Here is a 54,450-nt window from a genome sequence, read left to right as displayed (position 1 = left end):
GATCCGCGGCCGCACGCTCGCCGAGGCGCGGCTCGAGCTGGAAACCGCGCTCGCGGAAGCTCGCGCCGAGCTCGATCAGCTGACCCAGAAGGTGATCTCGGCCGGGATCGCGAGCTGGTCGGGCGGCGAGAACGAGGACCGTCAGCTCATCGTCCGCGGCCATGCCAATCTATTGGAAGATCTGCATGCGCTGGAGGATCTCGAGCGTGTCAGGCTGCTGTTCGACGATCTCGAGACCAAGCGCGGCGTGATCGACCTGCTCGGGCGCGCCGAAACCGCTGAAGGTGTCAGGATCTTCATCGGCAGCGAGAACAAGCTGTTTTCGTTATCGGGCTCTTCCACCATCATCTCGCCCTACCGGGATGCCGCCGGCCGCATCGTCGGCGTTTTGGGCGTGATCGGGCCGACGCGGCTGAATTATGCCCGCGTGATCCCGACCGTGGATTACGCCGCCCGTATCGTCAGTCGCCTGGTGGGAGGCTGACCGGCATTTGAGCCGATCACGGGCGCTTGATTTTCAGCGCCCGAAGCACGATATCCGGGCCAGAAAACCTCCCTTTGAGCGAGTTCGAGAAGCAGCCGATGACCGATCCAACCCGGCAACCCGAAGACACGACTGCCGCGACCGGCGAGCCCGTGGTGTCAAAGCCCTACATCATGCCCGACGATCCCGAGCCGGGTTCGGTGGAGACGTTGCAGAAGGAAGCCGCCGAGGCCCGTGACCGCATGCTGCGGACGCTGGCCGAGATGGAAAACCTGCGCAAGCGCACCACCAAGGAGGTCGCCGATGCCCGACTCTACGGCATCACCGGCTTTGCCCGCGATGTGCTCGAGATCGCCGACAATCTCCAGCGCGCGCTCGACGCCGTTCCGGCCGAGGCGCGCGCCGCCGCCGATCCCGGTCTGACCGCGCTGATCGAGGGCGTCGAGCTCACCGAGCGTTCGCTGCTCAACGCACTGGAAAGGCATGGTGTGAAGAAGCTCGATCCCCAGGGTCAGAAGTTCGACCCCAACTTCCATCAGGCGATGTACGAAGTGCCCGATGCGTCGGTGCCCACGGGCACCGTCGTGCAGGTCATGCAGGCCGGCTACACCATCGGCGAGCGCGTGCTGCGGCCGGCGCTGGTCGGCGTCGCCAAGGGCGGCGCAAAGGCCGCGCCTGCTGCGAACAGCAACGAGGCGAACTGAGCGATGAAGTCATTCCGGGTTCGGCTCTGCGAGCCGCCCCGGAATGACGATCGTCCCGTCTTACGCGCTCAACGCAATATCGCTCGACTGAATCCGCTTCACGCCGGCCTTGGCCATGTCGGCCCAGGCCTTGGCCAGCGAGCCCTGCGTGTCGATGCCGCGGCAGGCGTCCTCCACGACATAGACCTCAAAACCCGCCTTGCGCGCATCGAGCGCGGTCCAGGCGACACAGAAATCCGTGGCGAGACCCGCGACGAAGACGCGCTTGATCTTGCGCGACTTCAGATAGGCGGCAAGGCCGGTCGTTGTCTTGCCGTCGGCTTCGAGGAACGCCGAATAGCTGTCGACGTCCTTGTGAAAGCCCTTGCGGATGATGAGCTCGGCCTGCGGGATCGAGAGATCCTTCGACAGCGATGCGCCCTCGGTGCCCTGCACGCAATGGTCGGGCCACAGCACCTGCTTGCCATAGGGCAGGTCGATGGTCTCGAACGGCTTCTTGCCGGAATGCACCGACGCGAACGAGATGTGGCCGGGCGTGTGCCAGTCCTGCGTCATCACCACGTTCGAAAATGCCTTCGCCATTTTATTGATGACGGGCACGACCTGCTCGCCTTCCTTCACCGCAAGGCTACCGCCCGGCAGGAAGCAGTTTTGCACGTCGATCACGAGCAGCGCGGAGCTGTCGTCCGGCTTGATCGCAGCTGCTGCAAACAGTGCCGATGGAGCAAGGGCCACAAGCGCCGTCGTTCCCATCGCGGCCAAGATCTGTCGTCGATTAAGCATCGTCCGCCTCCCCTCCAGGATGATCCAAAACCTGATCCAATGCAGGCAAGCCTAGTTCCGTTCGTGTACGAACGAAAGCCCGAAAATGCGGCCGGGTTTGGTGAGTGGTTGGGCTGTCAGCCCCCCGTTTTCTACCCCTTCGGCTGGATGCCGTCGCGCACGGCGCGGAAGCGGGTGAAGGCGTCGGACCATTGGTCGCGCGGGGCGCTGGCGATGATGCGCAGCGAGGTGCCGCCGCCGAAGCGGATCCACTGCACCACCGTCACCGGGATCTTGTCCCTGCCGCTGACGCCGTCGATCCGGGTCTCGAAGCCCGGCTGGCCGTTGATGCGGATCGGCTCCGACATCGTGACCTTGGTTTCGCGCAAGCCGGCGATTTGAAGCGCCGCCTCCTGGGCGAAGCGGGCGCGGTCGTCGGCGGCCTGCGGGGTGGCGCCGATCAGGCCGAGGATCATGAACGGCTTGGATTCATAGCCCGAGCTCTCATTGCCATCGGCCAGGATGATGCTCGAGCCCGGCACCAGCGTGCGGATATCCTTGAAGCCGGCGAGATCGGTGATCTTGAACGGCAACAGCCCGATCTGCTCGTCAGCCGACACCTCCTTGCGGATGGCGGCAGTCGCGAACATCTGCCGCACCGCCTCGTCGGTGTAGATCTTCGAAGCGTTCTCGGGGATTTGCACCGCGACATAGCCGGAGAAGCCGGTGCCCGGCACGATCATCGAATAGCGCTTCACCAGCGTGTCGCCAGCCTTGGCACTTTCGCTGGTAAAATACGCAAGGCCCGCCGATGTCTCGATCTTGTCCGGCTTGACGCCATTGGCGCCGGCCGGATTGGCGTTGAAGGCGCTGACGACTTCGTTATAGGCCGCCGGCGGCAGCTCGGTGATCAGCACCTTGACGCTGCCATCCTCGCTCTCGAAGCCCGGAAAGGTCTTGGCCTTGCTGAGGCCGACCAGAGGCACCATGCCGAGACGCAAGCCGGGCGGATAGACGGCATCGGCGGCGAGCGCCGGAAATACCGTGGCGACGAGGAGGGCCAGCGCAGCGAAGGAGCGGGTCAGCTTCATGGGCACTCTGTTTGGTTCACATTGAGGCCGTACCATGGTCGGCCTTTGATGATCGGCCTTGGGGCCGCCTTGTCGCGCGAAGCAGCCCCATGGCGAAGCTGTCCGGCCGGCCGCCTTTTAGCGGGTTTGGCGCCCCGGTAACAGGGCCGGGCCGCTGATGGCGACGGGCGGCCGGTCGATCTCCGAACCCGTTAATATTTCCTCACCCGCAAAGGCTCGAGGGGCGGATACGATCTTCCAAAACCCAATGTTTTCACGGCCCAAAGTTGCGTTCGGTCCTTGCGGGCCCCTCCCCCCCTCCTATATGAGCCTCAACCATCGCAATATCGCGAATGTTTGATCTTAGGGGGTTTCGGTTCGGGTGCCTTCTGGGCCCAGCCAACCTGCCGCAAAAAGAAGGATATCAGGACCATGGGAAAGGTCATTGGGATCGACCTCGGCACCACGAATTCGTGCGTCGCCGTAATGGACGGCAAGAACGCCAAAGTCATCGAGAATTCCGAGGGCATGCGCACGACGCCTTCGATCGTCGCCGTGACCGACGACGGTGAGCGCCTCGTCGGCCAGCCTGCCAAGCGCCAGGCCGTGACCAATCCGGAGCGTACGTTCTTCGCAGTGAAGCGCCTGATCGGCCGCCGCTACGACGACCCGATGGTCGAGAAGGACAAGAAGCTCGTTCCGTACAAGATCGTGAAGGCTTCCAACGGCGACGCCTGGGTCGAGGCCGACGGCCAGACCTACTCCCCCTCGCAGGTCTCGGCGTTCATCTTGCAGAAGATGAAGGAGACCGCGGAAGCCCATCTCGGCCAGAAGGTCGACCAGGCTGTCATCACCGTTCCCGCCTACTTCAACGACGCCCAGCGCCAGGCCACCAAGGATGCCGGCAAGATCGCGGGCCTTGAAGTGCTGCGCATCATCAACGAGCCGACCGCGGCTGCGCTGGCCTATGGCCTCGACAAGACCAAGGCCGGCACCATCGCCGTGTACGACCTCGGCGGCGGCACGTTCGATATTTCCATTCTCGAAATCGGCGACGGCGTGTTCGAGGTGAAGTCGACCAACGGCGACACCTTCCTCGGCGGCGAAGACTTCGACATGCGCCTCGTGGGCTATCTCGCGGACGAGTTCCAGAAGGAGCAGGGCATCAACCTGCGCAACGACAAGCTTGCGTTGCAGCGCCTGAAGGAAGCCGCTGAAAAGGCCAAGATCGAGCTGTCGTCGACGACGCAGACCGAGATCAACCTGCCCTTCATCACCGCGGACCAGACCGGCCCGAAGCATCTGACGATGAAGCTCACCCGCGCCAAGTTCGAGGCGCTGGTCGACGACCTCGTGCAGAAGACCATCGAGCCCTGCCGCAAGGCGCTGAAGGATGCCGGCGTCACCGCCGGCGAGATCGGCGAAGTGGTTCTGGTCGGCGGCATGACCCGCATGCCGAAGGTCCAGGAAGTCGTGAAGCAGCTGTTCGGCAAGGAGCCGCACAAGGGCGTCAACCCGGACGAAGTCGTGGCGATCGGCGCTGCGATCCAGGCCGGCGTGCTCCAGGGCGACGTCAAGGACGTGCTGCTGCTCGACGTGACCCCGCTGTCGCTGGGCATCGAGACCTTGGGCGGCGTGTTCACCCGCATCATCGACCGCAACACCACGATCCCGACCAAGAAGAGCCAGGTGTTCTCGACGGCTGAAGACAATCAGAATGCCGTCACCATCCGCGTCTTCCAGGGTGAGCGTGAAATGGCGGCCGACAACAAGATGCTTGGCCAGTTCGACCTGATGGGCATTCCGCCGGCTCCGCGCGGCATGCCGCAGATCGAGGTGACCTTCGACATCGACGCCAACGGCATCGTCAACGTCTCGGCCAAGGACAAGGCCACCGGCAAGGAGCAGCAGATCCGCATCCAGGCCTCTGGTGGTCTGTCGGAAGCCGACATCGACAAGATGGTCAAGGACGCCGAGGCCAACGCTGCGGCCGACAAGCAGCGCCGCGAGGCGGTCGATGCCAAGAACCATGCCGACGCGCTGGTGCACTCCACCGAGAAGGCGCTGGCCGAGCACGGTTCGAAGGTCTCGGAGACCGAGCGCCGCGCCATCGAGGACGCCGTCAGCGACCTCAAGGAAGCGCTGAAGGGCAGCGATGCCGAGGCGATCAAGGCCAAGACCAACACGCTGGCCCAGGCTTCGATGAAGCTCGGCGAGGCCATGTACAAGCAGCAGGCCGAGGCCGACGCGGCCAAGGACGCTGCGAAGGACGACGTCGTCGACGCGGAATTCACCGAAGTCGACGACGACAAGAACAACAAGAAGTCCGCATAAGCCCCGCGAGGGTCATGATGCGGACGGCTTGGACCCCACACGCTGAAGCGGCCTCCCCCCTCAGGGGGGAGGCTTTCGTGTCGGGGCGGGCGGGTAGGCCCGTTACGATCAATCAATTCCCAGCCGTTATGCTCAACGCTGCCATGCAGCCCTCTGCAGTGATGCAGAAGGCTGCCTATATCGTCGCGTGGCGACGTTGTTTCGCACCGACTTGAATCGCGATCGGATAGACCTGAGTCAGACATGTCCACGTCCACCAAGCGCTGCTACTACGAAACCCTCGAAGTCGATCGCACGGCCGACGAGAGCAAGCTGAAATCGTCGTTCCGCAAGCTGGCGATGAAATTCCATCCCGACCGCAATCCCGGGGATGAGACCAGCGAAGTCAAGTTCAAGGAAATCAACGAGGCCTACGAAGTCCTGAAGGACAAGGACAAGCGGGCCGCCTATGACCGCTTCGGCCATGCCGCGTTCGAGCAGGGTGGCCCTGGTGGCGGCGGTGCCGGATTCGGCGCGGGCTTTGCCTCCTCCTTCTCCGACATTTTCGAAGATCTGTTCGGCATGGCCGGGCAGCGCGGCCGCGGCGGCCGCGAGCGTGGCGCGGATCTGCGCTACAACATGGAAATCACCCTCGAGGAAGCCTTCGGCGGCAAGACCGCGCAGATCGAGATTCCGGTCTCGGTCACCTGCGAGGCCTGCTCGGGTATCGGCGCCAAGGCCGGCACCAAGCCGAAGACCTGCTCGACCTGTGGCGGGCAGGGGCGCGTGCGGCAGTCGCAGGGCTTCTTTACCCTCGAGCGCACCTGCCCCGGCTGTCAGGGCCGCGGCCAGATGATCGAGGACGCCTGTCCGTCCTGCTCGGGCCAGGGGCGCGTCACCCGCGAGCGAACGCTGTCGGTCAACATTCCCCAGGGCGTCGAGGACGGCACCAGGATCAGGCTCGCCGGCGAAGGCGAGGCCGGGGTGCGCGGCGGTCCGCCCGGCGACCTCTACATCTTCCTGTCGCTGGCCCAGCACCAGTTCTTCCAGCGCGACGGCGCCGACCTGCATTGCCGCGTGCCGATCTCGATGGTCACGGCCGCGCTCGGCGGCGAATTCGAGGTGCCCACCATCGAGAAGGGCAAGGCCAAGGTGAAGGTGCCCGCCGGAACCCAGTCCGGCCGTCGATTCCGCATCGCATCAAAAGGCATGCCGGTGCTGCGCTCGCGCCAGATGGGCGACATGTACGTCCAGGTCATGGTCGAGACCCCGCAGAACCTCACCAAGAAGCAGCAGGAATTGCTGGCCGAGTTCGAAAAGCTCTCCTCCGGCAACACCCAGCCGGAATCCGAGGGCTTCTTCGCCAAGGTCAAGGATTTCTTCGGTAATCGGGCGAACTGAGCCGGCTTGACCGTATCGACTTCGGCCTATACGTCTTTATGACCATTTTCTGACAGCCGCGGTCACGCGGTCTCGTCCCGTCCGGTCCAGACATGCCATTGCCGTCGTCCGCGCGTGCGTTGAAGAAGCCCCGTCTCGATGACGAGGTGCGCTTCCTCAGATCGTGGATTGAAAAGCCCCTCCACATGGGCGCGGTGATGCCGTCGGGCAAGCTGCTCGCGCGGACCATGGCGCATTATGTCGACGTCGATTCGGATGCTCCGGTGGTCGAGCTCGGGCCCGGCACGGGCGCTATCACCTCGGCCCTGGTCGAGCGCGGCGTCGATCAGAAGCGTCTCGTTCTCGTCGAATACAATCCCGGCTTCTGCGCGCTGTTGCGTGACCGTTATCCGCAGGCCAAGGTGGTGCAGGGCGATGCCTATCGCCTGCGTGACACGCTCTGGAACGTGTTGAGCGCGCCCGCCAGCGCCGTCGTCTCCGGCCTGCCGCTGGTGACGAAGCCGATGCTGACGCGCCTTCGGCTGATTCGCGATGCCTTCGCGGCGCTCGCGCCCGGCGCGCCCTTCGTCCAGTTCACCTATGCGGTGGTGCCGCCGATCCCGAAATCGCTGCCCGGCGTGTCCACAGAGGCCTCGGAACGGATCTGGATGAACCTTCCGCCGGCCCGCGTCTGGGTGTATCGCAAGGACTAATTCCGCCGGCGTCTTCCTTTGCGCGGCGGGCTTGTTTCGCCGAACGTATGGAAGAGGATGTCCGCTCCGAAGATCCTGGTCATTCCCGGCTCGCTGCGCACCGGCTCGCACAATGTGAAGCTGGCGGCGGTCCTCGCTCATGAAATCGCCCAGGCCGGCGTCGACGTCACCCGCATCTCGCTCGCCGATTTTCCGCTGCCGATCTACGACGGCGATCTCCAGGCCAAATCGGGCATCCCGAAGCATGCCATCAATCTCAAGCGCATGATCGGCGCGCATCACGGCGTGCTGTTGGTCTCGCCCGAATACAATGCTTCGGTGCCGCCGCTGCTCAAGAACGCGATCGACTGGGTCAGCCGCGTGCACGATCTGCACGAGGCGCGCGGCGACGTCTTCCGCAACCGCGCCTTCGCGCTCGCCGGTGCGTCGCAGAGCCGGCTTGGAGCTGCTCGCGCGCTGCAGGCGTTGCGCCTGATCCTGACCTCCTGCCACGCCAATGTGATCGCCAGCCAGTTCACGCTCGCCTTTGCCGACCAGGCCTATGACGATATGGACAGGCTCAAGGGTCAGGGCGATATCGACTCCATGCGGGAGATGGTGCGGCAGTTGATCGATATTTCCCAACGCTTGATGTGAGGTGACATGACGCCAGCCGAAATCGCCCCGAAAGACCGCCTGATCGTCGCGCTCGATCTGCCCAGCGTCGATGTCGCGGAGGCGTTGATTGCGAAGCTCGGCGACAGCGTCACATTTTACAAGATCGGCTATCGCCTCGCTTATGCCGGCGGCTTGCCGCTGGTTACCAAGCTTGCCGACGGCGGCAAGAAGGTTTTTCTCGATCTCAAGCTGCACGACATCGGCAACACGGTGTCGCAAGGCGTCGAGAGCATCACCAGGCTGGGGGCCACCTTCCTCACCGTGCACGCCTATCCGCAGACCATGAAGGGCGCCGTCGAGGGCCGCGGCTCGTCGAAGCTGAAGCTCCTCGCCGTGACGGTGCTGACCTCCTACAATGACGACGATCTGCATGCGGCAGGCTTCCGGCTCGGCGTCTCCGAACTGGTCGAGGCGCGTGCGCGGCAGGCGCAGGCCCTCGGCATCGACGGTCTCGTGTCCTCGCCCGAGGAGGCCGAAGGCTTGCGCAAGATCATCGGGCGCCAGATGAACCTCGTCACACCAGGCATCCGTCCGGCGGGTGCGGCTATCGGCGATCAGAAGCGCATCATGACGCCCGGCCGCGCGATTGCCGCGGGGGCGGATTATCTCGTCGTCGGGCGGCCGGTGGTGGAAGCCGCCGACCCCAGGGCGGCGGCTGACGCCATCCAGGCCGAGATCGCGCAAGCACTCGGCTAGCGCATGATCCGGAAAAGGTTGAAGCGGTTTTCCGAAAAGATCATGCGCAAACAAAGGGCTGAAGCGCGATGACGGTTCAACCCAATCTCATCGCGCTTTAGCGAACAACAAGGGAGAAGAACAATGGCAAAAGGCTACTGGATCGGACGCGTCGACGTGAACAATGAGGAGGGCTACAAACCCTATGCCGTCGCCAATGGTCCGATCTTCAAGAAGTGGGGCGGCCGCTTCGTGGTCCGCGGCGGCAAGTTCACCACCGTCGAAGGCGGCAGCCGCAACCGCAACGTCGTGATCGAATTCCCTGATTACCAGACCGCGATCGCCTGTTACAATTCGCCGGAATATCAGGCCAATATCAAGGTGCGCCAGCCGCACTCGATCGCCGACCTCATCATCATCGAGGGCTATGACGGCCCGCAGCCGCAGGACGGCTAGCGTACACACCGTCATTCCGGGGCGATGCGCAGCGTCGAACCCGGAATCTCGAGATTCCGGGTCTGGTCCTTCGGACCATCCCGGAATGACGTTGGTGCCCCCTCGGTTGCCGGAACTGCATCCCGCCGCTACAACGGCGCCTAAGAGGATCACACCATGCCAGACATGCGCTTGATTGTTGCCGGAGCCGGCGGCCGGATGGGCCGCGCCCTGACGCGGGCGATTGCCGACAGCAAAGGCGCGGTGCTGGCAGGCGCCCTGGAGGCGCCAGGCTCGGAGCTCTTGGGCAAGGATGCCGGCGTTCTCGCCGGCCTGCCGGAAAACGGCATCAAGCTGTCCGCCGATCTCTGGGCGATGTCGAAGGATGCCGACGGCATCCTGGATTTCACCGTGCCGGCCGCAACCATCGCCAATGTCGCGATCGCGGCCGAGCGCGGGCTGGTTCATGTCATCGGCACAACCGGGCTGTCAGGCTCCGACAATGCCGTGATCAAAAGCGTCACCAACCGCGCGGTCGTGGTGCAGTCGGGCAATATGAGCCTGGGCGTCAATCTGCTCGCCGCCGTGGTCAAGCGCGTCGCCAAGGCGCTCGACGAAAGCTTTGACATCGAGATCGTCGAATCCCATCACCGCATGAAGGTCGATGCGCCCTCAGGGACCGCGCTGATGCTCGGCCAGGCGGCCGCCAGCGGTCGCGGCATCCCGCTCGACCATGCGCATTCGGAGCGCGGCCGCGACGGCATCACCGGCGCGCGCAAGCCGGGCGCGATCGGCTTTGCTTCCTTGCGCGGGGGCACCGTCGCCGGCGATCACAGCGTGACCTTCCTCGGCCCGTTCGAACGCCTGACGTTGTCGCATCAGGCGGAGGACCGTATCCTGTTCGCCCATGGCGCGCTCAAGGCGGCGCTGTGGGCGCATGGCAAGAAGCCCGGACACTACTCGATGGCCGACGTGCTCGGCCTCGCTGACATCTGAACCAAGCAAGCAATGGAATTGGGCAATGAGCGAACGTCTTCTCGTGCTGGTGCGCCACGGCCAGAGCGAATGGAATTTGAAGAATCTGTTCACCGGCTGGAAGGATCCTGACCTCACCGAGCAGGGCGTCGCGGAAGCCAAGGAAGCCGGCCGCAAGCTGAAGGCCCAGGGCCTCGTGTTCGACGTCGCCTTCACCTCGGTGCTGACGCGCGCGCAGCACACGCTCGATCTCATTCTCACCGAGCTCGGCCAGACCGGCCTGCCCACCTCGAAGAATCTCGCGTTGAACGAGCGCGACTATGGCGACCTCTCCGGCCTCAACAAGGACGACGCCCGCAAGAAATGGGGCGAGGAGCAGGTGCATGTCTGGCGCCGCTCCTACGACGTGCCGCCGCCCGGCGGCGAAAGCCTGAAGGACACGCTGGCGCGCGCGCTGCCGTACTATGTGCAGGAGATCCTGCCCGGCGTGCTCAATGGCAAGCGCACGCTGGTCGCGGCCCACGGCAACTCGCTGCGCGCCTTGATCATGGTGCTGGAAAAACTGTCGCCCGAAGGCATTTTGAAGCGCGAGCTCGCCACCGGCGTGCCGATCATCTACCGGCTCAATGCGGATTCGACGGTGGCCTCGAAGCTGGATCTGGCGTCGTAGACCTTGCCGCAAATGCGGTGCTCTAGGGTGGGTTAGACGGTGACTGCGCGAAGCACAGTCGGCGGCGTAACCCACCACTTCTGCCATCCCGGAAATCGAAGAGGTCGGTTACGCCAAGGGACTGCGCTTCGCGCAGCCCGGGGCTAACACCCTACTGCATCTTGCCTACTGCATCCCGAGCTGCCCGGCTTCCCAGCCCAGCATCGCCTGCTTGCGAGTGATGCCCCAGTGATAGCCTGTCAGCGTGCCGCTCTTGCCGAGGGCGCGGTGGCAGGGCACGACGAAGGAGACCGGGTTCTTGCCGACGGCCGCACCGACGGCGCGCGAGGCCTTCGGGCTGTTGATGTTGCAGGCGATGTCGGAATAGGACACCGCGCGGCCCATCGGAATTTTCAGCAGCGTCTCCCACACCCGCACTTCGAAATCGGTGCCGATCAGGACCACGCGCAGCGGCTGATCCGGCCGCCACAGTTTGGTGTCGAAGATGCGTGCCGCCAGCGGTGCGGTGCCCTCGTGGTCTTCGACATAGGTTGCGTTCCGCCAGCGCCGCGTCATGTCGGCAAGGGCGGCTTTCTCGTCGCCGGGGTCGGCGAAGGCGAGGCCGGCGAGGCCGCGATCGGTCGCGATCACGATCGCTGTTCCAAAGGGAGACGGATGGAAGCCGAAGCGCAGGGTCAGCCCCGCGCCGCCGTTCTTCCATTCACCCGGCGACATCGCTTCGTGGGTGACGAAGAGATCGTGCAGACGGCCCGGGCCCGACAGCCCCGAGTCGAGCGCCGCATCGAGGATGCTGGCGGAATCCCGCAACAGACCCTTGGCGTGGTCGAGGGTGAGCGCCTGCATGAAGGCCTTCGGCGTGATCGAGGCCCAACGGCGGAACAGATGATGCAGCTCATCCGCCGTGACGCCGGCCGCATCCGCCACCGCCTCGATGGTCGGCTGCGCGCGCCAGTTTTCCGAGATGAACGCGATGGCCCGGCGCACCGAATCATAGTCGCGCAGCGCGGCGTTCTGGGGGCCCGGCTTGGCCAGGCGCTGGTCATGTATGGCGAGTGTCATCATGAGCGGAAATGTAGGCGCGGGGAGGCGCCGAAACCACCCGATTTCCGACTGGGTTCAGGTCACCGGGTTGTAGGTCGGGCCGCGCTTGGCGGCGTTCAGGGCCTCAATCAAGCCTTTGTAGAAACTTGCCTTTTCGTCTGGTCCCAAGAAACGGGCGAGCTGGATCTGGTGGCCGCGCGAGATCAGATAGAGATGCTCGATGCCAAAGTCCTCGTCGACCTCCATGTCGAGCCGGACCCAGAGCGGATTGAAGGTCCATTCGGCGACCTGGCCGTGATGGCTGATGCGCCGCACGCGTAGTTCTGTGGTCGTGACGGTGATCTCCTCGCGCGCCCGCCCGGTGCGGAAATTGACCTTGAAGGCCCACCAGACCACGAGCACGTCGAGGCCGAAAAAGCCGAGCACGGGCCAGGCGCCCTGCATCAGGAAGACAATTCCGGTGACGAAGCTGACGACGCTCAGGAACAGCATCACGGCCAGGAAGCCGGTGCGGTTCAGCGAGCGGTGCGGCGTCAGCAGCGCGGAGAAGATCTGCCGTTCGGCATGACCTTCAGCTTCTGCGCGCTCAATTTCGTTGCCTGTGCTCATCGTCCCTCAGTATATCCCGATCATGGCGAAAATCATCCGCAAGCCGGCCCCGCACAAAGCGGCTGCGCCGAAGAAAAAGGCAAAGGGGGCGAAGCCCAAACCTTCTGCAAAGCCTTCTCCCAAGCCTTCTCCGAAGCGATCGGCGCCGGCGAAGCCATCGCTCAAGGCGACAAAACCCTGGACGCCAGCGGAAGTTCGGGAGGTCTTCAGGCGTTTCCAACAAGCCAATCCCGAGCCGCGCGGCGAGCTCGAGCACGTCAACCCGTTCACGTTGCTGGTGGCCGTGGTGCTGTCGGCACAGGCAACCGACGCCGGCGTCAACAAGGCGACGCGCGCCTTGTTCGAAATCGCCGACACGCCGCAAAAGATGCTCGACCTCGGCGAAGAGCGTCTCCGCGAATACATCAAGACCATCGGCCTTTATCGCACCAAGGCCAAGAATGTGATCGCGCTGTCGGCAAAACTGCTCAGCGATTTCGGCGGCGAGGTGCCGCGCACGCGCGCCGAGATCGAGTCGCTGCCCGGCGCGGGACGCAAGACCGCCAATGTCGTGCTCAACATGGCCTTCGGCGAGCACACCATGGCGGTCGACACCCATGTCTTCCGCGTCGGCAACCGCACCGGTCTTGCGCCGGGCAAGACGCCGCTCGAAGTCGAGCTTGGTCTCGAAAAGGTGATCCCGGCCGAGTTCATGCTGCATGCCCATCACTGGCTGATCCTGCACGGCCGCTATACCTGCCTCGCGCGCAAGCCGCGCTGCGAGGTATGCCTGATCAACGATCTCTGCCGCTGGCCGGAGAAGACGGTGTGAGCAACAGGCCGGGAAGGGGTGGAGACCGTTACCGCATCTGCCGCGCCGGCTCGATCAGCTCGGGCCGGGGGCCCGACAGGCGCTTGTGCATGTGGACCATGAAGGCCATGCCGAAGATCGGTGTCGCCAGGTTCACGACCGGAATCGAGACGAAGGCCGCGATGAAGAGGCCGGCGGTGAAGATCGTCGCGGCATTGTCGCGCCGCATCGCTTTCGCATCCTCCGGCGAGCGGAAGCGCATCGCGGCGAGCTCGAAATATTCGCGCCCCAACAGCCAGGCGGCGGCGAGGAAGAAGATCAGGAAACCGGCGCCGGCCAGAAACACCAGCGGCAGTGCGGCAAGATACACCACGATGGTGAGCAGCGCGGTCTTGATGCCTTCAAGGATGGCCTGGTTGAACGATAGCGCCTCGCCGGGCCGCTCGGCTGGATAATATTCGCGCTCGACGATGTCGGCGACGTCGTCGACGAAGAAGCTCGCCACCAGCGAGGTGATCGCGGGCATCAGGAACACGCTGCCGAACACGACGCCGAATCCGGCCGCGATCGAGATGACCCAGGCCAGCACCTCCAGCGAGGCGTGCCAGCTCGGCCCGAGCAGCCCCTCCAGCCAGACCTCGCCATAGGTCGCGAACCAGCTCAGGAGTCGCTGCAACCCGATCGCCAGCACGACGATGAGCACCAGCGCCAGCCCGATCGACCGCCACAGGATCGATCGCATCGGCGGCGACATCATTTGCGACAGCGCCTTCACGGCGGCATCAAGCATGGGAACCTCTCACCAAACTACCCGCGAGAGGTAGACATGCCGGCGTGCTTCGGCAAGGGAGGGTCACGAGGCGCCGGAACTGCGAAGACAATCTTCGGCAGATTATATTTTTAAGAAAGCTTGCGAAGGGCTAGTCTTTTGGCCGAACGGACAGGGAGTGACGCATGGCTGAGACCGGATTGCCGCTCGAGGGCGTGCGGGTCGTCGAGATGACCCACATGGTGATGGGCCCGGCCTGCGGCATGATCCTCGCGCAGCTAGGGGCCGACGTGATCAAGGTCGAGCCGCCCGCCGGCGACAAGACCCGTTCCCTCGGTGGCATGGGCACGGCGTTCTTCCCGCTGTTCAACCGCGGCAAGCGCAGCGTCGTGCTGGACTTCGAGAAAGCTGAAGATCGCGACACCATGCATCGGCTGCTCGAGACTGCCGATGTATTCCTGGAGAATTTTCGCGATGGCTTGCTGGCGAAGCAGGGGCTCGGTGCGGAGGACTTGCGGCGACGGCATCCGCATCTGATCATTGCGGGCCACAAGGGCTTTCTGTCAGGCCCTTACGAGCATCGCCCCGCGCTCGACGAGGTCGTGCAGATGATGTCGGGGCTTGCCGCCATGACCGGCACAAAGGAGAAGCCGCAGCGCGTCGGCTCCTCCGCCAACGACATCATGGGCGGCATGTTCGGTGTGATCGCGATCCTGGCCGCGCTTTACCAGAAGCGCGGGGGAAAGCGCGACGGCGCCGACATCCGCATCGGCCTGTTCGAGAACTGCCTATTCCTGGTCGCCCAGCACATGGTCGAATACGAGATGACCGGCAACAAGCCGCGCTCGATGCCGGAGCGCGAGCACGCCTGGCCGATCTACGACATTTTCGATGCCGCCGGCGACGGGCGGATTTTCATCGGCGTCGTCACCGAGGGCCACTGGCAGGCTTTCTGCCGCGAGTTCGGCCTGAGCGAGTTTCTCGATGACCCGAGCTTGCGCACCACGACCGATCGCATCCTGGCCAGGCCGCGGATCCTTCCGCGCGTGGCCGGGATCATCCGGCAGCACGACGTGGCGGAACTGTCGCAGAAGCTCGATGCGCTCAACATCTGCTTCTCGCCGATCAACCGGCCCGAGGATCTCTTGACCGATCCGCATGTGCTGCGGCCCGGCGGGCTCGTCACCAACCTCGCCGCCGACGGCAAGCCGTTCCATGTGCCGACGCTGCCGATCGAATGGAACGGCAGCCATTTTGGCGAGGGCCTGAAGGTCGCGTCGCTCGGCGCCGACACTTCCGCCGTTCGCGCCGCGGTCGACAACAAAGATGCAACGTCCAAAGCCGCTGGGAGGCGCGCATGAGCCGGATCGAAACGATCTATCCCGCGGACCGTGTGGCCTTGCGCGAAGTCGGTCTGCGCGATGGACTCCAGCTCGTCAAAAAGTTTCCGTCCACCGAAGCCAAGCAGCGCTGGGTGCGCGAGGAATATGCCGCTTGTGTCAGGCATTTCGAGGTCGGCTCGTTCCTCCCGGCGAAGACCTTTCCGCAATTCGTTGATGTCCGCGACGTCGTCGCGACGGTGGCGAGCCTGCCGGGCGCCCATGGCATTGCGCTTGCGCTCAACGAGCGCGGGGTCAACGAGGCGCTGGCGTCAGGTGTCGGGGAGATCGCCTCGGTGGTGTCGGCGACGGAAGAGCACAGCCAAGCCAATGCGCATCGTTCGCGCTTGTCCGCGATTGCCAACATCAAGCGGCTCTGCGAACTGCGCGATGCCAGCGCGCACAAGCCGCTGGTGAACGCGGCGATCTCGATGGCGCTGGGCTGCTCGATCACAGGCGCGGTCGATCCGAAGGAGGTGCTGCGCCTCGTCGACAAATGCCTGGAGGCCGGCGTCGATTTCGTCGCGATCGCCGACACCGTGGGCTATGCCGGACCGAAGCAGGTCGGAGAACTGTCGCGCGCGGCGGTCAAGCTCGCCGGTACCAAGCCGATCTGCATCCATCTCCACGACACCCGCGGCATGGGTATCGCCAACGCCGCGGCGGCACTCGACGAAGGCGTCCGCATCCTCGACGGCTCGCTCGGCGGCCTCGGCGGCTGCCCCTTCGCGCCGGGCGCGACCGGCAATGTCGTGTTCGAGGACCTGGTGTTCCTGTGCGAGAGCAAGGGTTTTGCGACAGGAATCGATCTTGAGAAGCTGATCGGAGTGCGCAATATCCTGCGCGAGGAAATGCCGGACGAGCGACTCTACGGCGCAGCGCAGCGAAAGCGGCGTGATCTTCGCCTCTCCCCGCTTGCGGGGAGAGGCCGACGCGTGCAGCGCGGCGGGTGAGGGGGACTCTCCGCGAGTCAATTGTCACCGGCCTCGCGGAGACTCCCCCTCACCCCAACCCTCTCCCCGCAAGCGGAGCGCGGGAGAGCACCTTCATCTCACAGCCGCGTCACACGCAGCCGCAGCGCGTTACCGACCACGCTGACCGAGGACAGCGCCATCGCGGCGGCCGCGATGATCGGCGACAGCAGCACGCCGAAGGCGGGATAGAGGATGCCGGCGGCGATCGGGATGCCGGCGGCGTTGTAGATGAAGGCGAAGAACAGGTTTTGCCTGATATTGCTCATCGTCGCCTGCGACAGCTTTCGTGCGCGGACGATGCCGGTGAGGTCGCCCTTCAGCAGCGTGACGCCAGCGCTTTCCATCGCCACGTCAGTGCCGGTGCCCATGGCGATGCCGACTTCGGCCGCGGCCAGCGCCGGGGCGTCGTTGACGCCGTCACCGGCCATCGCGACGCTGCGCCCGGCCTTTTGCAGTTTTGTTACGACCGCGCTCTTCTGGTCGGGCAGCACCTCGGCTTCCACATCGGCGATGCCGAGCCGGCGTGCCACCGCTTCGGCCGTGGTGCGGTTGTCGCCGGTCAACATGATCACCTTGATGCCCTCGGCCGCGAGCGCCTTGAGCGCTTCCGGGGTCGAAGCCTTGACCGGATCGGCAATCGCAAACAGGCCGGCGAGCTTGCCGTCGATGGCCATGTTGATCACCGTGGCGCCGTCGCCGCGCAGCCGCTCGGCCTCGCTGTCGAGTGCCTTGGTGTCGATACCGATCGATGTCAGATATTTTGCGTTGCCGAGCACGATGCTCTTGCCGTCGACCTTTCCCGCCGCGCCCTTTCCGGTCGGCGAATAGAACTCCTCGACCTGGCTCAGCGCCATCTGCTTCTCCTTCGCCGCACGCATGATCGCATCGGCCAGCGGATGCTCGCTGGCGCGCTCGACGCTGGCTGCAAGCCGCAGGATGTCATCCTCCGCATAGCCTGATGCCGGCACGACCGACACCACCTTGGGCTTGCCCTCGGTCAGCGTGCCTGTCTTGTCGACCACCAGCGTGTCGATCTTCTCCATCCGCTCCAGAGCCTCGGCGTTCTTTATCAGCACGCCCGCCTGCGCGCCGCGGCCGACACCGACCATGATCGACATCGGGGTCGCAAGGCCGAGCGCACAGGGGCAGGCGATGATCAGCACACTGACGGCGGCGACGAGGCCGAAAGCGAGCCGCGGCTCCGGCCCGAACCAGGCCCAGGCGGCGAAGGCGGCGATGGCGACGACGATGACGGCCGGCACGAACCAGCCCGCGACCTGATCGGCCAGCCGCTGGATTGGCGCGCGCGAGCGCTGCGCGTCCGCGACCATCTGCACGATCTGCGACAGCAGGGTCTCGCGGCCGACCTTGTCGGCGCGCATGATGAAGCTGCCGGATTGATTGAGCGTGCCGGCAATGACCTTGGCGCCGGTCTCCTTGGTGACCGGCATGGATTCGCCCGTCACGAGCGACTCATCGAGCGAGGAGCGTCCTTCCAGGATGATGCCGTCGACAGGCACTTTCTCGCCGGGACGAACGCGCAGGCGATCGCCGGCATGAAGCGTGTCGATTTCGACCTCGTGCTCGCTGCCATCGGCATCGACGCGCCGCGCGGTCTTGGGTGCAAGCTGGAGCAGCGCCTTGATCGCACCCGATGTCGCATCGCGGGCGCGCAGCTCCAGCACCTGGCCGAGCAGCACCAGCACCGTGATCACGGCGGCCGCCTCGAAATAGACGGCAACCGCGCCTTCATGGCCGCGGAATGTTTCAGGGAAGATCTGCGGCGTGAGGGTTCCGAGCAGGCTGTAAACATAGGCGACGCCGGTGCCCATCGCGATCAGCGTGAACATGTTGAGATTGCGCGTCAGCAGCGACTGCCAGCCGCGGACGAAGAATGGCCAGCCGGCCCAGAGCACCACGGGCGTTGCGAACACCAGCTGGATCCAGTTCGACAATGTCGGATCGATCCAGTTGTGCGGACCGGCGAGATGGCCGCCCATCTCCAGCACCACCGGCGGCAGCGACAGCACGCCGCCGATCCAGAACCGCCGCGTCATGTCGGCGAGCTCGGGGTTGGGCCCGGTCTCGAGGCTCGCGACCTCAGGCTCCAGCGCCATGCCGCAGATCGGGCAATTGCCCGGCCCGACCTGGCGGATCTGGGGATGCATCGGACAGGTGTAGATGGTGCCCGCGGGCATCTCGGGCTCGGGCGCTTTGTCCTTGGCAAGATATTTTGCGGGATCGGCAGCGAATTTGGCACGGCAGCCGGCCGAGCAGAAATGGAAGATCTCGCCCCGATGCTCAAACCGGTGTTTTGACGTCGCGGGATCGACCCTCATGCCGCAGACGGGATCGAGCACTTTCGCAGCCGTTCCGCTGTGGTCGTGATGATGCTGGGCGTGACCGGCATGATCGCCTTGATCGCCTTGGCCGCCGCAGCATGACGAGGCCGCAGGCTTGGTGGCCGGCGCAGCAGCCTTGCTGGAACAGCCGCAGCCGGACTGAGTTTTCCCGTCGTGATGATGCCCGTGGTCCGCGCCGCTCATTCCTGCACTCCCGCCTTGCAACCTATACCCGGTAGGGGTATATAGGCCCCATGCGCAAGGACATCAAGGCATCTGTCGGAAAACGCCTCGGCCGGATCGAAGGTCAGGTTCGCGGCCTGTCGAAAATGGTCGAGGAAGACCGCTACTGCATCGACATCGTCACGCAGATTTCGGCGGTGCGCGCCGCTCTGCGCCGGGTCGAGGAAGAGGTCTTGAAGGATCACGTCGCCCACTGCGTCGAGCACGCGATTGCCAGCGGCGACAAGGCGGACCAGCGCGAGAAGATCGCGGAGTTGATGGCGGTGATCGGACGGGCAGAGCGGTAGGGCGTGCTCCCTCCGCCGTCATTGCGAGCGAAGCGAAGCAATCCAGACTGTCTCCGCGGAAGCGGTCTGGATTGCTTCGTCGCAAGAGCCCCTCGCAATGACGGCGGTTGAGGCGATATCGCGCCACACTCTCAGGTGCCGTCCCGGCCTTCGCCGGGACGACAGTTGTTTACGCCGCCCTTTCGCGAGCTGGCCTGCGCTGCCGTGGACGATACATCGCCAGCTTCTTCAGCAGCGGAACATGCTGCGCGTCTACTTGCTCATTCGAAACTTCAGCCTGCGCTTCTTCGTCAATCGCTTCAGGAACGAGCGGCGGCGCACGGACCGTTTCTGGAAACACACCGAACGAGCCCGCTACCTCCTCGAGCGGCTTTTGCTTGTCGGCCCAGTGCAGGGCTGTGTAGTCGAAGCCGTGCACGATGGTGGGTTTGACCACTTCGAAATAGGGCGAGATGTCGAAGTCGCGGGGCATGTAGAGCGAGGAATCGCGGATGTGCAGGATCTCGCGGCGGGCGGCGCGGCTGCCGGCCTTGGTGATCTTCGGCAGGATCGGATAGCGCACGGCGTCGAAGGCCTGCGCGATCAGCGCCGAGCAGATGATCTTGGTCGGGTCGCCCGAGCCGAGCGCGATCATGCGCCGCCGCCAGCGCTGCGGCACCGGCAGCGGGAACAGGAAACGCATCAGGTCCAGGATGTTCTTGGTGTCGTAGCCGAAGCCGATGCGGTTGATCGCATAGCGGCAGACCGTGTTGCGGTCCTCGTAGGACAGCCCGACCGGCCGGCAGAGGCGGGTATGGTAGGGGAAATATTTCGACAGCGGCGCGGAGGTGACGCCCTCGCCGATATTGGCCTCGATCAGCACATGCGGCTCGCCGTCGGGCTCGACCGCGCCTTCGACCGGGCCGACATAGAGCGCGGCATGCGACCAGGTCGACTGCGTCAGATATTTGATGATGCCGGAGATGCGGTTGTTGCCCTCGACCAGCATGACGTCCCCGGGCTGGATCACGCCGCGCAGATGCTCGGGGTCGCTGGGTGTGAACGGCTCATAGCCCGGCACCTCTTTCGAGAGGTATGCGGCTATCAACTTTCCGACTGAATCTAGGACCGTCCCCATGAACTCCCCCGGGGGCCTTTCTGGCCGTCTTTTTTTCCATCTGTATCATGGTCGAAACCCGTTGCAATTCAGTTCATGACCTCTGTGAGTTCAAGCACGATTGATTCACCATGATGGTTGCTGCGCAACATCAGATGCGGCAAGGTTCGCCGGCTGTTCCCGTTCGCCGCAAGTCTCCGGAAACCATGACATGACAATCACGCGCCGCAGCTTCCTATCGGCGTCGGCGGCCTTTATGTCCGCGCCGGTCCTGAGCGCCGCGGCCGCGCCATTGCCGCGCGAGGCTGACATTGTCGTGATCGGCGCGGGTGCGGCCGGCATCGCTGCGGCGCGGCGCGTCATGGCGGCCAACCGCAAGGTGATCGTCGTCGAGGCGGCCTCGCAGATCGGCGGGCGCTGCATCACGGATAGCTCCACCTTCGACGTGCCGTTCGATCGCGGCGCACGCTGGATGCATAATCCCGACACCAACCCAATGATCCGGCTCGCGCGCAGCGCCGGGCTCGATGTCTCTCCGGCACCGTCGGGCCAGAAAATGCGCATCGGCCGCCGCAATGCGCGTGCGGGCGAGACCGAGGAGTTTCTGGCGGCGCTGGTGCGCGCCAACAGGGCGATCGACGAGGCCGCGCGCGGCAAGCTCGATACCTCATGCGCGTCGGTGCTGCCGAAGGATCTCGGCGACTGGGCGGGCGCGGCGGAGTTCCTGCTCGGCGCGGGCTTTGCCGGCAAGGATCTGAAGGAGCTGTCGGCGATCGACAAGGCGCGCGCGCAGGACCGCAATGCCCCGATCGCCTGTCGCCAGGGTCTCGGCACCCTGATCGCCAGGCTCGGCGAGCAGGTGCCGGCAGTGCTTTCGACGCCGGCGAGCCGGATCGTCTGGAGCAATCGCGATGTCAGCGTGGAGACGCAATCCGGCAAGATCGCCGCGCGCGCCGCCATCGTCACGGTGTCGACCAATGTGCTGATGTCAGGTGCGATCAAGTTCGCGCCTGATATCCCCAAGCGCACGCTGGATGCGGCGTCAAAGCTCGCGCTCGGCAGCTACGATCACATCGTGGTGCAATTGCCGGGCAATCCGCTCGGGCTGTCGCGCGACGACATCCTGATCGAGCAGAGCAACTCGACGCGCACCGCGCTGATGTATGCCAATATCGGCGGATCGTCGCTGTGCTCGATCGACGTCGGCGGCTCGTTCGGCCGCGATCTCTCGGCGCAGGGCGAAAGCGCAATGACGGCCTTCGCGAAGGAATGGATCACAAAATTGTTCGGCAGCGAAGCGGCGGCCGCCGTGAAGAAGACCGCCGCGACGCGCTGGAACGCCTCGCCCTATGTGATGGGCGCGATGTCGGCGTCCTCGCCGGGCGGCCAGCTCTCGCGAAAGATTTTGACCGAGCCGATCGGCAATCTGTTCCTCGCCGGCGAAGCCACGCATGAGACGCTGTGGGGCACCGTCGACGGCGCCTGGGACAGCGGCGAGCGCGCCGCGGACGCAGCGCTCCGCAAGATCGGAGCGATCAGGGACGAGCCGGCGGATGTACCGACGCAATCGACGAAGCGTCGACGGGCGCCGCGGCAGTAGGGGCAGAGGCAATCAAGCCGCATCAAACTCCGCCGTCGTCCCGGCGAAGGCCGGGACCATAACCACAAATTTAGGTTGGGCGAAGATTTGGAGTTCGGTACTTTGACCCGTCACATCGATAGATCACGCGGTATGGGTCCCGGCCCTCGCCGGGACGACACTACCGCAACGCGCGATCCAGCACCGGCAGTCCGGTGACCACCGCCATCGCGATCAGCATGTAGCAGATCCTGCGAAACACCGTCTCGCTGGCGCGGCCGAACAGCGAGGCGCCGAAGGCGACGCCGAGCGCATAGACCGGGCCGACGATCAGCGACAGCACCAGCGACTCGCGCGAGATCAGGCCTGTCGTGGCATAGCTGACCATCGAGAAGCAATCCGAGGCGCCGAAGAACAGCAGGATATTGGCGCGCGCGACCAGCGGAGCGATGGGCCGACCGAGCCAGTAGCCGACGATCGGCGGACCGCCGGTTTGTGCAAGCCCGCTGCAGAAGCCGGAGAGACCGCCGATGCCGACAGAGAGCCAGACGTGGTCCTTGCCGCGATAGCGCCAGCCCGACAGCAGCAGCAGAAGAAGCGCTGCGACGAAGCCGGAGATGATCCAGCGCGTGGTGACGGGCTCGAGCACGCTGAGGAAATAGGTGCCGAGGGGGACGCCGACCAGCGCGCCCAGCACGATCACCGCGGTTGCCTTGCGATCCGCCTTCCGCCAGGCATCAGGCAGCAGCGGCGCGGCGGCAACGAAGTCGATGACGAGGAGGAGTGCCGCGACCAGCCGCGGCGCCGCGACGCTGCTCGCGAGCGGCATGAAGATCAGCGCCGAGCCGAAACCGGAGAAGCCGCGCGCGGTGCCCGAAACGAAAGCGATGGCGCAGAGCGCCATCGCGATGGTGAGGCTGACGTCCTTGGGGAGGAAGTCGGTGATACTCATGCCCTGTCATTCCGGGGCATCACGCCCTCAACGTGCCGCCGGTCTTCTTCGTGACATCAGCCACGATCCTGGCGGCGACGGCCTCGATCTCCTGATCGGTCAGCGTCTTCTCGCGCGGCTGGATCGTCACCGCGATGCCGACCGACTTCTTGCCGTCGTCGATGCCCTTGCCCTCGTAGACGTCGAAGACGTTCACGCCGGTGATCAGCTTCTTGTCGACGCCTTGCGCGGCGCGGACGATGTCGCCGGCCTTCACCGTGCGGTCGACGATGAAGGCGAAGTCGCGCGTAACAGGCTGGAATGCCGAGAGCTCGATCGGCGGCTTGGCGCGGGTCGGCTTCTTCTTGGCTTCCGGAATGCGGTCGAGAATCACCTCGAACACCACAAGCGGACCGTCGGCGCCGAGCGCTTCCAGCGCGCGCGGATGCATCTCGCCGAAAGTGCCGAGCACGTTCTGCGGGCCGATCTGGATCGTGCCGGAGCGACCCGGATGCAGCCAGGCCGGACCACCGGCGACGATCTGCAGCGCCTGCATCGGTGCGCCGCTTGCTGCCAGCACCGCGAGCGCATCGGCCTTGGCGTCAAACACATCGGCCTGTGCCGAGCCGGTCCAGTGCCGTCCGAGACCTTCGGACGAAGCCAGGCCGCGCCGCACGCCGCTCGCCGCCATGAACTGGTCTTGCGGGCGATCGCCCCTGAAGACCTGGCCGACCTCGAACAGCGCGACATCGCCATAGCCGCGATCGGCATTGGCCTGCGCGGCAGCGACCAGTCCCGGCAACAGGCTCGGCCGCATGTCGGAGAGATCAGCGGCGATCGGATTGGCCACCTCCAGCTCGCGCTGGCCGCCGCCGAACAATTGTGCCGCGGCCTTCGTGATGAACGACCATGTCACCGCCTCGGTCATGCCGCGGCTTGCCAGCGCGCGCCGGGCACGGCGGGTGCGCAGCTGCAGCGGAGTCAGCACCGATTTGCGCGCGTCCTCGCCGCGCTCGAACGGCGTCATCGGCACCTTGTCGACGCCGTAGATGCGGACGACTTCTTCAACGATATCGGCCTTGCCATGCACGTCGGAGCGCCATGAGGGCACCGCGACCTTCACGACCGGACCCGGGCCCGCCATCATGAAGCCGAGATGGGTGAGGATGCGCTTCATCTCCGGCACCGGCACCTCGATGCCGGAGAGCCGCTTCACCTCGGTGACGGGGAAATCGACGATGCGATCATCGCCGAAGGCCTTGCCGACCACGACGTTCTCCGACGGCGTGCCGCCGCACAGCTCCATCACAAGCTTGGTGGCGAGCTCGAGCCCGGGCACCATGAAGGCCGGATCGACGCCGCGCTCGAAGCGGTAGCGTGCGTCCGAATTGATGCCGAGCTTGCGGCCGGTCTGGGCGATGTTGATCTCGTTCCACAGCGCCGATTCGATCAGCACGTCGGTGGTGGTCTCGTCGCAGCCCGACGCTTCGCCGCCCATGATGCCGGCGAGCGATTCGACGCCGTGCTCGTCGGCGATCACGCAGATCGAGGGATCGAGATCGTAGGTGCGGCCGTCGAGCGCGAGCAGTGTCTCGCCCTCGCGGGCATGGCGCACGACCAGATTGCCCTTCACCTTCTTGGCGTCGAACACGTGCAGCGGGCGCGCGCGGTCATAGGTCATGAAGTTGGTGATGTCGACCAGCGCGTTGATCGGGCGCAGCCCGATCGCCGTCAGCCGCTTCTGCAGCCATTCCGGCGACGGCCCGTTCTTGACGCCGCGGACGAGGCGGAGCGCAAAACCCGGGCACAGCTTGGCGTCCTCGACCGTGACTTTCACGGGACAAGGGAATTCGCCTTTGATCGGCTTGATGGTCGGGTCCTTGAACTTGCCCATGTCGGCGGCGGCAAGGTCGCGCGCGATGCCGTGCACGCCGGTGCAGTCCTGCCGGTTCGGCGTCAGATTGATCTCGATCACGGGATCGCCGAGCGCGGCCCATTCGGCGTAAGCAGCGCCAACAGGCGCATCCGCCGGCAATTCCATGATGCCGTCATGATCGTTGGAGAGCTGCAGCTCCGCCGCCGAGCACAGCATGCCGCGGCTCTCGACGCCTCTGATGGTGCCGACGCCGAGCGTGATGTCCTTGCCGGGGATATAGGTGCCGGGCGGTGAGAACACGCTGACGAGCCCGGCGCGCGCATTCGGCGCCCCGCACACCACCTGCACCGGCGCGCCACCGTCGCCGGTGTCGACCATGCAGACGCGCAGCCGGTCGGCATTGGGATGCTGCTCGGCCGAGATCACCTTCGCGATGGTAAAGGCCTTCAGCGCCTTCGCCTTGTCCTCGATATTCTCGACCTCGAGCCCGATCATGGTGAGCTTGTCGGCGAGCTTGTCCAAGGGCTCGTCGGTGTCGAGATGATCCTTCAGCCAGGAGAGGGTGAATTTCACGAGCTCAGCCCTCCCGCGAGTGTCGGCACTTCGAGCGGCCTGAAGCCGTAATGGTTCAGCCAACGGACGTCGCTGTCGAACAGCTGGCGCAAATCGGCGATGCCGTATTTCAGCATGGCGATGCGGTCGATGCCCATGCCCCAGGCAAAGCCCTGGTACTCGTCGGGATCGATGCCGCAGGCGCGCAGCACGTTCGGATGCACCATGCCGCAGCCGAGAATCTCGAGCCAGTCCTCGCCTTCGCCGAAGCGGATCTCGCCCTTGTCGCGGCGGCACTGGATGTCGACTTCCAGCGATGGTTCGGTGAACGGGAAGAACGAGGGGCGGAAGCGCATGTTGATGTGGTCGACCTCGAAGAACGCCTTGCAGAACTCGTGCAGGATCCATTTGAGGTGGCCGAGATGCGAATGCTTGTCGATGACGAGGCCTTCGACCTGGTGGAATTGCGGCGTGTGGGTCGCATCCGAATCGATGCGGTAGGTGCGGCCCGGGCAGATCACGCGGATCGGCGGCTTTTGGCTCAGCATGGTGCGCACTTGCACCGGCGAGGTGTGGGTTCTAAGCAGCATGCGCGAGCCGTCCTCCTTCGGATGGAAGAAGAACGTGTCGTGCATCTCGCGCGCCGGATGGCCTTCCGGGAAATTCAGCTTGGTGAAATTGTAGTCGTCGGTCTCGATATCGGGCCCTTCGGCGACCGAAAATCCCATGTCGGCGAAGATCGTGGTCAGCTCGTCCCAGACCTGGCTCAGCGGATGGATGCGGCCCGTTTCAGCCTGCGCATCGCGTAGCGGCAGCGTGACGTCGACGGTCTCGGACGCCAGCCGCGCATCGAGTGCCGCGGACTTCAGCACGTCGCGCCGTGCGGCGAGCGCCTCGGTGACCTTGTCCTTGGCCTGGTTGATCGCGGCTCCTTGCGTCTTGCGCTCGTCGGGCGACATCTTGCCGAGCGTGGCCAGCAGCGCCGAGATCGAGCCCTTCTTGCCGAGGGCGGCGACGCGCACCGCTTCGAGCGCGGCTTCATCGCCGGCGGCCGCGATCTGGTCGAGGATGGATGCTTCAAGCGTTGCGAGGTCGGACACAGTCAAATCCTTGGCTCCAAATTCGGCTGGGTTGTCGCCGCCCGAAGGGCGTAACGTCAAGCAAAAAGCCGGTCATTTCGGCTTCTCGAGCGGCTGGGTTGAACCTCGCGCGGGGGCCGGGCACCAAGACAGGATGCGAGGAGACTTTGTGATGCTTTCGAAATGCTGTCTGGCCGCTGCCGCCATCGTCCTGTCGGTCGCCGCAACGCCTGCGCGCGCCATCGTCTGCATGGACACATCCATGACGTTGGACGAGGCCGCGGACGCCATCGGCGCCCAGAAGGGCTGCCAAAGTGCAATGAAGCTGGCTCAGGACTGCGCGCTGACCGCGAGCGGCGATGTCCAGCTCGGCGCCGCCGTCGAAAAGAAGTGCGAGGCGGACTTCAAGCCGGGCCTCAGTGCCGCACAAGCGCAGGCGTACAAGAGCGAGATGCACGCGTGCGACATCAAGTACCGGAACAAGTCCGGTACCATGTACATCTCGTTCACGGCTTTCTGTCGGGCGGAGGTCGCCCAGCGTTACTCTGAGCGTGCGCTGAAGGCTGCGGGCACGAAGCCCCGCTAGCCCAAGCCTCAGGCCGCGAGCGCAGCTTTGGCCTTCTCGGCGATCGCCTGGAACGAGGCGGGCTCGTGGATCGCGAGATCCGACAGCACCTTGCGGTCCACGGTGATGCCCGACTTGGCGAGACCGTCGATAAATCGGCTGTAGGTCAGGCCGAACGGACGGACCGCCGCGTTGAGACGCTGGATCCACAGTGCGCGGAAGGTGCGCTTCTTGCGCTTGCGGTCACGGAAGGCGTATTGCTGGGCCTTCTCCACGGCCGGCTTGGCGGCGCGGATGGTGTTCTTGCGGCGGCCGTAGAAGCCCTTGGCGGCCTTGTAGACTTTCTTGTGCTTGGCGTGGGCGGTCACACCGCGTTTGACGCGAGACATGACAAATATCCTTCAGAGATGACTTGGTTTCGGAGTGCCGCGAAGGACGCGGCAGAGATGGCATCGATCTTCGACGTCCTTGGACGCGATCAGGCGTTCGGCAAGAAGTACTTCTTGACGTTGTCGCCGTCGGTCTTGAACAGCACAGCCGTGCCGCGGAGCTGACGGATCTGCTTCTTCGTCCGCTTGATCATGCCGTGACGCTTGCCGCGATGGGCGAACATCACTTTGCCGGTGGCAGTCACCTTGAAGCGCTTTTTAGCGCCCGATTTGGTCTTCAGCTTGGGCATTTGGCTCTCCTAATGGCCAAAGAAATCCGCCCGCGAAGGCGGTCTGGCCGTCAAAAATGCTCGTTAGAGCGTTGATTGTGCTCAGGTTTTTGCGACAAAGCGCGAAACCCGCACGAAACACCGCCACGGCAGCCCTAAATCAGCCGGGCGATGAAGGCCGGGCTTATGACAGAGAACGGGCCAGAAGGCAACGATGAACCGGCCAAAGCTGCTCGCCGACTATTGGGGGTCACTACCCCATCGTTCATGCCGTCCCGTTCGGAGCAGGACCAAAATGGCCTATTTCTCTCTATCGATTTTGTCTGTTGTCGCCCGTCCGCGCCACCTTGCACTGTTCGCCGTGCTCGCTGCGGCTGCCGTTCCATCGAGCGCCGATGCCCGCATCGGTGGTTATGACGGCGTCTGGAACGTCACCTTCGCCACCACCCGCGGCGTCTGCAGCTCGGGCTACAGCGTCCCCTTCACCGTCACAGGCAACCGGGTGTCGTCCGCTGGCGGCGGCCGGGTGTCCGGCACCGTCAACCGCGGCGGCGCCGTCGCGGTCCAGGTGTCCGTCGGCGCCTCCCACGCCAGCGGCGGTGGCCGGCTCGGCGGTACGGCAGGGGCGGGATCCTGGAGGGGCGTCATCTCCGGCGACCAGTGCAGCGGCACCTGGCAGGCGACGAGGACCTGAAAACAAAACGGCCCGCCGGAGATCCGGACGGGCCGTTGAAACTTCGGCTCTAGCACGCCGATCTCAGCGCGGCGCCAGCACCATGACGACCTGACGGCCCTCGAACCGGGCGTCCTGCTCGACCTTGGCGAGCTCGGCGACGTCGGTCTTGATCTTGTCCAAAAGCTTGGTGCCGATCTCCTGGTGTGCCATTTCGCGGCCACGATAGCGCAGGGTGATCTTGACCTTGTCGCCCTCTTCGAAGAACCGCAGCATCGCGCGCATCTTCACGTCGTAATCGTGGTCGTCGATCATCGGGCGGAGCTTGATCTCCTTGATCTCGACGGTCTTCTGCCGCTTGCGGGCTTCGGCGGCTTTCTTCTGGGCGGAATACTTGTACTTCCCGTAGTCCATGATCTTGCAGACGGGAGGGCTGGTATTCGGCGAAATCTCGACGAGATCCATGCCAGCTTCCTGGGCCATCTTGACGGCCATCATCGTCTCGACGGTGCCCTTGTTGTCACCGTTCTGGTCGATCAGCTGGATCTGCGCGTTGCGAATATCATCATTGATGCGCGGCCCGTCTTTGCTGGCTGGGGCCGGGGCTCTATTGGGACGGCGAATGGGTGGTTCTCCAAAGTTGTGAAAGGAAGCGGCTATTTTGAAGGAAGATGCTGATGCCGGCAAGCAAGTCGCCCGTGCCGGAAGCGAGAAACCCTCAAATGCGAGGCATTTTGGTCACGCCTATCGGCACGGTGCTCGACATAGACACCTTGCCTCTGTTCCGCAAGCGTCCCAAAGGGACAATGCCGAGATAGGCTTGCCTCGCGGAATACGCCTTGGGACCTCAAACCCCACAACAAGAGTAAACGTTCCATGACCTCAGCAATTCCCGATGCCGTGCTCGACTTCATCGATGTTGGCGAGGGTTCGTCGGCGCGCCGGATCGCGGTTCGCCACCGCGCCGGGCGAGGATCTGGGCCCGGCCAAGGACCTGGTCTCGTCTGGCTCGGCGGTTTCAAATCGGACATGCAGGGCGGCAAGGCGGTAGCGCTGGATGGCTGGGCCGGCGAGCATGGCCGCGCCGCCGTCAGGTTCGACTACTCCGGCCACGGCGAATCTAGCGGCGATTTCGCCGATGGAACCATCGGCAGCTGGCTCGAGGACAGCATCGCCGTGTTCGAGCGCTTCTGCACCGGCCCGCAAATCCTGATCGGCTCCTCCATGGGCGGCTGGATGGCCCTGCTGCTCGCGCGCGAGATCAAGAGGCGCCAAGAGAGCCTGCAAGAGAACCAGCAAGAGAACCAGCAAGAGAACCAGCAAGAGAACCAGCAAGCCAAAGCCTCGCTCGCGGGCCTGGTGCTGATCGCACCCGCGCCCGACTTCACCGAAGAGCTGATGTGGAAGAATTTTTCGCCCGAGGTGAAGCAGGAGATCGAGACCAAGGGCTTTTGGCTCAGGCCATCCGAATATGGCGACGGCACGCCCTATCCGATCACACGCAAGCTGATCGAAGAGGGGCGCAACCATCTGGTGCTCGGCGGCGCCATCGATCTCGGCTGTCCGGTGCGCATCCTGCAAGGCGCCCAGGACCCTGACGTGCCGTGGCAGCACGCGTTTGCGCTGACCCACCGCCTGCCGGCCGACGACGTCGTGCTCACCCTGATCCAGGACGGCGACCACCGCCTGTCCCGCCCGCAAGACATCGCGCGCATTCTTGCCGCGGTGGCGGAGATCGGGTGAGGGGATAACCGTCATTCCGGGGCGCGACGAAGTCGCGAGCCCGAATCCATCGGGCCGCAGAAATGGTGGTGGAATGGATTCCGGGTTCGCGCTACGCGCGCCCCGGAATGACGGGCAGTGTAGCTACCGCTTCGACGGATTCGCCATCGGCTTGCGCTGCGCCAGCGCTGCCACCGTCGCGGTGCCGATCGGGCCCTGCTCGTCGTAGAGCCAGCATTCGCCGATCGCGACGCCATCGGTGGCGTGATGGTTTACCACTTCGAAGCCGATCCAGTTCGTCACCGGCAGGCGATGCAGATAGATCGTCACGTCGCTGTTGATGTAGCCGAGCCCCTTGTCGCCGGCGTTGGCAAACGGACTGGCGAAATCGGCGCCAACAGCGACATGCACGAACGGCGTCATCGGCATGCCGGCCACGAGCTCACGCACCTCGCTCATCCAGAGCCGGCGCGGTCCGAGCGAACCCATGTGTCCGACGATCGGCCGCGTCGTCCATTTGCCGTTCATGCCGAGCCTGGGATCGGTGGGTTTTGGAATGTCTGATGGCTTCGGCACGTCCCAGTTCGGCGGCGACCAGACATTGCCGTCAGGGTTCTGCGTCCGCCGCAACATCTGGCACGAGGCGCGCGCCATGCTGACGCCGCCGGAGAAGAATTCCGCCTCCACCACACGGATGCGCATTCCGTCACGCACCAGCTTTGTTGTCACGTTGATCGGCTTGTCGATGGTCGGCAGCCGAAACATGTCGACGGTCAATCGCGCCGGCACGAAGTCAGGACCGGAATGGCGCTCCTCGATGGCGAAGCCGAGCAGGCCGACGATGACGCGTCCGTGCAGCGATTTCGGATCCCAGGGGCCGCTCGCCACTTCCGTCGGATGGAATGTCTCGCCGTCGCGGGTGAAGAAAGGGGTATTTGTCATGGCGCGCGAGATTGCGGGAATGAACGGGCAAATCAAGGGTGATGCACGTCCCCACACTCCCGCTGTCATCGCCCGGCTCGACCGGGCGATCCAGTACGCCGAGGCAGCAGTGATTGAGCCGAAAAGCCGCGGCGTACTGGATTCCCCGCCTTCGCGGAGCGGTGGGTTAGGAGGCGGCTTGCCACTCCTCACGCACACTCTGGTCCGGCTCCTTGTTCAGCGCATCGGCTTGCATCGCCTCGAACTCATCCCTCTCCAGCAACTGCCGCAACGCCCACACCGCAGCGCCACGCACCAGAGGGTTCGCATCGTCAAGCAATCGCCGCGCCTCGTCCGCCAACGTAACGTCGCCGGAATTGCCAATCGCGATCAGCACATTGCGCAGGAACCGGTCGCGGCCAATCCGCTTCACCGGCGACTTCGTGAACAGCGCGCGAAACGCGGCGTCGTCGAGTCGCGCCAGTTCGGCCAGCTCCGGTGCACGCAACTCATGCCGCGCGCCGAGTTTTGCTTCGCGGCCCTGTTGCGCAAACTTGTTCCAGGGACACGCCGCCAGGCAATCGTCGCAGCCATAGATGCGGTTGCCGATGGCCTTGCGAAACTCCTGCGGGATAGGTCCCTTGTTCTCGATGGTCAGATACGAGATGCAGCGCCGCGCATCGAGCTTGTAGGGCGCCGGAAACGCCGCGGTTGGGCAGATGTCCAGGCAAGCCCGGCACGAGCCGCAATGGTCGATCTCGGCGGAGTCGCGCGGCAGTTCGAGCGTGGTGTAGATCGCGCCGAGAAACAGCCATGAGCCGAATTCGCGCGAAACCAGATTGGTGTGCTTGCCCTGCCAGCCGAGATGCGCGGCCTGCGCCAAGGGCTTCTCCATCACCGCCGCGGTGTCGACGAATACTTTCACTTCGCTCGGGGCAGTCGCGACCAGCCAGCGCGCCAGCGCTTTCAGCCGTTTCTTGATGAGGTCGTGATAATCGTCGCCCTGCGCATAGACCGAGATCGCCGCGCGCGTGCGCTGCTTCAGGATCGCGAGCGGATCCTGGTCGGGGCCGTAATTGACGCCGAGCATGATCACGCTGCGCACGTCGCTCCACAGCCCGCGCGGATCGACGCGCCGCTCCGGCTGACTCGCAAGCCAGTCCATGTCGCCGTGTCCGCCCGTGGCGATGAATTCGAGAAAATGCGCGCCGGCCTTCTCGATCGTGCCAGGCTCGGTGATGCCGATGCAGTCGAAGCCGAGCGCGCGCGCTTCGCGTGCCAGCTGAGCCTTCAGTTCAGTCGGGTCAAGGCTCAGAAATCCAGGTCCACATAGGTTCGCGACGCCGGCACGCCGGCCAGCCATTCGCTCAGCAGCGGGCGGAACGACGGGCGGGATTTCACCCGCGCGTACCACGCCTTTGCTGCGTCGTCCTCGCTCCATGGCACGTCGCCCAGATAGTCGATCGCCGAGAGATGCGCCGCGGCGGCGAGATCCGCGTAAGTGAGCCGGTCGCCGGCAAGGAAGTTACGCGTCTGCGCCAGCCAGCCGATATAGGCGAGATGATAGCGCACGTTTGCTTTGGCAGCGCGCATGATATCGGCTGAGGGCGGCCCACCGCCGTGTTCTTCGCTCATGAAGCGCTTGTAGATGCGCTCGGTGACGAGCGGGTGCGACACTTCCTCGAAGAACTTTTCGTTGAACCAGGCCATCAGCCGGCGCACCTCGACGCGCTCTGCGATCGTCTCCGGCATCAGGCGCTTGGGTCCCATCTCGGCGCCGTAGGCCTCGTCGAGATACTCCGCGATGATCGCGGCGCCCGGGATCGGCGGTTGCTCGTCGTCCACCATCACAGGCGTCGTGCCGGCCGCGTTGAGCAGCAGAAATGCCTCGCGCCGTTCCCAGCTGCGTTCTTCCGTGAGCCTCAATTCGAGCCCGTATTCGCCCGCGATCAGGCGGATGAAGCGCGAATGCGGGCAAAACGGATGATGGAACAGCGTAAACATGCAGCCTTTGACTATTTGATGGTGCTTAAGAATCCATCAATGTTGTGCGGTGCCACACTAGTCCTTCAAATCAGTGAGGCAAGGCGCGATAGCGCATTTGCGATTGCGAGCGAGGGGCGAATAGGCGAGAAGAGCCCCGCTTTTCCAGCGGAAATGGACCGTAAATATGTCAGATGCAATACGGGCAGTGATCCTCGGCATCATCGAGGGTGTAACCGAGTTCCTTCCCGTGTCCTCGACCGGCCATCTGCTGTTGGCCGAACGCTTCTTCGGCCTCGGCGAGGGCGCGTTCTGGGATTCGTTTACGGTTCTGATCCAGCTGGGCGCGATCCTCGCGATCGTCGGGCTCTATTTCAAGAAGCTGTGGGACGTCGCGATCGGCATGTTCACGGGCGATGCCTATGCGCGCCGGTTCGTGATCGGCGTGCTGGTGGCGTTCCTGCCCGCCGTCGTCGTCGGCCTCGTCGCCGGCAAATATATCAAGAGCGTGCTGTTCAATCCCTGGGTCGTGTGTTTCACGCTGATCGTCGGCGGCGCCATCCTGCTCTGGGTCGACCGGCTCGATCTCAAGCCGCGCGAGCATGACGCCACCAAATTTCCGCTGCTGATGTATCTCTATATCGGCATCGCGCAGTGCGTCGCGATGATCCCGGGCGTGTCGCGCTCCGGCGCCAGCATCGTCGCGGCGATGCTGCTTGGCGCCGACAAGCGGGCGGCGGCGGAGTTCTCGTTCTTCCTCGCCATCCCCACCATGATCGGCGCCTTCGCCTACGATTTCTACAAGAACCGCTCCGAGATGACGATGGACCATATGGGCATCGTCGCGATCGGTTTCGTGGTGTCGTTCATCACCGCGATCATCGTGGTGAAGAGTTTCCTGGAATACGTCACCCGCCACGGCTTCGTGGTGTTCGCCTGGTGGCGCGTCATCGTCGGCACGCTCGGCCTGATCGCGCTGGCGCTGGGGCGTTAAGTTTTGTGGTCCTGTAGCCCGGATGGAGCGCAAGCGTAACCCGGGATCGTGCCACAAGCGCTGCTGCCCCGGATTGCGCGGAGCCTGTCATCGGGCGGCGCGTCGCGCCGACCCGTCGGCTCCATCCGGGCTACGCCCACGGCGCTACGCCGTTAACCTTTGAAAACTCGCTGACAAGCCTCAACCCAATATCAGCTTTTGACCGCTAGGCAGTTCCTGGGGCGGGACGGCCCGCAGGCGGAGCTGTGCGATGACGACAGTCAGCGGCTGGGGGCGCTTCCCGGTCGTCGATAGCGAAATGCTGAGGCCGCGGTCGTTCGAGGCTGTGGGGGAGGCTGTCGTTGCCGGCTCGGTAGCGAGGGGCAATGGCCGCGCCTATGGCGATGCCGCGATCGGCACCGCCAGAACCATCACCATGACGGCGTTCGACCGGGTGAGGTCGTTCGATCCCGTGACCGGCCGCATTCGCGTTGAAGCCGGCGTGCTGCTGTCCGACCTGATCGACACCTTCGGCCCACGCGGCTTCCTGCCATCAGTGGTGCCAGGCACGCGCTTCGTCTCGGTCGGCGGCGCGATCGCCGCCGACGTGCATGGCAAGAACCATCATTGCGAGGGCGGTTTCGGCCGCTACGTCGACAGCATCCTGCTGCGCACCGGTTCCGGCGAGACCATCGAAGCCTCGCGCGAGCAGAATTCCGATGCCTTCTTCGCAACCGTCGGCGGCATGGGCCTCACCGGCGTGATCCTCGAAGCGACGATGCGGCTTCGCCCGGTCGAGACAGGCTGGATTCGGGAGCGGGTGATCTCCGCGTCCGATCTCGATGCGGCCATGCGCGCGCTGGAGGCCGGCGATTCCGCGACTTATTCGGTGGCGTGGATCGATTGCGTGGCGCGCGGGCGTAACCTTGGCCGCTCCTTGATCTATCTGGGGGAGCATGCCGGCCGGGACGAGCTGGCCGAAGGCGCAGTGGTGTTTCCCGTCGGCAAACCACCGGCGCTCGCGGTGCCGCTCGACCTGCCGTCGGTCACGCTCAATCGCACCAGCGTCAGTGCCTTCAACGAGCTCTATTACCGCGTGGGCGCGCGCCGCGCCGGTGGCGATCATGTGGTCTCGCTCTATCCGTATTTCTTCCCGCTCGACAGTCTCGGCGGCTGGAATCGCATTTATGGACGGCGCGGCTTCCTGCAGCATCAATGCGTGATCCCGGAGGCTGCCGCGCGCGAGGTACTCGGCGACATCCTCGATCGCGTCGCGAGGCGCGGCGATGCGTCGTTCCTCGCGGTGCTCAAGAAGCTCGGTCATGGCGACGGGCTGCTGTCGTTTCCGCTGCCCGGCTACACGCTGGCGCTGGATTTCCCGGTGAACGGCGACATCCTGACTTTCCTCGACGAGATCGACCGCCTGGTCGTCGCCGCCGGCGGCCGGCTCTACCTCGCAAAAGACGCACGCCAGTCGCGCGCGACGTTCGAGGCCGGCTATCCGGCGTTGCAGCGCTTCAAGGCGATCCGCAAGTCGCTCGATCCCGACGGGGCGATCCGCTCAAAATTGTCACAACGCCTGTTCGATGAGGTTTAAGCGGTGACGTCACGCAAGTCAGTTCTGGTGCTCGGTGGCTCCTCCGATATCGGCCGCGCCGCCGCGCGCGCCTTCGCCAAGGCCGGCTACGATGTCGCGCTCGCAGGTCGCGATGCCGCAGCGCTCGAGCCCGACGCCGCCGATCTGCGCGCGCGCTACGATATCGAAGCGAGCACGCGAACCTTCGATGTGCTCGACACCGCATCTTTTGACGGCTTTGTCGCCGGCCTTCCCGTCTTGCCTGACGTCGTGATCTCGATCGTCGGATTGCTGGGTGTGCAGCAAAAGGCCGAGAGCGACCTCGCCCACGCCACCACCATCATGCGCTCCAATTATGAGGGACCGTCGCTGATCCTCGGCCTGTTCGCGGAGAAGTTTTTAGGCCGCGGCAACGGCACCATTGTCGGCGTGTCGTCCGTGGCCGGTGATCGCGGCCGCGCCTCGAACTATGTCTACGGCTCGGCGAAAGCAGGCTTCTCCGCCTTCCTCTCAGGCCTGCGCGCCCGCGCTAGCCGCGGCGGCGTGCATGTCGTCACCGTCAAGCCGGGCTTCGTCCGCACCAAAATGACCGAGGGCATGAAGCTGATCGGTCCGCTCACGGTCGAAGCGCCTGTCGTCGGCGATGCAATCCTCCGCGCCGTCGAGAAGAAGACCGACGTCGTCTATGTCAGCGGCATCTGGCGCGTCGTGATGCTGATCATCAAGGCGCTGCCGGAAGTGGTGTTCAAGAAGCTGAAGTTTTAGAGCCGTCTTTCGCCGCACGATCGGTGCGCTCCCTCTCCCGCAAGCAAGCGGGCGAGGTGAACACCTCACGCACCCATGCGCTGGAACTGGCCCTGCGGGCGGAAGCGCCAGAGATATTGCGGGGCGATCGCTTCCAGCGAATCGGGGGTGATGCCGAGCCCTTCCAGCGTCAGGCCGGCGGCCTTCGCCGCGTCCGACACGACATTGTCGCGCTCGAGCAGCGTGACCTGGTCCGGCGTCAGCTTGAAGGTACCCGGGGCGAATTGCAGGAGGGCGGCCTTGAGGCGGGCGAGGCCGAACGACAGCGGCACCAGGGTGCGTTCGCGGTCGGTGATCGCGAGAATGGTCTCGATGATCTCGCGCATGGTCAGCACCTCAGGCCCGCCCAGCTCGTATGTCGCGCCCGCCTTGGCCTTGCCGTCGACGGCATCCGCGATCGCGGTGGCGACATCGCCGACATAAACCGGCTGCATCCGCGTGCTCCCGCCGATCAGCGGCAGCACCGGCGACAGCCGCGCCAGGGCCGCGAAGCGGTTGGTGAACTGGTCCTCGGGGCCGAACATCACTGAGGGGCGGAAGATCGTGGCCGACGGCACCGCCGCGCTCACCGCGGCCTCGCCGGCGGCCTTGGCCTTGGCATAGCGCGAGGGCGAATCAGCATCGGCGCCGATCGCGGAGACATGGATCAGGTCGGCACCCGCCGCGGCCGCCGCCTTGGCGACGGTCTCGGCGCCCTTGGCCTGGACGGCGTGGAAGGTCTGGGCGCCGCCCTCGGTGAGGATGCCGACCAGGTTGATCACGACATGCGAATCACGCACCGCCGCCTCGACCGATCCAGGGTAGCGCAGGTTCGCCTGGATGGTGTGGACCTGGCCGACCTTGCCCGAGGGCTGCAGGTATCCGGCCAGTTCCGGCCGCCGCACCGCGACCCGGATCCGGTAATCCCGCCGGCACAGCGCCCGAACCACATTCCGGCCCAAAAACCCCGATCCGCCGAAAACCGTGACGAGAGTTTCCAGATTCGATGCCATGGAGGTCCATTCCTGCAGGAAGAGTGCGCGATATCAGGCTTCTACCGGGGCGGTGTGCGATGCGCAATCGGCATCCAGAACCATGAATTGACAACGGCGTCACCGAACCGTAGTAACCGCCTCCGTGCCCCGAAACGGCATGCCCAGGTGGTGGAATTGGTAGACGCGCTGGCTTCAGGTGCCAGTGGCTTAACGGCCGTGAAGGTTCGAGTCCTTTCCTGGGCACCATCGTCTTATCGAGACAATGACGGCGCTCGAAGCCCTTGAGAACTGAGGGCTTTCTTGTCGCACTGCTCCAGCAACAAGCTCCTGCTCCATCTGCTGCGTGATCCTACTCACGGTCGGAACGACCGGCTCTGAGGCAAGGTGCGGCATCAACCCGATGGGCGGGATGACTTTCGGATGGAGAGAAGACCATGTGCGCAATGTCAAACATCGATGAACTGTCCCTCGACCGTCTCGATGACGTTGCGGGAGGATCAGGTAATTTCGGCACATCGGGACATACCGGATCTATCGCCTGGGGAACGAAAAGCAACGGCGGTATGGCTGTTACGTGGCCGGGCAGCCTTGGCGGTGTGAGCGGATTTTGGTCGGTTTCCTCGGACGGCGGTGTGCAGTGGCACGGCAAGCCCCAGTGAAGTCGAGGGAGAAGGAAAATGACCCAACGATCCTGTCAGGAACTGACCGACGCCGATCTGACCGTGGTGTCGGGAGGCGTGCTCAAGGAAATTTTTCAGCAAGCCGGGCGGCAGATCATGGACAAGGCCATGCAACCTTCGCTCCTGTGCAATCCGGACACGGCCCTGATGCGGCCGGACGGAACGCTGACGTCAGATAGCCCCGGCTGTCACCGGACCTGAAATGCGAGCGCCAGCGATCTACGCGCATGGCCGTCGTTCTAAGCGCGATGACGATTCAACCCAATCTCATCGCGCTTTAAGGGTCGGCTATCCGATGTCACGCAATGTACGCGAGGTCAGACCGTAGAATTTCAGATGGACCCGATTCATCTGCTCGACTGACCCGAAGCCGCACTTGGCCGCAACCGTCTTGAGCGGCAAAGTCGAGGTCCGAAGATGGTGACGCGCCGTATCGGCACGAAGCCGTTTGACCGTCTCGGCGGGCGGCACACCGATCAACCTACGATATTTGCGCGCGAATGTTCGCTCGCTCATGCCCGCCTGAGCCGCAAGCCTGGGAACGCTGAGGTCGCGGCGGATATTGCGCAAGATCCAGTGGTGAAGCTCCGCAAAAGCGCCCGCCTTCTCATGGTCGATGGTTTCGATGAATTCGCTGAATTGCGACTGGCTGCCTGGTCGCTTGACGTAAAGCACCATCCACTTGGCCGTGACTGTGGCCGCTGCTTCGCCGTGGTCATCGGCGAGGAGCGCGAGGGCAAGGTCAATGCCGGCGCTGACCCCTGCGGAACTCCAGATTTTGCCGTCGCGCACATAGATGGCATCGCGGTCGACCGTGACATCGCGGAAGTTCCGTTGGAGCTTGTCACAATCGACCCAATGCGTTGTCGCTCGCTTGCCCGCAAGCAACCCGGCCCGGGCGAGCACGATTGCACCGTTGCAAACGGAGCAGATCCGCTCCGCCTCGTCTGCGTGGCTCCGCAACCAGTCGATCAGAACAAGATCCTGCGACGCCGCTTCAACGCCCTTTCCTCCAACCACCATAATCGTCGTTCCGGGCATCAACGCGGACGGCAAAGGCTCGGCATTGATCGCCAGTGACAAGGAGCCCTGTACCCTGGTGGGACCGGGCGACACGACGGAGACCCGGTAATCGATTGGCAGCCCTGTTGCGGCGTCTCGCGCATGTTCGCTCGCCGAAAGGAACACCTGCATCGGGCCGGCGAGATCGAGCACTTGGAAGCGCTCAAAGACCAGAAAGACAATATGCCGAGGGCGTGTCGGGGCCGGTGTGAGCATTGGCAGGAAATACGACAAGTTTGGCAAATATGCCAGTCGCAACCGGCGTATCGCGGATAGGCTTGAACCAGGCGAGGATGAGAGATGATCTACGAATTGCGCACCTACCACGCCCTGCCGGGCCGGATGCCGGCGCTGCTGACGCGTTTTGAAACGCGCACACTGAAGATTTGGGAGCGGCTCGGCATTCGCCAGCTTGGCTTTTGGCGGACCACGGTCGGACCGTCACACCTTGAGCTGGTCTACATCCTGGTCTGGGACTCGCTCGCGGAGCGGGAGCGTCTTTGGGGTGCCTTCGTAGCGGACCGCGAATGGCAGGAGGTCGCCGCTGCCTCGGAGGTCGACGGGCCAATTCTCGCGAATATCACGAACTCTTTCATGAGCCCGACAAGCTTCTCCGCCCTGCAATGAGAGAGGCCTCGAGAGGGGGAGGCGCCGCTCGTAGCGTCTCCACCGCTGCCAGGCGCCCTCACACCACCCGCTCCCCCGCCTTCTCCGCCACCCCCTTCTGCACGAAATACATCGCCACCAGCGTGATAACAGTGGTCGTGACGACGACGTAGCCGATCCGCTCGAAATGCAGCAGCGAGCCGTCGGCTTGCTGCGAGATGATCGCGGCCGCGAGCACCGAGCCGAGGCCGCCGGAAAGCTGCTGCAGCGAGGCGCTGATCGCGCTGAAGGCGCCGCGCTGGCTTTGATCGGGGATCGCCGAGATCAGCGCCTGCGACGGGATCATGCGCGAGAAGATGCCGACGAACAGCAGCACGTTGACGGCGATCGCGGTGACCAGCGAGACGTGGCCGAGATGGGTGTAGATCAGCACCATGGCGATGGTCATCGCGCAGCCGAACACGAAGGTCGGATATTTGCCGAAGCTGTCGGCCGCGCGGCCGACCAGCGGTCCGGTGACGATGCTGAACAGGCCGGAGACCAGATAGATCGTCGGCAGATGCACGATGTCGATGCCGATATTGTTCACGGTGAAGGCGCTGGAATACGGCATCAGCATGTAGCCGCCCGTCGCCAGCAAGGTCGTGACCGCGAAGGCCAGCGTGTAGCGCGGCTCGCCGACCGTCGCGACCAGATGGTGGAACGGGTTCCGGTCCTGCTTCAGCTTCAGGTGCGCAGCGACCGGCTCCATGGCGAAGGCGATGACGGCGATCGACAGGATCGACAGGCCGACGATCGCAAAGAAGCAGACATGCCAGCTCCAGTGATTGGCCAGGAACAGGCCGGCGGGAACGCCGAGCACCTGGCTCGCGGCAAACGCCGTCTGCACGAACCCCATCACGCGGCCGCGCAGATGCAGCGCGAACAAATCGGTGACGATGGCGAGCACGATCGAGCCGATCACGCCGCCGAACAGGCCGGTCACGATGCGGCCGAGCAGCAGCACATGATAATTCTGCGCCAGCGCGCACAACAGGGTTCCGAGCGTGAACCCGGTGTAGAAGAACAGCAGCAGCCGCTTGCGGTCGAAGCGATCGGCAAAGCCGGCGGCCAAAATGCCTGAAAGGCCGGCGCTGAACGCGTAGGCCGACACCGCGACGCCGAATTGCCCGGCCGTGATGTTGAGCGAGGGCATCATGATGGCGCCGAGCGGCGACATGATGATGAAGTCGAGAATGATCGTGAACTGCGCGAAGGCGAGCAGCGCCACGAGAAGCGATTGGTAGCGCGTAAAGCCGCGCTGGCGTTCCTGCTGATCGTCGATCGGCGCGGCGAGCGTCTGGTCTGTCATGGCACCTGATGCGTGTGAGAAACCGGGCTCAGATAGGGTGGGCGCCGCCGATTACCACCGGCTCGGACCTGGGCTTCGGCTGGTATATCCAGCCCGCGCCGGATTGTGGGATCCCTGCAACAGCTGGCCTCGGGGTCCCCTTTGCCGGAAGGGTTAAGCCGCCCTTAGCCAATGCCGCCTAGGCTCGCGGCCGTCCTTTTCCCGCTTCCTGCCAGCCCTTGGGGCCGGCCGTGTCGCGGCAAGTCAGAGCGTTTTCGGATGGAGCAACCCGCCTCGCAATACGATCCGAGCGAGGCCGCGCCGCAGGCGAGGCCGGCGCCGGCCCGTACTCTCGTCATCGATCTCGAAGGCGCCCTGCTGCGTTCGGAATTGCTGATGGAGGCGCTGTTCTCTGCACCTGCCCGCATGCTGGCCCGTTTCGGCGCGCGCGGACGTCCGGGCATGGCTGTGCTCACGGAGGTTCTGGCACGCGCCAGGATCGACTATGCCCACCTGCCCTATGATGCCGGGGTGCTGAACCGGGCGCTGGCAGCGCGGGCGCGGGGCGCGAAGATCTTTCTGGTGGCGGAGCGCTTTGCCGACCAGGCGACCGGCATCTCGGCGCATCTCGGCTTCGACGGCGTCGTGACCCCGGCCGACCTTGCGGCCGGCGACAATCTGCCGTTCGACCGCGCCTCGATCGAACGCATCGACCATGTCAATCGTGATCGCGCCAGTCTTCGCACCTGGGCGAAGGCGCTGCGGCTCTATCAATACGCCAAGAACACGCTGGTGTTCGTGCCCGTTCTCACCGCGCATCAGGTCAATGTCGCAACGCTCGGCACCACGCTGCTGGCGTTCCTGGCGTTCTCGGCCTGCGCCTCGGGCGCCTATCTGATGAACGATCTGCTCGACCTCGCCGCCGATCGCCAGCATCCGACCAAGCGCCACCGCGCGCTGGCCGCGGGGGACTTGCCGATCTCGTCGGCGCTGTCGGCGATCCCCGCGCTGTGGCTGTTCGCCTTCGCTGCCAGCCTCTGCATCTCCCCGACCTTCCTCGGCGTGCTCGTCGCCTATCTCGTCACCACCATCGCCTATTCGCTGGTGCTCAAGCGCAAGATGCTGGTCGATGTCGTCACGCTCGCCGGCCTCTATTGCCTGCGCATCGTCGCCGGCGCCGTCGCCGCCGGCGTCATGCTGTCGGAATGGCTGATGGTGTTCTCGCTGTTCGTGTTCACCTCGCTGGCGCTGATCAAGCGTTTCAGCGAGCTCTGCATGCGCCAGGGCGAGGGCCTCGCCGATCCGTCCAACCGCGACTACCGCATCAGCGACCTCCACATCATCGCCGCGATGGCGGCGGCGAGCGCGATGAACGCGGTGACGGTGTTTGCGCTCTACGTCTCGTCCTCGGCGGTGACACCGCTCTACAGCCGGCCCTGGATGCTGTGGCTGCTCGCTCCGCTGCTGCTCTACTGGTTCGGGCGGGCCCTGATGATCGCGCATCGCCGCGAGATGCCTGATGACCCCATCATCTACGCCTTCCGCGACGGCGCCAGCCGCACCACCGTGGCGGCGATGGTCTGCATCATGCTGGCGGCGATCTGAGCCAGCCGCGGCTTGCGCGGCCTGTCCCTAATGGCTAAATCGCGGACCATCCGATTAGCCTATGCTGCCGAGCGACCGATTCGATTTGAGGGTTTGAAACGTTATGACCGTACGCCTGCACCGCGGTGACCTGCCTGACCTCTCCCGCTACACCGGCGCGGTGGCGATCGACACCGAGACCATGGGGCTCAACCCGCACCGCGACAGGCTCTGCGTGGTCCAGCTCTCGCCGGGCGACGGCAGCGCCGACGTGGTGCAGATCCCCAAGGGCCACACCGATGCGCCGAATTTGAAGGCGCTGCTGGCCAATCCCGCCATCACCAAGATCTTTCATTTCGCCCGGTTCGACGTCGCGGTGCTGTACCAGACCTTCGGTGTGATGACCGGGCCGATCTACTGCACCAAGATCGCCTCCCGCCTGACCCGCACCTATACCGACCGCCACGGCCTCAAGGATCTCGTCCGCGAGGTGCTCAATGTCGACCTCTCCAAGCAGCAGCAGTCCAGCGATTGGGGTTCCGACAGCCTGAGCGAGCCGCAGCTGGCCTATGCCGCCTCCGACGTGCTGCATCTGCATGCCTTGCGCGAGCGGCTGGACGCCATGCTGGTCCGGGAGGGCCGCACGGCGCTGGCAAAAGCCTGTTTCGACTTCCTGCCGACCCGCGCTTTGCTCGACCTCCAGGGCTGGGAGGAAGAGGACATTTTTGCGCATTCCTGAGATCGTTTCGACGTCATTCCGGGGTGGCTCGAAGAGCCGAACCCGGAATCTCGAGATTCTCAGGTGCGCAATTGCGCACCGTAGTTCGATGTTTCGCATCGCCCCGAAATGACAGCAAGCGGACCAGGGCTGCCGCCTCGTTTCGGACACTTTCGTACCGGTTTGTCGCGGGCTGCATATTCCAGCGGTCGCGGGTACAATGGCGCGGCCTTGAACCGGACAAGGCGAGCGACACCCGGAGCAGCGGTGAATTCGGCCCAGTTTCCCACCTACGACGCGGCGCTTGCGGCGAAGTTTGCCAGTGCGGCGCGCCACAGCCGTCTGGTGCGGATTCTGCGCATCGCAGTCCCGGTGACGGTGGCTGCGTCCCTGGCTGCAATTGTCCTGGTCTCGACCTTGCTCAATCCGTTCCAGATCCCCATCAAGCTCGATTCCGGAAACCTCGTGGTCACGGGCACCAAGATCACGATGGAATCGCCGCACCTCTCAGGCTTCACGCCGGACCAGCGGCCCTACGAGCTGTGGGCCAAGACGGCGACGCAGGACATCACCGACCCCGATCATGTCGACCTCAACGATCTGCGCGCGAGAGTATTGATGGAGGACCAGTCGACCGTGTTCCTCGATGCCCGCACCGGCCGCTTCGACAACAAGCAGCAGCAGCTCGATTTGCACAAGGACGTCTTCGTGCGCACCTCGACCGGCTACGAGGCGCGGCTGAATTCGGCCTTCGTCGACATGAACAAGGGCACGGTCTCCTCGGACGAACATGTCGACGTCAAATTGACCAACGGCACGCTGACCGCCGACAAGCTGCGCATCACCGAGGGCGGCGATGTCATCCGTTTCGAAGGCAATGTGGTGATGCATCTGGACAAGATCAGCACGGATGATGCAGCTCCCGCGCCGGTTGCGCAGCCCGTGCCGCCGCCGGCGAAGAAGAACAAGTCTGCGAATTCGAATTCAAAGTGATTTTCATGGCTCATGTTTTCCCGCGCAATGACGTCAAGCGCCGCGCCATCATCGCAGCGGCTGCGCTGATCATCGCGACTGGCGCTGCGGTCGCGCAGAGCGCGATGCAAGGCGTGCCGAACGCGATGCAGGGCTTTTCGCAGAACCGCGATCAGCCGATCCAGATCGAGGCCGCCTCGCTCGAGATGCGCGACAAGAAGAAGGAGGCAACCTTCTCCGGCGACGCGAAGAGCAATGTGAAGGTCGTGCAGGGCGACACCACCATGACCTCGAAGACGCTGGTGGTGTTCTACGAATCGAACAGTGACAAGCAGCCCGCCCCGCAGGCAGCGCCTGCCAAGGGCGCCAAGGCGGCGCCGCCGATGCAGGCGTCGACACCGGGGCCGGGTGGCGCCTCCTCGATCAAGCGGCTGGAAGCGCGCGGCAATGTCGTCGTCACCCAGAAGGATCAGGTGGTGACAGGCGAGACCGCCGTGTTCGACACCAAGACCAACCTCATCACCATGCTGGGCGGGTCTGCGGGCCAGGTGGTGCTGACCCAGTGCCAGAACGTGCTGCGCGGCGACCGTCTGATGGTCGACATGACCACCGGCGTCTCCCGGGTGGAATCCGACAGCGGCAAGGTGCAGGGCCTGTTCATCCAGTCCCAGGGCGGCGGCAATGGCAAATGCGGGACGCCCGCAACGCCTGGCTCCGGCCCGGCGATACCGTCGCTCATTCCGGGTAAGCCAAAGTAAATCAATAGGTTATATAATAATTCGGGGTCGCCAGGTTGAAGCCGGCCCGACAAGATTGTATCTAGCGCGCAGGGCTTTCGAAGCGGGGTTCGCCGCTTTTCGGGCGTGTTTCACTGGGCATGAGACATCCCTTCACTCATGCTGCGCTGGCGAATCGCTGGGGCCGGCGCAGCAGATCGCGAGATCACGCACGATCGTCGTGCAAGATTGTCGTGAAAGGCTAGAAGGCGGGGATGGTCGATCTTTTCAGCATGTTCCGACGGCGCCCCGCCAAGCGCGGTCGGCCAGGATTTGCCCGTCAGGACATCACCGCGCTCGGTGACAGTGTCGGCGGGCTCGTACCGAGCCCTGTCAGGGATGCGCCGCCGATCGCCCGTGACCAGCCGATGCAGGCCGCGGACCCCTATGGCGTCGAGGCTCCGCCGCGGCCACGACCGGCGGCGCCGCCTCCCCAGGCCAGATCCAGTTCCAGGGCGAATGGCGCAGGCGCGCCGCAGCTGTTGCGGCGGCCGGGCTTCCTGGCTGTGCATAGCGTGGAAAAGAGTTTCGGCAGCCGCCAGGTCGTGCGCGGCGTCAGCATCTATGTGCGCCGCGGCGAAGCGGTCGGTTTGCTCGGTCCGAACGGCGCCGGCAAGACCACCGTGTTCTACATGATAACAGGCCTGATCAAGGCCGATCGCGGTGCGATCGAGCTCGACGGCCACGATGTCACCCAGCTGCCGATGTATCAGCGCGCGCGGCTCGGCATCGGCTATCTGCCGCAGGAAGCCTCGATCTTCCGCGGCCTCACCGTCGAGCAGAACATCCGCGCCGTGCTCGAAGTGGTCGAGCCTTCGCGCAAGAAGCGCGAGCAGCAGCTCGACTCGCTGCTCGACGAATTCAACATCACGCGCCTGCGGAAATCGCCCTCGATCGCGCTGTCGGGCGGTGAGCGCCGCCGCGTCGAGATCGCCCGTGCGCTGGCGACGCGTCCCAACTACATGCTGCTTGACGAGCCCTTCGCGGGCATCGATCCGATTGCGGTCGGCGACATTCAGGACCTCGTCCGCCACCTCACCAATCGCGGCATCGGCGTCTTGATCACCGACCACAATGTGCGCGAGACGCTCGGCCTGACCGATCGCGCCTATATCGTCTATGCCGGTGAGATCTTGACAGAGGGGAGCCCGGACGAGATCGTCGCGGATCCCGATGTCCGCCGCCTTTACCTTGGCGAGGAATTCCGCCTCTAGCCCGTTTTTGCGTTTCGTCAAGACGTGTACATCGGGCTCGGACTAGGATAAGCAAAAATCGGACCAATTTTTTGGGAACGGTTCTTGCTTCATGGCGCTTACGCAGAGATTAGAGTTCCGGCAATCGCAGTCGCTGGTCATGACGCCGCAGCTGATGCAGGCGATCAAGCTGCTGCAATTGTCCAATCTCGATCTCACCACCTTCGTGGAGGAGGAGCTCGAGCGTAACCCTCTGCTGGAACGGGCCAATGACGAGGGCGGCGGCGAAGCGCCGGCCGAGACCGCCCAGTTCAGCGACAGTGACGATTCGGGCAGCCACGGGGACGGTCCTGGCGAGGGTCCTGGCGCCGACGATGGCTTTGGCGGCAGCGGCGAGGCCTTCGAGCCGGGCCAGGAAGAATGGATGAGCAAGGATCTCGGCTCCCGCGCCGAGATCGAGCAGACCCTCGACACGGGCCTGGACAACGTCTTCTCCGAGGAACCGGCCGAGGCGGCCGCGCGCAACGCCCAGGACGCCGCGCCGACCACCTACACCGAATGGGGCGGCGGCGCCTCGGGTGACGAAGACTACAATCTCGAAGCTTTTGTCGCGGCCGAGACAACGCTGTCGGACCATCTCGCCGAGCAGCTCTCGGTCGCCTTCACCGGCGCGGCGCAGCGCATGATCGGCCAATACCTGATCGACCTCGTCGACGAGGCCGGTTATCTGCCGCCCGATCTTGGCGGTGCGGCCGAGCGGCTCGGCGCAACGCAAGAGGACGTCGAGGACGTTCTTGCCGTGCTGCAAAAATTCGATCCACCCGGCGTCTGTGCACGGTCCTTGAGCGAGTGCCTCGCGATCCAGCTCCGCGAGCTCGACCGCTACGATCCGGCGATGCAGGCCCTCGTCGAGCATCTCGATCTCCTCGCCAAGCGCGACATCGCATCCTTACGCAAGCTCTGCGGCGTCGACGACGAGGACATCGCCGACATGATCGGCGAGATCAGGCGGCTCAATCCCAAGCCCGGCATGAAGTTCGGCTCGGCGCGGCTCCAGACCATGGTGCCAGATGTCTATGTCCGGCCGGGTCCTGATGGCGGCTGGCATGTCGAGCTCAACAGCGACACTCTGCCGCGCGTGCTGGTCAACCAGACCTATTACTCCGAGCTGTCGAAGAAGATCGGCAAGGACGGCGACAAGTCGTATTTCACGGACGCGCTGCAGAATGCGACCTGGCTGGTGCGCGCGCTCGACCAGCGCGCCCGCACCATCCTGAAAGTCGCCACCGAGATCGTGCGCCAGCAGGACGGCTTCTTCACCCATGGCGTCGCGCACTTAAGGCCGCTGAATCTGAAGGCCGTGGCCGACGCCATCCAGATGCACGAATCCACGGTGTCGCGCGTCACCGCCAACAAATACATGGCGACAAATCGCGGCACATTCGAGCTGAAATATTTCTTCACGGCCTCGATCGCCTCGGCCGACGGCGGTGAGGCGCATTCGGCCGAAGCGGTGCGTCACCACATCAAGCAGCTGATCGATTCGGAAGCGCCGACGGCGATCCTGTCGGATGATACCATCGTGGAACGCTTGCGCGCCTCGGGCATTGATATTGCCCGCCGCACGGTCGCGAAGTACCGCGAAGCCATGCGCATTCCGTCCTCGGTGCAACGCCGCCGCGACAAGCAGAGCGCTCTTGGTAACGTCCTTTCCACCGCAATGTCCGATCGCTCCCGCAACACCGAACCGGCCTGATTGCGCTGGCGCGAAATCGCGCTACTCTTCTCCCCCAACCGCGACCGATCCAAGCAGGCGCATGATCCGGAAAAGTGTCCGGCGGTTTTCCGACAAGACCATGCGCAGGGAAATGACCTAGGATGCGATGACGCGTCATCGCATCTTGGCCAATTGAACCAAGCGAGGCATCACATGACTCTTCGGATTTCGGGCAAGAGCGTCAGTGTCGGTGAGGCCCTTCGCGGCCGCGTCACTGACCGGACTGAAGAGGTCCTGCGTAAATATTTCGACGGCAATTATTCCGGCCACATCACGCTCAGCAAGGATGGCTTCGGCTTCCGCACCGACTGCGCGCTGCATCTGGATTCGGGAATTACGCTGGAAGCGGATTCGAACGCCCCGGACGCCTATGCCAGTGCCGACCAGGCCCTGATCATGATCGAGAAGCGCCTCAAGCGCTACAAGAGCCGCCTCAAGGACCGTTCAGCCCGCAAGGCCCATGTCGCCTCCGCGGCGCTGGCCGCGCTCGACGCCACCGCCTATGTGCTCGAGGCCCCCGGCGAGGGGGACGATGATGAGGAAGTCACCGGCTACAGCCCGGTGATCATCGCCGAGGCCACGACCTCGCTGAAGCAGATGTCGGTCAGCGAAGCCGTCATGGAACTCGACCTCAGCGGGGCGCCCTGCCTGGTATTCCAGCATGGCTCCTCCGGCCGGGTAAACATCATCTACCGCCGGGCCGACGGCAATGTCGGCTGGATCGACCCGCCGGGGGCCAAATCCGGCGGCTAAAGCGTTTTCGAGCGAATGGAAGCCGGTTCGCGGTAAGAAAACGCGTCAAAACAAGCATCCGCTCCCGAAAGGGCACCCCCGTATCAACCACAGGTCTTAACAATGACCGGGACAAAGCCGCACGCAGCAGTTGGCACCGGGATTGCGTTGGAGTAGAAGCGCCCCACATCAAGACCGGGGCTAAGTCCCCCTTCTGCTTGACCTTCTTGACGCCGGTCGGGCTCGCTTCTAGCGAGACGGCCAATTCGGAACCTGACGGTTTAATTCACCTCGGAACACTTCCATGCCGATTACCGATCTGGTCGCACCCGAGGCGATTCTCCCGGCATTGAAGGTCAACAGCAAGAAGCAGGCGCTCCAGGAGCTCGCGGCCAAGGCTGCCGAGCTGACCGGACAAAACGAGCGCTCGGTGTTCGAGGTGCTGCTCCAGCGCGAGAAGCTCGGCACCACCGCGGTCGGCTATGGCGTCGCCATTCCGCACGGCAAGCTGCCCAAGCTCGAGAAGATCTTTGGCCTGTTCGCCCGGCTCGATCGTCCGATCGATTTCGAGGCGATGGACGGCCAGCCGGTCGATCTCGTCTTCCTGCTGCTCGCGCCCGAAGGCGCCGGCGCCGATCACCTCAAGGCGCTCGCCCGCATTGCCCGCCTGCTCCGCGACCAGGATATCGCCAAGAAGCTCCGCGCCTCGCGCGACGCCCAGGCGATCTATTCGGTGCTGGCCCTGCCGCCGGCGAGCGCGGCGTAATCTTTCACCATTGCCGACCGAGAGAGCGTGTCGGCTCTCTCGCCACCAGGCGCAAACGCCTCAGCACACCGTCGGCAGCAGGCGCCGGACTTCGTCGAGCAGTTCGGCGATCGCCGCCTTGTCACCCGCGAGGTGCTTGAGCAGCGCACCCTGGAAGAGGCCGTCGAATAGCGCATAGAGCGCGGCTGGTGACGATGCCGGCCGCCTGTTGCCGAGCTCGGCATAGCGCGAGGCGATTCGCCAGATCATCGCCTCCAGACTCTTGTCGATCTCGAGCACGTCCTTGCGAAACGCCGCCTCGAACATCGCCTGCGAGCGCAAATCGTACCAGAGCCGGTGCATCCGGGCTTCGTTCTGCAGCGTTGCTGCGAGCTTGGCGAGGAACCCCTCCGTCAATTCATCGCGGCTCGTCGCCGTCGCGACGACCTCGTCATAGCGCGTCACGCACTTCGCCTTGTAGTGGCGCACGCAGCAGCAGATCAGGTCGAGCTTGTCGCTGAAATAATAGTGGAACACGCCGTGCGTGAAGGCCGAGTTCTGCGCGATCTCGCGCAGGCTGGTGCGGGCGAAGCCGAGCTCGCCCAGGGTTTCGAGTGCGGCCTCCGCCAGCTCGATCCGCCGCGCGTTGAACTTGTCGTCCCGCACGACCTCCGCCACGGCCTCACGCTTCGCCGCTCCTGTCGCTTGCCGCGCCATTGTCGCGCTGTCTCCGGTCTCTTCGTCACCACGATCCGTCATCCCTACAGACCATCCTCTTTGACAACTGTCAAATTTTTACCTTGACAAGTGTCAAGTTCCGGGAGGAGGGTGCGCGCCAAGAATTTGGACAGTCGTCAAGACGCCAGCACATGGAGGAAACGCATCCACCGGCGCCGCGCCGCCGGAACGGACTCGCATGCCGCTGCGCCACCGCGCCGGCACCGTGCTGCCGATTGCAGCACGCACCGATCGGCAGCGAACAGATCAGTCCAGCAGATCAGTCCAAAGCTCAGTTCAAGCAAAGGGAGGACGTGCGATGAGTGAGAAGAGTCTTGATGGCCGCAAAGCCCTGGTCACCGGCGGAGCCCGCGGGATAGGAGCCGCCATTGCACAGGCACTGGCGCGATCCGGTGCGGCGGTCATGATCGGCGACATCCTCGATGACGTCGGCAGGGACAGCGCCGGCCAGATCGCCAGGCTCGGCGTGAAGACCGGCTTCGTGCATCTCGATGTCAGCGACGATGCGCAGTGGGAGAAAGCGACTGCTGCGACGATCGCCACCCTCGGCGGCTACGACATTCTCATCAACAATGCCGGCATCGAGATCACGTCCCTGATCTCGGAGGTCAGGGCCGAGGACGCGCGGCGGATGTGTGACGTCAACATCGTCGGCACCGTGCTCGGCATGAAGCACGCCTTCCGCGCCATGCGGCCGGGCGGACCGGCCGGCAAGGGCGGCGCGGTCGTCAACATCGCCTCCGTCGCGGCGACGATCGCCTTCCCGAGCATCGCGGTCTATTCCGGCACGAAGTCCGCGGTCGATCGCATGACACGGGTTGGCGCGATGGAGGCCGGCAAGCTCGGTTTCGGCGTGCGCGTCAACTGCATCTATCCCGGCTTGATCCCCACCGACATGGGCATGCAGCTGGCGGGCGACATCGTGAAGATCGGCCTTGCGCCCGACGTCAATGCCGCGGTCGGCTCGGTGGTGGAGCAGACGCCTCTCGGCAAGCTCGCGGAGGTCGGCGACATCGCCAATGCCGCGGTGTTCCTGTGCTCGAACGAGGCCCGTTTCATCACCGGCATCGGACTGCCGGTCGATGGCGGCATGGGCATGTAGCAAAGAACCTGACATCAAGCATTTCGGAGGAACGCTATGAGCGCGAAAAAGCCCGTCATCGTCTATGGCGCGTCCGGCTACACCGGCCGGCTGGTCTGCGAATACTTACGCGAATACAACATCCCCTTCGTCGCTGCGGGGCGCAGCGCCGAGAAGCTCAACGCCGCGATGAAGGCGAACGTGGCCGGCATCGAGACCGCCGACTATGAGGTGGTCGAAGTGCCGCACACCGTGAGCGCACTGACGGAGTTGTTCAACGGCGCCTCCGTGGTGCTCAACACCGTGGGTCCCTTCGCCAAATTCGGCAACGAGGTGGTGCAGGCGTGTTGGGCTTCCCGATGCCACTACACCGACACCACGGGCGAGCAGGACTGGCTGATCACGCTCGAGCAGGAGTGGGGCACCAAGTTCGCCAATGCCGGCCTGCTGCTCGCGCCCGGCATCGCACAGATGTACACCACCGGCGAGATCGCAGCCCAGCTGTGCCTGGAGACGCCCGGCCTCGACACGCTTGATATTGCCGTGTTCTGGGGCGGCAGCCCGACCATCGCCTCGACCCAGACCATCCTGGTCAACGCCGCGATGGCCAAGGCTTACTACCTGGAGCAGAGCAAATATGTCGAGCACCAGCCCGACGCCGGCCTCTATAACCTCGCCATCCCCGGCCAGCATGAGTTGGCGCTGGCGCTGCCCTGGGGCGGCACCTCGCACCCCGTGTGGTTCAAGCGCGATCCGCGCGTGGCCAATGTGAAGGTGCTGGGCGGCGTGTTCAACCGCGCACTGATGCTGGGCGTGCCGCAGATCGTCGCCGCCGCGCTGGATGCGACCAAGGACATGAACCCCGACGACCGCTACGCCGCGTTGGCGCAGACCGCCGCCGGCGTGATGAACAAAATGCCGCCGCGTGAGAACCCGCGCGTCAACAAGTCGCTGGATTCGGTGCATGCCTCCGGTCCGCTGGGGCGCGCGCACTGCGTCATCAACGGCAACAGCAACTACAAGCAGACCGGCATGCTGCAGGCCTATGCGGCGGCGCACCTGCTGCAGCAGCCGCCCAAGCGCGTGGGCTTCGCCTCCGGCTGCCAGGCCTTCGGCCATCACGAGCTGCTCGGGCAATTGCGCAGTTTTGGTCTGGTCAGCAAGCCTGTTCTGACGGTGCACGATTAGGAGCGCGGCGGCGACGGCGATGTTTCTTTACCTCTCCCCATCGGGGAGAGGTCGATTTGCGCAGCAAATCGGGTGAGGGGGCGCGGCTCAACGAGAGACCGTAACCCCTCACCCGGCGCTCCGCGCCGACCTCTCCCAAGGGAGAGGTGGACCTTCGCCGCAGCTCGTAGCTAACCAACCTCACGATGCTTCGGGGGCGACCATGCGCTTCATCGACTATCTCGAGAAAGGCGCATCGCTCGGCGCCAATGCGCCGTGCCTGACCATGGACGGGCGAGATCTCAGCTATCGCGAGGTGCAGCAGCTCAGCTATCGCGTCGCGCGGGGGCTCGACCGGTCGGGCATCGCGCCCGGCGAGAAGGTTGCGATCCTCTCCGGCAACGATCCGGTCGCGTTTGCCTGCGTGTTCGGCATTTCCCGCGCGGGCGCGGTCTGGTGTCCGATCAATCCGCGCAACGAGGCGGCCGAAAACCGTGGCATCCTCGACCAATTCGACTGCAGCCTGCTGCTGTTTCATTCAAGCTTTGCGCCGATGGTGGCGGCCATGCGTGCAGAGCTGCCGAAGCTGCGCAAGCTCGTCTGTCTCGATGCCGAATTGCCCTTCGCGCCCTCGTTCGACAGCTGGCTCGCCGGCCTCCCCAACGATCCCTACCAGCGCGAGACCGTCGACGATCTCGCGATGATTCCCGGCACCGGCGGCACCACCGGCAAGCCGAAGGGCGTCATGCTGTCGGGCCGCAACATCGAGACCATGACGGCGCTGACGCTGATGGGTTATCCGTTCAAGGGCCGTCCGGTCTATCTCGCGCTCGCCCCGCTGACCCACGCGGCCGGCGTGCTGTGCTTTCCGATCATGGCGCTCGGTGGCCGCATCGTGATCATGCATCACCCCGACATCGCCGAATTCCTCGATTTGATCGAGCGCTACCATGTCACGCACACCTTCCTGCCGCCGACCGTGATCTACATGCTGCTCGATCATCCCAGGCTCGACTCCGCCAAGCTCGAATCGTTGCAATGTTTCTGGTACGGCGCGGCGCCGATCTCGGCCACGCGGCTTGCGGAGGCGCTCCGGCGCATCGGGCCGATGGCGCAGCTGTTCGGTCAGACCGAAGCGCCGATGATGATCTCGATGATGGCACCGGATGAGCATTACAATGCCGACGGCACCATCGCGATGGAGCGGCTCGCTTCGGCCGGGCGGATCAGTCCGCTGGTGCAGGCCGGCATCATGGATGGTGACGGCAATCTGCTGCCATCAGGCGCACGCGGCGAGATCGTGGTTCGCGGTTCGCTGGTGATGCAAGGCTATTACAAAAATCCTGAAGCCACGGCGGAGGCGTCGGCGCATGGCTGGCACCACACCGGCGACATCGGCTACATCGACGAGGACGGTTACCTCTATATCGTCGACCGCGCCAAGGACATGATCATAACAGGCGGGTTCAATGTCTACTCGATCGAGGTCGAGAACGCGCTGCGGGCGCATGAGGCGGTGCAGGATTGCGCCGTGATCGGGCTGGCCGACGAGAAATGGGGTGAGCGGATCGTCGCCGTGGTGCAGCCCCGCGCCGGCCAGAGCATCGATGCGACGGCGCTGGCAGCCTTCGTCAAGCAACGGATCGGCAGCGTCAAGACACCGAAGCAGATCGAGGTCTGGGACGATCTGCCGCGTTCCAAGGTCGGCAAGGTGCTGAAGCCGGATATTCGCGCACGGCTTGCAGGTCGTTCAGGCGGCTAAAGCCCGATGGGTGCAAGTTCAAGCGAGTTCGGCCGCACGATGTGGCTGCCTCTCCGCACGCGAGGCAGCGTGCCGCAGCCGGCTAATCCGAAAGCCGCTCCAGCACGTCGCGTATCAGCCCTTGCAGCAGATCGAGCTTGTAGGCCGTCATCGGCAATGGTTTGGCTCCCGAGGTCGCCGCTTTCGCCGCCGCTGCGATCGATGCCGCATCGGCAATCTGGCCATGAAGCGCGACTTCTGCGGCGGTGAGGCGAAGCGGCACGGGCGCGACTCCGCCGGCAGCGAGACGCACC

The 54,450-nt window shown here is 64.5% G+C and carries 56 protein-coding genes and 1 tRNA gene (2 of these 57 running past the window's edge); 36 read left to right on the top strand and 21 right to left on the bottom strand.

Going from position 1 to position 54,450, the window contains the following annotated elements; translation table 11 throughout:
- Positions 1-484, top strand: the end of a protein-coding gene (hrcA, locus tag ACNJX9_RS00780) for a heat-inducible transcriptional repressor HrcA (RefSeq protein ID WP_057752098.1). It extends 605 nt beyond the left edge of the window; 484 of the gene's 1,089 nt are visible here — the last part of the coding sequence; the start codon falls outside the window, past its left edge; its stop codon occupies positions 482-484.
- Positions 485-582: 98 nt separating this feature from the next.
- Complete coding sequence (gene grpE / locus ACNJX9_RS00775) at positions 583-1,188, top strand: nucleotide exchange factor GrpE (RefSeq protein WP_439407534.1); 606 nt, start codon at positions 583-585, stop codon at positions 1,186-1,188.
- 60 nt (positions 1,189-1,248) lie between these two features.
- On the opposite strand, the gene pncA is transcribed toward grpE, so the two are convergent.
- Both pncA and ACNJX9_RS00765 read right to left on the bottom strand, forming a co-directional pair.
- Positions 1,249-1,971, bottom strand: coding sequence for a bifunctional nicotinamidase/pyrazinamidase (gene pncA, locus ACNJX9_RS00770; protein ID WP_271600243.1), 723 nt, complete (start codon positions 1,969-1,971; stop codon positions 1,249-1,251).
- A 131-nt stretch (positions 1,972-2,102) separates the two neighbouring features.
- Positions 2,103-3,041, bottom strand: coding sequence for a hypothetical protein (locus ACNJX9_RS00765; RefSeq protein WP_439407533.1), 939 nt, complete (start codon positions 3,039-3,041; stop codon positions 2,103-2,105).
- A 411-nt stretch (positions 3,042-3,452) separates the two neighbouring features.
- Here ACNJX9_RS00765 and dnaK point away from each other — a divergent pair, with 411 nt between their 5' ends.
- From dnaK to ACNJX9_RS00725, 8 genes are all read left to right on the top strand, one after another.
- Complete coding sequence (dnaK, locus tag ACNJX9_RS00760; protein ID WP_057752106.1) at positions 3,453-5,354, top strand: molecular chaperone DnaK; 1,902 nt, start codon at positions 3,453-3,455, stop codon at positions 5,352-5,354.
- Positions 5,355-5,597: 243 nt separating this feature from the next.
- Positions 5,598-6,734 carry a molecular chaperone DnaJ gene (gene dnaJ / locus ACNJX9_RS00755; RefSeq protein ID WP_057752110.1) on the top strand — a complete coding sequence of 379 codons (1,137 nt, stop codon included), beginning with the start codon at positions 5,598-5,600 and terminating at the stop codon, positions 6,732-6,734.
- A gap of 92 nt (positions 6,735-6,826) precedes the next feature.
- Entirely contained in the window at positions 6,827-7,426 is a 600-nt protein-coding gene (locus ACNJX9_RS00750) for a class I SAM-dependent methyltransferase (protein WP_057752113.1), read from the top strand.
- A gap of 57 nt (positions 7,427-7,483) precedes the next feature.
- Positions 7,484-8,062: an NADPH-dependent FMN reductase gene (locus ACNJX9_RS00745; protein WP_439407532.1), complete on the top strand. Its 579-nt coding sequence runs from the start codon at positions 7,484-7,486 to the stop codon at positions 8,060-8,062.
- Between the two features lie 6 nt (positions 8,063-8,068).
- On the top strand, positions 8,069-8,779 hold the full coding sequence (gene pyrF, locus ACNJX9_RS00740; protein ID WP_439407531.1) for an orotidine-5'-phosphate decarboxylase: 711 nt from the start codon (positions 8,069-8,071) through the stop codon (positions 8,777-8,779).
- A gap of 123 nt (positions 8,780-8,902) precedes the next feature.
- Complete coding sequence (locus ACNJX9_RS00735) at positions 8,903-9,214, top strand: DUF1330 domain-containing protein (protein WP_057752123.1); 312 nt, start codon at positions 8,903-8,905, stop codon at positions 9,212-9,214.
- A gap of 156 nt (positions 9,215-9,370) precedes the next feature.
- Complete coding sequence (gene dapB, locus ACNJX9_RS00730; RefSeq protein WP_439407530.1) at positions 9,371-10,189, top strand: 4-hydroxy-tetrahydrodipicolinate reductase; 819 nt, start codon at positions 9,371-9,373, stop codon at positions 10,187-10,189.
- Between the two features lie 25 nt (positions 10,190-10,214).
- Entirely contained in the window at positions 10,215-10,838 is a 624-nt protein-coding gene (locus ACNJX9_RS00725) for a 2,3-bisphosphoglycerate-dependent phosphoglycerate mutase (RefSeq protein WP_439407529.1), read from the top strand.
- A gap of 165 nt (positions 10,839-11,003) precedes the next feature.
- Here the strand turns inward: ACNJX9_RS00725 and ACNJX9_RS00720 are convergent, their stop codons facing one another.
- Positions 11,004-11,900, bottom strand: a complete 897-nt coding sequence (locus ACNJX9_RS00720; RefSeq protein WP_439407528.1) for a methylated-DNA--[protein]-cysteine S-methyltransferase — start codon at positions 11,898-11,900, stop codon at positions 11,004-11,006.
- A gap of 54 nt (positions 11,901-11,954) precedes the next feature.
- On the bottom strand, positions 11,955-12,488 hold the full coding sequence (locus tag ACNJX9_RS00715) for a DUF2244 domain-containing protein (RefSeq protein WP_057752135.1): 534 nt from the start codon (positions 12,486-12,488) through the stop codon (positions 11,955-11,957).
- Positions 12,489-12,510: 22 nt separating this feature from the next.
- On the opposite strand from ACNJX9_RS00715, the gene nth reads away from it, so the two are divergent.
- Positions 12,511-13,299, top strand: coding sequence for an endonuclease III (gene nth / locus ACNJX9_RS00710; RefSeq protein ID WP_439407527.1), 789 nt, complete (start codon positions 12,511-12,513; stop codon positions 13,297-13,299).
- Positions 13,300-13,327: 28 nt separating this feature from the next.
- On the opposite strand, the gene ACNJX9_RS00705 is transcribed toward nth, so the two are convergent.
- Positions 13,328-14,068, bottom strand: a complete 741-nt coding sequence (locus tag ACNJX9_RS00705; RefSeq protein ID WP_439407526.1) for a sulfate transporter family protein — start codon at positions 14,066-14,068, stop codon at positions 13,328-13,330.
- A gap of 164 nt (positions 14,069-14,232) precedes the next feature.
- Between ACNJX9_RS00705 and ACNJX9_RS00700 the strand changes: the two genes are divergently transcribed.
- Together ACNJX9_RS00700 and ACNJX9_RS00695 are read left to right on the top strand one after the other, a co-directional pair.
- Positions 14,233-15,408: a CoA transferase gene (locus tag ACNJX9_RS00700; protein WP_439407525.1), complete on the top strand. Its 1,176-nt coding sequence runs from the start codon at positions 14,233-14,235 to the stop codon at positions 15,406-15,408.
- Positions 15,405-16,379: a hydroxymethylglutaryl-CoA lyase gene (locus ACNJX9_RS00695; RefSeq protein ID WP_439407524.1), complete on the top strand. Its 975-nt coding sequence runs from the start codon at positions 15,405-15,407 to the stop codon at positions 16,377-16,379. Before ACNJX9_RS00700 ends, ACNJX9_RS00695 begins: the two co-directional genes overlap by 4 nt.
- Before the next feature lie 98 nt (positions 16,380-16,477).
- On the opposite strand, the gene ACNJX9_RS00690 is transcribed toward ACNJX9_RS00695, so the two are convergent.
- Positions 16,478-18,946: a heavy metal translocating P-type ATPase gene (locus ACNJX9_RS00690; RefSeq protein WP_439407523.1), complete on the bottom strand. Its 2,469-nt coding sequence runs from the start codon at positions 18,944-18,946 to the stop codon at positions 16,478-16,480.
- Positions 18,947-18,996: 50 nt separating this feature from the next.
- Here ACNJX9_RS00690 and ACNJX9_RS00685 point away from each other — a divergent pair, with 50 nt between their 5' ends.
- A complete protein-coding gene (locus tag ACNJX9_RS00685; protein WP_007598521.1) occupies positions 18,997-19,272 on the top strand; it encodes a metal-sensitive transcriptional regulator in 276 nt (91 codons plus the stop codon).
- A gap of 169 nt (positions 19,273-19,441) precedes the next feature.
- Here ACNJX9_RS00685 and ACNJX9_RS00680 read toward each other — a convergent pair whose 3' ends face one another.
- Positions 19,442-20,389 carry a YiiX/YebB-like N1pC/P60 family cysteine hydrolase gene (locus ACNJX9_RS00680; protein ID WP_439407522.1) on the bottom strand — a complete coding sequence of 316 codons (948 nt, stop codon included), beginning with the start codon at positions 20,387-20,389 and terminating at the stop codon, positions 19,442-19,444.
- 190 nt (positions 20,390-20,579) lie between these two features.
- On the opposite strand from ACNJX9_RS00680, the gene ACNJX9_RS00675 reads away from it, so the two are divergent.
- Complete coding sequence (locus tag ACNJX9_RS00675; RefSeq protein WP_439407521.1) at positions 20,580-21,968, top strand: flavin monoamine oxidase family protein; 1,389 nt, start codon at positions 20,580-20,582, stop codon at positions 21,966-21,968.
- Between the two features lie 160 nt (positions 21,969-22,128).
- Here ACNJX9_RS00675 and ACNJX9_RS00670 read toward each other — a convergent pair whose 3' ends face one another.
- Genes ACNJX9_RS00670 through pheS form a run of 3 tightly spaced genes read right to left on the bottom strand, consistent with a single transcriptional unit; the run spans position 22,129 to position 26,406 of the window.
- Entirely contained in the window at positions 22,129-22,899 is a 771-nt protein-coding gene (locus ACNJX9_RS00670; protein WP_439407520.1) for a sulfite exporter TauE/SafE family protein, read from the bottom strand.
- A gap of 19 nt (positions 22,900-22,918) precedes the next feature.
- Positions 22,919-25,327 (bottom strand): phenylalanine--tRNA ligase subunit beta, encoded by a 2,409-nt coding sequence (pheT, locus tag ACNJX9_RS00665; RefSeq protein ID WP_439407519.1) that lies wholly within the window; start codon positions 25,325-25,327, stop codon positions 22,919-22,921.
- On the bottom strand, positions 25,324-26,406 hold the full coding sequence (pheS, locus tag ACNJX9_RS00660; RefSeq protein ID WP_057752162.1) for a phenylalanine--tRNA ligase subunit alpha: 1,083 nt from the start codon (positions 26,404-26,406) through the stop codon (positions 25,324-25,326). The genes pheT and pheS overlap by 4 nt, the downstream gene beginning before the upstream one ends.
- 151 nt (positions 26,407-26,557) lie before the next feature.
- On the opposite strand from pheS, the gene ACNJX9_RS00655 reads away from it, so the two are divergent.
- Positions 26,558-26,971: a hypothetical protein gene (locus tag ACNJX9_RS00655; RefSeq protein WP_439407518.1), complete on the top strand. Its 414-nt coding sequence runs from the start codon at positions 26,558-26,560 to the stop codon at positions 26,969-26,971.
- 8 nt (positions 26,972-26,979) lie between these two features.
- Here the strand turns inward: ACNJX9_RS00655 and rplT are convergent, their stop codons facing one another.
- Together rplT and rpmI are read right to left on the bottom strand one after the other, a co-directional pair.
- Positions 26,980-27,339: a 50S ribosomal protein L20 gene (gene rplT, locus ACNJX9_RS00650; RefSeq protein ID WP_014490867.1), complete on the bottom strand. Its 360-nt coding sequence runs from the start codon at positions 27,337-27,339 to the stop codon at positions 26,980-26,982.
- 89 nt (positions 27,340-27,428) lie between these two features.
- Positions 27,429-27,629: a 50S ribosomal protein L35 gene (gene rpmI, locus ACNJX9_RS00645; RefSeq protein WP_008143958.1), complete on the bottom strand. Its 201-nt coding sequence runs from the start codon at positions 27,627-27,629 to the stop codon at positions 27,429-27,431.
- Positions 27,630-27,903: 274 nt separating this feature from the next.
- Here rpmI and ACNJX9_RS00640 point away from each other — a divergent pair, with 274 nt between their 5' ends.
- Complete coding sequence (locus ACNJX9_RS00640) at positions 27,904-28,302, top strand: hypothetical protein (RefSeq protein ID WP_220003702.1); 399 nt, start codon at positions 27,904-27,906, stop codon at positions 28,300-28,302.
- Between the two features lie 63 nt (positions 28,303-28,365).
- Here ACNJX9_RS00640 and infC read toward each other — a convergent pair whose 3' ends face one another.
- Positions 28,366-28,905, bottom strand: a complete 540-nt coding sequence (gene infC, locus ACNJX9_RS00635) for a translation initiation factor IF-3 (protein ID WP_083514473.1) — start codon at positions 28,903-28,905, stop codon at positions 28,366-28,368.
- A gap of 252 nt (positions 28,906-29,157) precedes the next feature.
- Here infC and ACNJX9_RS00630 point away from each other — a divergent pair, with 252 nt between their 5' ends.
- A complete protein-coding gene (locus tag ACNJX9_RS00630; RefSeq protein WP_439407517.1) occupies positions 29,158-30,024 on the top strand; it encodes an alpha/beta hydrolase in 867 nt (288 codons plus the stop codon).
- 123 nt (positions 30,025-30,147) lie between these two features.
- On the opposite strand, the gene ACNJX9_RS00625 is transcribed toward ACNJX9_RS00630, so the two are convergent.
- The 3 genes from ACNJX9_RS00625 to ACNJX9_RS00615 all read right to left on the bottom strand — a co-directional run bounded on the left by ACNJX9_RS00625 (position 30,148) and on the right by ACNJX9_RS00615 (position 32,928).
- Entirely contained in the window at positions 30,148-30,945 is a 798-nt protein-coding gene (locus tag ACNJX9_RS00625) for an acyl-CoA thioesterase domain-containing protein (RefSeq protein WP_439407516.1), read from the bottom strand.
- A 166-nt stretch (positions 30,946-31,111) separates the two neighbouring features.
- Positions 31,112-32,287, bottom strand: a complete 1,176-nt coding sequence (gene queG, locus ACNJX9_RS00620; protein ID WP_439407515.1) for a tRNA epoxyqueuosine(34) reductase QueG — start codon at positions 32,285-32,287, stop codon at positions 31,112-31,114.
- On the bottom strand, positions 32,236-32,928 hold the full coding sequence (locus ACNJX9_RS00615) for a glutathione S-transferase family protein (protein ID WP_057752187.1): 693 nt from the start codon (positions 32,926-32,928) through the stop codon (positions 32,236-32,238). Before ACNJX9_RS00615 ends, queG begins: the two co-directional genes overlap by 52 nt.
- A 166-nt stretch (positions 32,929-33,094) precedes the next feature.
- On the opposite strand from ACNJX9_RS00615, the gene ACNJX9_RS00610 reads away from it, so the two are divergent.
- The 3 genes from ACNJX9_RS00610 to ACNJX9_RS00600 all read left to right on the top strand — a co-directional run bounded on the left by ACNJX9_RS00610 (position 33,095) and on the right by ACNJX9_RS00600 (position 36,221).
- Positions 33,095-33,901 carry an undecaprenyl-diphosphate phosphatase gene (locus tag ACNJX9_RS00610; RefSeq protein ID WP_057752190.1) on the top strand — a complete coding sequence of 269 codons (807 nt, stop codon included), beginning with the start codon at positions 33,095-33,097 and terminating at the stop codon, positions 33,899-33,901.
- 250 nt (positions 33,902-34,151) lie between these two features.
- On the top strand, positions 34,152-35,477 hold the full coding sequence (locus ACNJX9_RS00605; protein ID WP_439407514.1) for an FAD-binding oxidoreductase: 1,326 nt from the start codon (positions 34,152-34,154) through the stop codon (positions 35,475-35,477).
- Between the two features lie 3 nt (positions 35,478-35,480).
- Positions 35,481-36,221: an SDR family oxidoreductase gene (locus tag ACNJX9_RS00600; RefSeq protein WP_439407513.1), complete on the top strand. Its 741-nt coding sequence runs from the start codon at positions 35,481-35,483 to the stop codon at positions 36,219-36,221.
- A 65-nt stretch (positions 36,222-36,286) separates the two neighbouring features.
- Here ACNJX9_RS00600 and ACNJX9_RS00595 read toward each other — a convergent pair whose 3' ends face one another.
- A complete protein-coding gene (locus tag ACNJX9_RS00595) occupies positions 36,287-37,252 on the bottom strand; it encodes a complex I NDUFA9 subunit family protein (RefSeq protein WP_439407512.1) in 966 nt (321 codons plus the stop codon).
- A 141-nt stretch (positions 37,253-37,393) separates the two neighbouring features.
- Here ACNJX9_RS00595 and ACNJX9_RS00590 point away from each other — a divergent pair.
- The 3 genes from ACNJX9_RS00590 (at position 37,394) to ACNJX9_RS00580 (ending at position 38,115) form a co-directional block, all read left to right on the top strand.
- Positions 37,394-37,480: transfer RNA gene (locus ACNJX9_RS00590), tRNA-Leu, on the top strand.
- 197 nt (positions 37,481-37,677) lie between these two features.
- Entirely contained in the window at positions 37,678-37,893 is a 216-nt protein-coding gene (locus tag ACNJX9_RS00585; protein WP_439407511.1) for a hypothetical protein, read from the top strand.
- Between the two features lie 18 nt (positions 37,894-37,911).
- Positions 37,912-38,115 (top strand): hypothetical protein, encoded by a 204-nt coding sequence (locus ACNJX9_RS00580; RefSeq protein WP_439407510.1) that lies wholly within the window; start codon positions 37,912-37,914, stop codon positions 38,113-38,115.
- A gap of 87 nt (positions 38,116-38,202) precedes the next feature.
- Here the strand turns inward: ACNJX9_RS00580 and ACNJX9_RS00575 are convergent, their stop codons facing one another.
- A complete protein-coding gene (locus ACNJX9_RS00575; protein ID WP_439410230.1) occupies positions 38,203-39,192 on the bottom strand; it encodes a GlxA family transcriptional regulator in 990 nt (329 codons plus the stop codon).
- An 84-nt stretch (positions 39,193-39,276) separates the two neighbouring features.
- Between ACNJX9_RS00575 and ACNJX9_RS00570 the strand changes: the two genes are divergently transcribed.
- Positions 39,277-39,603, top strand: coding sequence for an NIPSNAP family protein (locus ACNJX9_RS00570; RefSeq protein WP_271600277.1), 327 nt, complete (start codon positions 39,277-39,279; stop codon positions 39,601-39,603).
- Between the two features lie 58 nt (positions 39,604-39,661).
- Here ACNJX9_RS00570 and ACNJX9_RS00565 read toward each other — a convergent pair whose 3' ends face one another.
- Complete coding sequence (locus ACNJX9_RS00565; RefSeq protein ID WP_439407509.1) at positions 39,662-40,933, bottom strand: MFS transporter; 1,272 nt, start codon at positions 40,931-40,933, stop codon at positions 39,662-39,664.
- Between the two features lie 258 nt (positions 40,934-41,191).
- Between ACNJX9_RS00565 and ACNJX9_RS00560 the strand changes: the two genes are divergently transcribed.
- From ACNJX9_RS00560 to ptsN, 8 genes are all read left to right on the top strand, one after another.
- Complete coding sequence (locus ACNJX9_RS00560) at positions 41,192-42,517, top strand: UbiA family prenyltransferase (RefSeq protein ID WP_439407508.1); 1,326 nt, start codon at positions 41,192-41,194, stop codon at positions 42,515-42,517.
- 103 nt (positions 42,518-42,620) lie between these two features.
- Positions 42,621-43,235: a ribonuclease D gene (locus ACNJX9_RS00555; RefSeq protein WP_057752212.1), complete on the top strand. Its 615-nt coding sequence runs from the start codon at positions 42,621-42,623 to the stop codon at positions 43,233-43,235.
- A gap of 246 nt (positions 43,236-43,481) precedes the next feature.
- The gene (gene lptC / locus ACNJX9_RS00550) at positions 43,482-44,207 is read left to right on the top strand and encodes an LPS export ABC transporter periplasmic protein LptC (protein ID WP_439407507.1); all 726 of its coding nucleotides are present in this window, start codon (positions 43,482-43,484) and stop codon (positions 44,205-44,207) included.
- A gap of 5 nt (positions 44,208-44,212) precedes the next feature.
- Positions 44,213-44,944, top strand: a complete 732-nt coding sequence (locus ACNJX9_RS00545) for an LptA/OstA family protein (RefSeq protein WP_057752218.1) — start codon at positions 44,213-44,215, stop codon at positions 44,942-44,944.
- 233 nt (positions 44,945-45,177) lie between these two features.
- Positions 45,178-46,176, top strand: coding sequence for an LPS export ABC transporter ATP-binding protein (gene lptB / locus ACNJX9_RS00540; RefSeq protein ID WP_057752221.1), 999 nt, complete (start codon positions 45,178-45,180; stop codon positions 46,174-46,176).
- Positions 46,177-46,267: 91 nt separating this feature from the next.
- On the top strand, positions 46,268-47,911 hold the full coding sequence (rpoN, locus tag ACNJX9_RS00535; RefSeq protein WP_057752224.1) for an RNA polymerase factor sigma-54: 1,644 nt from the start codon (positions 46,268-46,270) through the stop codon (positions 47,909-47,911).
- Positions 47,912-48,085: 174 nt separating this feature from the next.
- Positions 48,086-48,685, top strand: a complete 600-nt coding sequence (gene hpf / locus ACNJX9_RS00530; protein WP_057752227.1) for a ribosome hibernation-promoting factor, HPF/YfiA family — start codon at positions 48,086-48,088, stop codon at positions 48,683-48,685.
- Between the two features lie 283 nt (positions 48,686-48,968).
- Complete coding sequence (gene ptsN / locus ACNJX9_RS00525) at positions 48,969-49,430, top strand: PTS IIA-like nitrogen regulatory protein PtsN (protein WP_027528272.1); 462 nt, start codon at positions 48,969-48,971, stop codon at positions 49,428-49,430.
- A gap of 60 nt (positions 49,431-49,490) precedes the next feature.
- Here ptsN and ACNJX9_RS00520 read toward each other — a convergent pair whose 3' ends face one another.
- The gene (locus ACNJX9_RS00520; RefSeq protein WP_439407506.1) at positions 49,491-50,168 is read right to left on the bottom strand and encodes a TetR/AcrR family transcriptional regulator; all 678 of its coding nucleotides are present in this window, start codon (positions 50,166-50,168) and stop codon (positions 49,491-49,493) included.
- A gap of 277 nt (positions 50,169-50,445) precedes the next feature.
- Between ACNJX9_RS00520 and ACNJX9_RS00515 the strand changes: the two genes are divergently transcribed.
- The 3 genes from ACNJX9_RS00515 (at position 50,446) to ACNJX9_RS00505 (ending at position 54,157) form a co-directional block, all read left to right on the top strand.
- Positions 50,446-51,249 carry an SDR family NAD(P)-dependent oxidoreductase gene (locus ACNJX9_RS00515; RefSeq protein WP_057752233.1) on the top strand — a complete coding sequence of 268 codons (804 nt, stop codon included), beginning with the start codon at positions 50,446-50,448 and terminating at the stop codon, positions 51,247-51,249.
- Positions 51,250-51,285: 36 nt separating this feature from the next.
- Entirely contained in the window at positions 51,286-52,416 is a 1,131-nt protein-coding gene (locus ACNJX9_RS00510) for a DUF5938 domain-containing protein (protein WP_439407505.1), read from the top strand.
- 202 nt (positions 52,417-52,618) lie between these two features.
- Positions 52,619-54,157 (top strand): AMP-binding protein, encoded by a 1,539-nt coding sequence (locus tag ACNJX9_RS00505; RefSeq protein WP_439407504.1) that lies wholly within the window; start codon positions 52,619-52,621, stop codon positions 54,155-54,157.
- Between the two features lie 82 nt (positions 54,158-54,239).
- Here the strand turns inward: ACNJX9_RS00505 and ACNJX9_RS00500 are convergent, their stop codons facing one another.
- Positions 54,240-54,450, bottom strand: the end of a protein-coding gene (locus tag ACNJX9_RS00500; protein WP_439407503.1) for an FAD binding domain-containing protein. It continues 722 nt past the right edge of the window; only the last 211 of its 933 coding nucleotides appear in the window; its start codon lies off the right edge, out of view; its stop codon occupies positions 54,240-54,242.

Origin of the sequence: Bradyrhizobium sp. BLXBL-03, from assembly GCF_051853015.1 — a bacterium.
GTDB classification, from domain to species: Bacteria; Pseudomonadota; Alphaproteobacteria; order Rhizobiales; family Xanthobacteraceae; genus Bradyrhizobium; species Bradyrhizobium manausense.
The sequence above is the reverse complement of the archived record's forward strand: the minus strand, read 5'-3'. Positions and strand labels throughout refer to the sequence as shown.

Bases quoted from the DNA above. Each gene is read 5' to 3' on its own strand.
- grpE (WP_439407534.1), top strand. From the start codon at position 583: ATGACCGATCCAACCCGGCAACCCGAAGACACGACTGCCGCGACCGGC.
- pncA (WP_271600243.1), bottom strand. From the start codon at position 1,971: ATGCTTAATCGACGACAGATCTTGGCCGCGATGGGAACGACGGCGCTT.
- ACNJX9_RS00765 (WP_439407533.1), bottom strand. From the start codon at position 3,041: ATGAAGCTGACCCGCTCCTTCGCTGCGCTGGCCCTCCTCGTCGCCACG.
- dnaK (WP_057752106.1), top strand. From the start codon at position 3,453: ATGGGAAAGGTCATTGGGATCGACCTCGGCACCACGAATTCGTGCGTC.
- dnaJ (WP_057752110.1), top strand. From the start codon at position 5,598: ATGTCCACGTCCACCAAGCGCTGCTACTACGAAACCCTCGAAGTCGAT.
- ACNJX9_RS00750 (WP_057752113.1), top strand. From the start codon at position 6,827: ATGCCATTGCCGTCGTCCGCGCGTGCGTTGAAGAAGCCCCGTCTCGAT.
- ACNJX9_RS00745 (WP_439407532.1), top strand. From the start codon at position 7,484: ATGTCCGCTCCGAAGATCCTGGTCATTCCCGGCTCGCTGCGCACCGGC.
- pyrF (WP_439407531.1), top strand. From the start codon at position 8,069: ATGACGCCAGCCGAAATCGCCCCGAAAGACCGCCTGATCGTCGCGCTC.
- ACNJX9_RS00735 (WP_057752123.1), top strand. From the start codon at position 8,903: ATGGCAAAAGGCTACTGGATCGGACGCGTCGACGTGAACAATGAGGAG.
- dapB (WP_439407530.1), top strand. From the start codon at position 9,371: ATGCCAGACATGCGCTTGATTGTTGCCGGAGCCGGCGGCCGGATGGGC.
- ACNJX9_RS00725 (WP_439407529.1), top strand. From the start codon at position 10,215: ATGAGCGAACGTCTTCTCGTGCTGGTGCGCCACGGCCAGAGCGAATGG.
- ACNJX9_RS00720 (WP_439407528.1), bottom strand. From the start codon at position 11,900: ATGATGACACTCGCCATACATGACCAGCGCCTGGCCAAGCCGGGCCCC.
- ACNJX9_RS00715 (WP_057752135.1), bottom strand. From the start codon at position 12,488: ATGAGCACAGGCAACGAAATTGAGCGCGCAGAAGCTGAAGGTCATGCC.
- nth (WP_439407527.1), top strand. From the start codon at position 12,511: ATGGCGAAAATCATCCGCAAGCCGGCCCCGCACAAAGCGGCTGCGCCG.
- ACNJX9_RS00705 (WP_439407526.1), bottom strand. From the start codon at position 14,068: ATGCTTGATGCCGCCGTGAAGGCGCTGTCGCAAATGATGTCGCCGCCG.
- ACNJX9_RS00700 (WP_439407525.1), top strand. From the start codon at position 14,233: ATGGCTGAGACCGGATTGCCGCTCGAGGGCGTGCGGGTCGTCGAGATG.
- ACNJX9_RS00695 (WP_439407524.1), top strand. From the start codon at position 15,405: ATGAGCCGGATCGAAACGATCTATCCCGCGGACCGTGTGGCCTTGCGC.
- ACNJX9_RS00690 (WP_439407523.1), bottom strand. From the start codon at position 18,946: ATGAGCGGCGCGGACCACGGGCATCATCACGACGGGAAAACTCAGTCC.
- ACNJX9_RS00685 (WP_007598521.1), top strand. From the start codon at position 18,997: ATGCGCAAGGACATCAAGGCATCTGTCGGAAAACGCCTCGGCCGGATC.
- ACNJX9_RS00680 (WP_439407522.1), bottom strand. From the start codon at position 20,389: ATGGGGACGGTCCTAGATTCAGTCGGAAAGTTGATAGCCGCATACCTC.
- ACNJX9_RS00675 (WP_439407521.1), top strand. From the start codon at position 20,580: ATGACAATCACGCGCCGCAGCTTCCTATCGGCGTCGGCGGCCTTTATG.
- ACNJX9_RS00670 (WP_439407520.1), bottom strand. From the start codon at position 22,899: ATGAGTATCACCGACTTCCTCCCCAAGGACGTCAGCCTCACCATCGCG.
- ACNJX9_RS00655 (WP_439407518.1), top strand. From the start codon at position 26,558: ATGCTTTCGAAATGCTGTCTGGCCGCTGCCGCCATCGTCCTGTCGGTC.
- rplT (WP_014490867.1), bottom strand. From the start codon at position 27,339: ATGTCTCGCGTCAAACGCGGTGTGACCGCCCACGCCAAGCACAAGAAA.
- rpmI (WP_008143958.1), bottom strand. From the start codon at position 27,629: ATGCCCAAGCTGAAGACCAAATCGGGCGCTAAAAAGCGCTTCAAGGTG.
- ACNJX9_RS00640 (WP_220003702.1), top strand. From the start codon at position 27,904: ATGGCCTATTTCTCTCTATCGATTTTGTCTGTTGTCGCCCGTCCGCGC.
- ACNJX9_RS00630 (WP_439407517.1), top strand. From the start codon at position 29,158: ATGACCTCAGCAATTCCCGATGCCGTGCTCGACTTCATCGATGTTGGC.
- ACNJX9_RS00625 (WP_439407516.1), bottom strand. From the start codon at position 30,945: ATGACAAATACCCCTTTCTTCACCCGCGACGGCGAGACATTCCATCCG.
- queG (WP_439407515.1), bottom strand. From the start codon at position 32,287: ATGGCTGGCCGGCGTGCCGGCGTCGCGAACCTATGTGGACCTGGATTT.
- ACNJX9_RS00615 (WP_057752187.1), bottom strand. From the start codon at position 32,928: ATGTTTACGCTGTTCCATCATCCGTTTTGCCCGCATTCGCGCTTCATC.
- ACNJX9_RS00610 (WP_057752190.1), top strand. From the start codon at position 33,095: ATGTCAGATGCAATACGGGCAGTGATCCTCGGCATCATCGAGGGTGTA.
- ACNJX9_RS00605 (WP_439407514.1), top strand. From the start codon at position 34,152: ATGACGACAGTCAGCGGCTGGGGGCGCTTCCCGGTCGTCGATAGCGAA.
- ACNJX9_RS00595 (WP_439407512.1), bottom strand. From the start codon at position 37,252: ATGGCATCGAATCTGGAAACTCTCGTCACGGTTTTCGGCGGATCGGGG.
- ACNJX9_RS00585 (WP_439407511.1), top strand. From the start codon at position 37,678: ATGTCAAACATCGATGAACTGTCCCTCGACCGTCTCGATGACGTTGCG.
- ACNJX9_RS00580 (WP_439407510.1), top strand. From the start codon at position 37,912: ATGACCCAACGATCCTGTCAGGAACTGACCGACGCCGATCTGACCGTG.
- ACNJX9_RS00575 (WP_439410230.1), bottom strand. From the start codon at position 39,192: ATGCTCACACCGGCCCCGACACGCCCTCGGCATATTGTCTTTCTGGTC.
- ACNJX9_RS00570 (WP_271600277.1), top strand. From the start codon at position 39,277: ATGATCTACGAATTGCGCACCTACCACGCCCTGCCGGGCCGGATGCCG.
- ACNJX9_RS00565 (WP_439407509.1), bottom strand. From the start codon at position 40,933: ATGACAGACCAGACGCTCGCCGCGCCGATCGACGATCAGCAGGAACGC.
- ACNJX9_RS00560 (WP_439407508.1), top strand. From the start codon at position 41,192: ATGGAGCAACCCGCCTCGCAATACGATCCGAGCGAGGCCGCGCCGCAG.
- ACNJX9_RS00555 (WP_057752212.1), top strand. From the start codon at position 42,621: ATGACCGTACGCCTGCACCGCGGTGACCTGCCTGACCTCTCCCGCTAC.
- ACNJX9_RS00545 (WP_057752218.1), top strand. From the start codon at position 44,213: ATGGCTCATGTTTTCCCGCGCAATGACGTCAAGCGCCGCGCCATCATC.
- lptB (WP_057752221.1), top strand. From the start codon at position 45,178: ATGGTCGATCTTTTCAGCATGTTCCGACGGCGCCCCGCCAAGCGCGGT.
- rpoN (WP_057752224.1), top strand. From the start codon at position 46,268: ATGGCGCTTACGCAGAGATTAGAGTTCCGGCAATCGCAGTCGCTGGTC.
- hpf (WP_057752227.1), top strand. From the start codon at position 48,086: ATGACTCTTCGGATTTCGGGCAAGAGCGTCAGTGTCGGTGAGGCCCTT.
- ptsN (WP_027528272.1), top strand. From the start codon at position 48,969: ATGCCGATTACCGATCTGGTCGCACCCGAGGCGATTCTCCCGGCATTG.
- ACNJX9_RS00520 (WP_439407506.1), bottom strand. From the start codon at position 50,168: ATGACGGATCGTGGTGACGAAGAGACCGGAGACAGCGCGACAATGGCG.
- ACNJX9_RS00515 (WP_057752233.1), top strand. From the start codon at position 50,446: ATGAGTGAGAAGAGTCTTGATGGCCGCAAAGCCCTGGTCACCGGCGGA.
- ACNJX9_RS00510 (WP_439407505.1), top strand. From the start codon at position 51,286: ATGAGCGCGAAAAAGCCCGTCATCGTCTATGGCGCGTCCGGCTACACC.
- ACNJX9_RS00505 (WP_439407504.1), top strand. From the start codon at position 52,619: ATGCGCTTCATCGACTATCTCGAGAAAGGCGCATCGCTCGGCGCCAAT.